General features: G+C 37.4%; 55 protein-coding genes and 5 pseudogenes (1 of these 60 only partly in view). 49 read left to right on the top strand and 11 right to left on the bottom strand.

The window, feature by feature from the left end; genetic code table 11:
- The 7 genes from P3G65_RS08325 to P3G65_RS08295 form a co-directional block, all read left to right on the top strand.
- A protein-coding gene (locus P3G65_RS08325) for a pyridoxal phosphate-dependent aminotransferase (RefSeq protein WP_003133015.1) crosses the window boundary here: on the top strand, positions 1-1,078 show its 3' portion. Its footprint begins 116 nt before the window's first position; the window shows 1,078 of its 1,194 coding nt (coding positions 117-1,194); its start codon lies beyond the left edge, outside the window; its stop codon occupies positions 1,076-1,078.
- Complete coding sequence (locus tag P3G65_RS08320; protein ID WP_003133012.1) at positions 1,068-1,397, top strand: GIY-YIG nuclease family protein; 330 nt, start codon at positions 1,068-1,070, stop codon at positions 1,395-1,397. The genes P3G65_RS08325 and P3G65_RS08320 overlap by 11 nt, the downstream gene beginning before the upstream one ends.
- Positions 1,398-1,416: 19 nt before the next feature.
- Positions 1,417-2,754: an asparagine--tRNA ligase gene (asnS, locus tag P3G65_RS08315; protein ID WP_284071154.1), complete on the top strand. Its 1,338-nt coding sequence runs from the start codon at positions 1,417-1,419 to the stop codon at positions 2,752-2,754.
- Positions 2,755-2,877: 123 nt separating this feature from the next.
- On the top strand, positions 2,878-3,225 hold the full coding sequence (locus tag P3G65_RS08310; RefSeq protein ID WP_003133010.1) for a nucleoside triphosphate pyrophosphohydrolase family protein: 348 nt from the start codon (positions 2,878-2,880) through the stop codon (positions 3,223-3,225).
- Positions 3,222-3,839, top strand: coding sequence for a thiamine diphosphokinase (locus P3G65_RS08305; protein WP_003133009.1), 618 nt, complete (start codon positions 3,222-3,224; stop codon positions 3,837-3,839). The genes P3G65_RS08310 and P3G65_RS08305 overlap by 4 nt, the downstream gene beginning before the upstream one ends.
- Positions 3,840-3,848: 9 nt before the next feature.
- On the top strand, positions 3,849-4,769 hold the full coding sequence (locus P3G65_RS08300; RefSeq protein WP_003133008.1) for a Gfo/Idh/MocA family protein: 921 nt from the start codon (positions 3,849-3,851) through the stop codon (positions 4,767-4,769).
- Between the two features lie 19 nt (positions 4,770-4,788).
- Positions 4,789-5,115, top strand: coding sequence for a heavy metal-binding domain-containing protein (locus P3G65_RS08295; protein ID WP_003133007.1), 327 nt, complete (start codon positions 4,789-4,791; stop codon positions 5,113-5,115).
- Between the two features lie 49 nt (positions 5,116-5,164).
- Here the strand turns inward: P3G65_RS08295 and P3G65_RS08290 are convergent, their stop codons facing one another.
- The gene (locus tag P3G65_RS08290; RefSeq protein WP_003133006.1) at positions 5,165-5,464 is read right to left on the bottom strand and encodes a GIY-YIG nuclease family protein; all 300 of its coding nucleotides are present in this window, start codon (positions 5,462-5,464) and stop codon (positions 5,165-5,167) included.
- A 106-nt stretch (positions 5,465-5,570) separates the two neighbouring features.
- Between P3G65_RS08290 and uvrA the strand changes: the two genes are divergently transcribed.
- The 9 genes and pseudogenes from uvrA (at position 5,571) to P3G65_RS08245 (ending at position 15,743) form a co-directional block, all read left to right on the top strand.
- Complete coding sequence (uvrA, locus tag P3G65_RS08285; RefSeq protein ID WP_019291602.1) at positions 5,571-8,390, top strand: excinuclease ABC subunit UvrA; 2,820 nt, start codon at positions 5,571-5,573, stop codon at positions 8,388-8,390.
- Positions 8,391-8,546: 156 nt separating this feature from the next.
- Positions 8,547-10,469: a fructose-bisphosphatase class III gene (locus tag P3G65_RS08280; RefSeq protein WP_017370589.1), complete on the top strand. Its 1,923-nt coding sequence runs from the start codon at positions 8,547-8,549 to the stop codon at positions 10,467-10,469.
- 46 nt (positions 10,470-10,515) lie between these two features.
- Entirely contained in the window at positions 10,516-11,268 is a 753-nt protein-coding gene (locus tag P3G65_RS08275) for a MurR/RpiR family transcriptional regulator (protein WP_019291601.1), read from the top strand.
- 130 nt (positions 11,269-11,398) lie between these two features.
- Positions 11,399-12,547, top strand: a pseudogene (nagA, locus tag P3G65_RS08270) (N-acetylglucosamine-6-phosphate deacetylase).
- 141 nt (positions 12,548-12,688) lie between these two features.
- Complete coding sequence (locus tag P3G65_RS08265; RefSeq protein ID WP_017370591.1) at positions 12,689-13,111, top strand: PTS sugar transporter subunit IIA; 423 nt, start codon at positions 12,689-12,691, stop codon at positions 13,109-13,111.
- Entirely contained in the window at positions 13,112-13,387 is a 276-nt protein-coding gene (gene yajC, locus P3G65_RS08260; protein ID WP_017370592.1) for a preprotein translocase subunit YajC, read from the top strand.
- Between the two features lie 88 nt (positions 13,388-13,475).
- The gene (gene agaV / locus P3G65_RS08255; RefSeq protein WP_019291600.1) at positions 13,476-13,952 is read left to right on the top strand and encodes a PTS N-acetylgalactosamine transporter subunit IIB; all 477 of its coding nucleotides are present in this window, start codon (positions 13,476-13,478) and stop codon (positions 13,950-13,952) included.
- A gap of 152 nt (positions 13,953-14,104) precedes the next feature.
- Positions 14,105-14,914 carry a PTS sugar transporter subunit IIC gene (locus tag P3G65_RS08250; protein ID WP_019291599.1) on the top strand — a complete coding sequence of 270 codons (810 nt, stop codon included), beginning with the start codon at positions 14,105-14,107 and terminating at the stop codon, positions 14,912-14,914.
- Positions 14,904-15,743: a PTS system mannose/fructose/sorbose family transporter subunit IID gene (locus P3G65_RS08245; protein WP_014025198.1), complete on the top strand. Its 840-nt coding sequence runs from the start codon at positions 14,904-14,906 to the stop codon at positions 15,741-15,743. Before P3G65_RS08250 ends, P3G65_RS08245 begins: the two co-directional genes overlap by 11 nt.
- 39 nt (positions 15,744-15,782) lie before the next feature.
- Here the strand turns inward: P3G65_RS08245 and P3G65_RS08240 are convergent, their stop codons facing one another.
- Positions 15,783-16,532 (bottom strand): MurR/RpiR family transcriptional regulator, encoded by a 750-nt coding sequence (locus P3G65_RS08240; protein ID WP_017370598.1) that lies wholly within the window; start codon positions 16,530-16,532, stop codon positions 15,783-15,785.
- Positions 16,533-16,686: 154 nt separating this feature from the next.
- Between P3G65_RS08240 and pfkB the strand changes: the two genes are divergently transcribed.
- The 29 genes and pseudogenes from pfkB to P3G65_RS08095 all read left to right on the top strand — a co-directional run bounded on the left by pfkB (position 16,687) and on the right by P3G65_RS08095 (position 42,710).
- Positions 16,687-17,619 carry a 1-phosphofructokinase gene (gene pfkB, locus P3G65_RS08235; protein WP_019291598.1) on the top strand — a complete coding sequence of 311 codons (933 nt, stop codon included), beginning with the start codon at positions 16,687-16,689 and terminating at the stop codon, positions 17,617-17,619.
- 9 nt (positions 17,620-17,628) lie between these two features.
- On the top strand, positions 17,629-19,557 hold the full coding sequence (locus tag P3G65_RS08230) for a fructose-specific PTS transporter subunit EIIC (protein WP_019291597.1): 1,929 nt from the start codon (positions 17,629-17,631) through the stop codon (positions 19,555-19,557).
- 1 nt (position 19,558) lies between these two features.
- The gene (locus P3G65_RS08225; protein ID WP_019291596.1) at positions 19,559-20,206 is read left to right on the top strand and encodes an HAD family phosphatase; all 648 of its coding nucleotides are present in this window, start codon (positions 19,559-19,561) and stop codon (positions 20,204-20,206) included.
- A gap of 154 nt (positions 20,207-20,360) precedes the next feature.
- Positions 20,361-21,203: pseudogene (locus P3G65_RS08220) on the top strand (SIS domain-containing protein); the annotation flags it as partial.
- Between the two features lie 138 nt (positions 21,204-21,341).
- A complete protein-coding gene (locus tag P3G65_RS08215) occupies positions 21,342-22,646 on the top strand; it encodes an ISL3 family transposase (RefSeq protein ID WP_089202021.1) in 1,305 nt (434 codons plus the stop codon).
- A 79-nt stretch (positions 22,647-22,725) separates the two neighbouring features.
- Positions 22,726-23,046: pseudogene (gene agaS / locus P3G65_RS08210) on the top strand (tagatose-6-phosphate ketose isomerase); the annotation flags it as partial.
- Between the two features lie 14 nt (positions 23,047-23,060).
- A complete protein-coding gene (gene lacC, locus P3G65_RS08205; protein WP_019291594.1) occupies positions 23,061-23,990 on the top strand; it encodes a tagatose-6-phosphate kinase in 930 nt (309 codons plus the stop codon).
- A 25-nt stretch (positions 23,991-24,015) separates the two neighbouring features.
- The gene (gene fba, locus P3G65_RS08200) at positions 24,016-24,873 is read left to right on the top strand and encodes a class II fructose-1,6-bisphosphate aldolase (RefSeq protein WP_019291593.1); all 858 of its coding nucleotides are present in this window, start codon (positions 24,016-24,018) and stop codon (positions 24,871-24,873) included.
- A gap of 117 nt (positions 24,874-24,990) precedes the next feature.
- Positions 24,991-25,644 (top strand): HAD family phosphatase, encoded by a 654-nt coding sequence (locus P3G65_RS08195; RefSeq protein WP_019291592.1) that lies wholly within the window; start codon positions 24,991-24,993, stop codon positions 25,642-25,644.
- A 112-nt stretch (positions 25,645-25,756) separates the two neighbouring features.
- Positions 25,757-26,806: a Xaa-Pro peptidase family protein gene (locus P3G65_RS08190; protein WP_019291591.1), complete on the top strand. Its 1,050-nt coding sequence runs from the start codon at positions 25,757-25,759 to the stop codon at positions 26,804-26,806.
- Positions 26,807-26,962: 156 nt separating this feature from the next.
- Positions 26,963-27,520 (top strand): elongation factor P, encoded by a 558-nt coding sequence (gene efp, locus P3G65_RS08185; RefSeq protein WP_019291590.1) that lies wholly within the window; start codon positions 26,963-26,965, stop codon positions 27,518-27,520.
- An 88-nt stretch (positions 27,521-27,608) separates the two neighbouring features.
- Positions 27,609-28,010 (top strand): Asp23/Gls24 family envelope stress response protein, encoded by a 402-nt coding sequence (locus P3G65_RS08180; protein ID WP_003132981.1) that lies wholly within the window; start codon positions 27,609-27,611, stop codon positions 28,008-28,010.
- Positions 28,003-28,977 (top strand): transcription antitermination factor NusB, encoded by a 975-nt coding sequence (gene nusB / locus P3G65_RS08175; protein ID WP_019291589.1) that lies wholly within the window; start codon positions 28,003-28,005, stop codon positions 28,975-28,977. The genes P3G65_RS08180 and nusB overlap by 8 nt, the downstream gene beginning before the upstream one ends.
- A gap of 340 nt (positions 28,978-29,317) precedes the next feature.
- Entirely contained in the window at positions 29,318-29,554 is a 237-nt protein-coding gene (locus tag P3G65_RS08170; RefSeq protein WP_019291588.1) for a hypothetical protein, read from the top strand.
- Positions 29,555-29,761: 207 nt separating this feature from the next.
- Positions 29,762-31,210 (top strand): cytochrome ubiquinol oxidase subunit I, encoded by a 1,449-nt coding sequence (locus tag P3G65_RS08165; protein ID WP_019291587.1) that lies wholly within the window; start codon positions 29,762-29,764, stop codon positions 31,208-31,210.
- Positions 31,207-32,202 carry a cytochrome d ubiquinol oxidase subunit II gene (gene cydB / locus P3G65_RS08160; protein WP_019291586.1) on the top strand — a complete coding sequence of 332 codons (996 nt, stop codon included), beginning with the start codon at positions 31,207-31,209 and terminating at the stop codon, positions 32,200-32,202. The genes P3G65_RS08165 and cydB overlap by 4 nt, the downstream gene beginning before the upstream one ends.
- A 145-nt stretch (positions 32,203-32,347) precedes the next feature.
- On the top strand, positions 32,348-34,054 hold the full coding sequence (gene cydD, locus P3G65_RS08155; protein WP_019291585.1) for a thiol reductant ABC exporter subunit CydD: 1,707 nt from the start codon (positions 32,348-32,350) through the stop codon (positions 34,052-34,054).
- A 31-nt stretch (positions 34,055-34,085) separates the two neighbouring features.
- Positions 34,086-35,804: a thiol reductant ABC exporter subunit CydC gene (gene cydC / locus P3G65_RS08150; RefSeq protein WP_019291584.1), complete on the top strand. Its 1,719-nt coding sequence runs from the start codon at positions 34,086-34,088 to the stop codon at positions 35,802-35,804.
- Between the two features lie 99 nt (positions 35,805-35,903).
- The gene (locus P3G65_RS08145) at positions 35,904-36,545 is read left to right on the top strand and encodes a MarR family winged helix-turn-helix transcriptional regulator (RefSeq protein WP_019291583.1); all 642 of its coding nucleotides are present in this window, start codon (positions 35,904-35,906) and stop codon (positions 36,543-36,545) included.
- 88 nt (positions 36,546-36,633) lie between these two features.
- A complete protein-coding gene (locus tag P3G65_RS08140; protein ID WP_019291582.1) occupies positions 36,634-38,619 on the top strand; it encodes an ATP-binding cassette domain-containing protein in 1,986 nt (661 codons plus the stop codon).
- 247 nt (positions 38,620-38,866) lie between these two features.
- Positions 38,867-39,259, top strand: a complete 393-nt coding sequence (locus P3G65_RS08135; protein WP_019291581.1) for a hypothetical protein — start codon at positions 38,867-38,869, stop codon at positions 39,257-39,259.
- A 116-nt stretch (positions 39,260-39,375) separates the two neighbouring features.
- Positions 39,376-39,807, top strand: coding sequence for a hypothetical protein (locus tag P3G65_RS08130; RefSeq protein ID WP_029346097.1), 432 nt, complete (start codon positions 39,376-39,378; stop codon positions 39,805-39,807).
- Positions 39,804-39,932 (top strand): hypothetical protein, encoded by a 129-nt coding sequence (locus tag P3G65_RS08125; protein WP_255566819.1) that lies wholly within the window; start codon positions 39,804-39,806, stop codon positions 39,930-39,932. The genes P3G65_RS08130 and P3G65_RS08125 overlap by 4 nt, the downstream gene beginning before the upstream one ends.
- Before the next feature lie 21 nt (positions 39,933-39,953).
- Positions 39,954-40,469: a DUF6273 domain-containing protein gene (locus P3G65_RS08120; protein ID WP_029346096.1), complete on the top strand. Its 516-nt coding sequence runs from the start codon at positions 39,954-39,956 to the stop codon at positions 40,467-40,469.
- Between the two features lie 106 nt (positions 40,470-40,575).
- Positions 40,576-41,061 carry a hypothetical protein gene (locus tag P3G65_RS08115; RefSeq protein WP_019291580.1) on the top strand — a complete coding sequence of 162 codons (486 nt, stop codon included), beginning with the start codon at positions 40,576-40,578 and terminating at the stop codon, positions 41,059-41,061.
- 271 nt (positions 41,062-41,332) lie between these two features.
- Positions 41,333-41,455 carry a hypothetical protein gene (locus tag P3G65_RS08110; protein ID WP_258175758.1) on the top strand — a complete coding sequence of 41 codons (123 nt, stop codon included), beginning with the start codon at positions 41,333-41,335 and terminating at the stop codon, positions 41,453-41,455.
- Positions 41,456-41,478: 23 nt separating this feature from the next.
- Positions 41,479-41,979, top strand: a complete 501-nt coding sequence (locus P3G65_RS08105; RefSeq protein ID WP_019291579.1) for a hypothetical protein — start codon at positions 41,479-41,481, stop codon at positions 41,977-41,979.
- The gene (locus P3G65_RS08100; RefSeq protein ID WP_019291578.1) at positions 41,967-42,326 is read left to right on the top strand and encodes a hypothetical protein; all 360 of its coding nucleotides are present in this window, start codon (positions 41,967-41,969) and stop codon (positions 42,324-42,326) included. Before P3G65_RS08105 ends, P3G65_RS08100 begins: the two co-directional genes overlap by 13 nt.
- 186 nt (positions 42,327-42,512) lie before the next feature.
- Positions 42,513-42,710: a helix-turn-helix domain-containing protein gene (locus P3G65_RS08095; protein ID WP_040087131.1), complete on the top strand. Its 198-nt coding sequence runs from the start codon at positions 42,513-42,515 to the stop codon at positions 42,708-42,710.
- On the opposite strand, the pseudogene P3G65_RS08090 reads toward P3G65_RS08095, so the two are convergent.
- The 3 genes and pseudogenes from P3G65_RS08090 to bsh all read right to left on the bottom strand — a co-directional run bounded on the left by P3G65_RS08090 (position 42,707) and on the right by bsh (position 46,798).
- Positions 42,707-43,864, bottom strand: a pseudogene (locus P3G65_RS08090) (IS3 family transposase). The gene P3G65_RS08095 and the pseudogene P3G65_RS08090 sit on opposite strands and share 4 nt — an antisense overlap.
- 690 nt (positions 43,865-44,554) lie before the next feature.
- A complete protein-coding gene (locus P3G65_RS08085; RefSeq protein ID WP_019335403.1) occupies positions 44,555-45,613 on the bottom strand; it encodes an FUSC family protein in 1,059 nt (352 codons plus the stop codon).
- A 210-nt stretch (positions 45,614-45,823) separates the two neighbouring features.
- Entirely contained in the window at positions 45,824-46,798 is a 975-nt protein-coding gene (gene bsh / locus P3G65_RS08080) for a choloylglycine hydrolase (protein WP_019291978.1), read from the bottom strand.
- A 686-nt stretch (positions 46,799-47,484) separates the two neighbouring features.
- On the opposite strand from bsh, the pseudogene P3G65_RS08075 reads away from it, so the two are divergent.
- Positions 47,485-48,638, top strand: a pseudogene (locus tag P3G65_RS08075) (IS3 family transposase).
- Between the two features lie 126 nt (positions 48,639-48,764).
- Here the strand turns inward: P3G65_RS08075 and P3G65_RS08070 are convergent.
- The 4 genes from P3G65_RS08070 to P3G65_RS08055 all read right to left on the bottom strand — a co-directional run bounded on the left by P3G65_RS08070 (position 48,765) and on the right by P3G65_RS08055 (position 52,926).
- Positions 48,765-49,454 carry a Crp/Fnr family transcriptional regulator gene (locus P3G65_RS08070; RefSeq protein ID WP_019291977.1) on the bottom strand — a complete coding sequence of 230 codons (690 nt, stop codon included), beginning with the start codon at positions 49,452-49,454 and terminating at the stop codon, positions 48,765-48,767.
- 85 nt (positions 49,455-49,539) lie between these two features.
- Positions 49,540-50,085, bottom strand: coding sequence for a DNA-binding protein (locus P3G65_RS08065; RefSeq protein ID WP_019335408.1), 546 nt, complete (start codon positions 50,083-50,085; stop codon positions 49,540-49,542).
- A 48-nt stretch (positions 50,086-50,133) separates the two neighbouring features.
- Positions 50,134-50,361, bottom strand: a complete 228-nt coding sequence (locus tag P3G65_RS08060; RefSeq protein WP_019335409.1) for a heavy-metal-associated domain-containing protein — start codon at positions 50,359-50,361, stop codon at positions 50,134-50,136.
- A 702-nt stretch (positions 50,362-51,063) separates the two neighbouring features.
- The gene (locus P3G65_RS08055; protein ID WP_107106245.1) at positions 51,064-52,926 is read right to left on the bottom strand and encodes a heavy metal translocating P-type ATPase; all 1,863 of its coding nucleotides are present in this window, start codon (positions 52,924-52,926) and stop codon (positions 51,064-51,066) included.
- 330 nt (positions 52,927-53,256) lie between these two features.
- Here P3G65_RS08055 and P3G65_RS08050 point away from each other — a divergent pair, with 330 nt between their 5' ends.
- The gene (locus P3G65_RS08050) at positions 53,257-53,466 is read left to right on the top strand and encodes a transposase (RefSeq protein ID WP_019291974.1); all 210 of its coding nucleotides are present in this window, start codon (positions 53,257-53,259) and stop codon (positions 53,464-53,466) included.
- A 300-nt stretch (positions 53,467-53,766) separates the two neighbouring features.
- On the opposite strand, the gene P3G65_RS08045 is transcribed toward P3G65_RS08050, so the two are convergent.
- On the bottom strand, positions 53,767-54,318 hold the full coding sequence (locus P3G65_RS08045) for a recombinase family protein (RefSeq protein WP_011997527.1): 552 nt from the start codon (positions 54,316-54,318) through the stop codon (positions 53,767-53,769).
- 509 nt (positions 54,319-54,827) lie between these two features.
- The gene (locus tag P3G65_RS08040; protein ID WP_060416617.1) at positions 54,828-55,739 is read right to left on the bottom strand and encodes a helix-turn-helix domain-containing GNAT family N-acetyltransferase; all 912 of its coding nucleotides are present in this window, start codon (positions 55,737-55,739) and stop codon (positions 54,828-54,830) included.
- 490 nt (positions 55,740-56,229) lie between these two features.
- On the opposite strand from P3G65_RS08040, the gene P3G65_RS08035 reads away from it, so the two are divergent.
- Together P3G65_RS08035 and P3G65_RS08030 are read left to right on the top strand one after the other, a co-directional pair.
- On the top strand, positions 56,230-56,949 hold the full coding sequence (locus P3G65_RS08035; RefSeq protein WP_060416618.1) for an IS6-like element IS1216 family transposase: 720 nt from the start codon (positions 56,230-56,232) through the stop codon (positions 56,947-56,949).
- 235 nt (positions 56,950-57,184) lie between these two features.
- On the top strand, positions 57,185-57,574 hold the full coding sequence (locus P3G65_RS08030) for a hypothetical protein (protein ID WP_233274486.1): 390 nt from the start codon (positions 57,185-57,187) through the stop codon (positions 57,572-57,574).
- The last annotated feature ends 97 nt before the right edge of the window (positions 57,575-57,671 follow it).

Raw genomic sequence — 57,671 nt, 5'->3', positions numbered from 1 at the left:
ACAGCCAGACTTTTCTACCCCAGAACTCATCGGGGAAGCAGCCATTGATTCTATTCATTCAGGCAAGGCAAGTTTCTATACCCAAGCTTCTGGCTTACCTGAGTTGAAAAGTGCTGTGCGTAATTATTGGGATAAATATTATGGTTACGCCATTGAAGATAAGGAAATTTTAGTTACCACGGGTGCTAAATTTGCGCTTTATGCCTTCTTCCAAAGTGTTTTAGATAAAGGAGATGAAGTCATCATCCCAGCCCCGTATTGGGTGAGCTATGTGGATCAAGTCAAAATGTCAGGAGGTCAACCTGTTGTCGTTTCGACTTTGCAAGAAAATGACTTTAAAATCACAGTTGAACAACTTGAGGCAGTAAAAACCGAAAAGACGAAGGTGCTTTTATTAAATAGTCCATCCAATCCAACAGGAATGATTTATTCAAAAGAAGAATTACTGGCCTTGGGAAATTGGGCTGTTGCTAATGATTTGTTAATCTTAGCAGACGATATTTATCACCGATTGGTTTATAATAAAAGCGAGTTTACAGCTATTTCATCCTTATCAGAGGAGATTCGTCAACGCACGATTGTCATTAATGGTGTATCGAAAACCTTTGCGATGACCGGTTGGCGCATTGGACTTGCAGTTGGTGATAGCGAAATTATTGCAGCAATGACGAAGATTGCAGGTCAAACGACCTCAAACCCAAGTACAGTTGCTCAATATGCAGCCATTGAAGCTTTTAATTCTGATGAAGCGGCAGTCGAAAAAATGCGTACAGCATTTGAATCAAGGCTAAACTTGATACATCCTATGATCGATCAAATACCTGGCTTTGAGGCTATTAAGCCTAATGGTGCATTCTATCTCTTTCCTAAAGTTGAGAAAGCAATGGCACTGAAAGGGTATGACAATGTTACGGATTTTGCGACAGCGATTCTTGAAGAAACTGGAGTGGCTCTGGTGACGGGGGAAGGATTTGGGTCACCCGTACATGTGAGGTTGAGTTATGCCACTGACCTTGAGAGTTTGACAGAAGCAGTAAAACGTCTTCAGATTTGGATGGAAGAGTCGCATGATAGATAAAAAAGAAGCAAAATCAGCTTATAAGCTCCAAGAAAAGCTTGGTGCTGTTGTAGCTTATAAAAATATTTCAAAAAACAAGTTTTATCTTGATATAGCACCAGATTTACCTGGTTTGAAAAATCGCTTTGAATTTTCACGAAAAACAGGTATCGGTGTTCCCCTAGCCATTGACAAAGATTGGAAGTCTGATGACTTTGAACTCCTGGTGTTGGAAGAGCTTAAAAAAGATGAATTACAGACACCAAAAGCTTTTAAAGAAGATTTGAAAACTTTGAAAGAAATCTGGTTAGAGAAATTTATAGACAAAGATTTATATTAAAAAAGAGAAGGAATTATTTATGAAAGACTTAGTATCAATCATCGATGTGAAAGACCACGTCGGAGAAGAAATTAAAATTGGCGCTTGGGTTGCAGACAAATCAGGAAAAGGAAAATTGCAATTTCTCCAACTCCGTGATGGTACAGCTTATTTCCAAGCTGTCGTTTTCAAACCAAACATGTTTGAAAAATTTGGTGAAGAAGCAGGACTAGAAAAGTTCACTGAAATCAAACACTTGGCTCAAGAAACATCAGTAATCGTAACAGGGATTGTAAAAGAAGATTCACGTTCAAAATTTGGTTACGAGCTTGATGTCACAGACCTTGAAGTCATTGGTGGATCTGTGGATTATCCTATCACACCAAAAGAGCATGGTACAGATTTCTTGATGGATAACCGTCACTTGTGGCTACGTAGCCGCAAGCAACATGCTATCATGCTTGTACGTAACGAAATTATTCGTGCAACATATGAGTTTTACAATGCCAATGGCTTTGTTAAAATTGATAGTCCAATCTTGACAGGTTCAGCTCCTGAAGGAACAACAGAACTCTTTGAGACAGATTACTTTGGACAGCCTGCTTACTTGTCACAAACTGGTCAGCTCTATGCAGAAGCGGGTGCGATGGCATTTGGCAAAGTCTTTACCTTTGGTCCAACTTTCCGTGCTGAAAAATCAAAAACGCGCCGTCATTTGACAGAATTCTGGATGATTGAGCCAGAAATGGCCTTCACAACTCATGAAGAATCTTTGGATATTCAAGAAGCTTATGTCAAACATTTGATCAAATCAGTCTTGGAAAATCAACGTTATGCTTTAGAAAGTTTGGAACGTGACATTGATTTATTGGAAAAATATGTCAATGAACCATTCAAACGTGTCACTTACGATGATGCGATTGAACTTCTTCAAAAAGAAGAAGCAAATAAGGATTATGATCATATCGAGTGGGGTGATGACTTTGGTTCACCACATGAAACATTTGTTTCTAACTACTATGGTGTGCCAACATTTATCATCAACTACCCTAAAGCGATTAAAGCTTTCTACATGAAACCACATCCAACACGTGAAGATGTTGTGATTTGTGCCGATCTTATCGCGCCAGAAGGATATGGTGAAATCATTGGTGGTTCAGAACGTGCGACAGATTATGATTACTTGGTTGAAAAAGTAAAAGAATTCGGGCTTTCAGAAGAAGAGTACAGCTGGTACCTTGACTTACGTAAATTCGGTTCTGTGCCACATTCTGGTTTTGGACTTGGCTTGGAACGTGCGGTAACCTTTATTACAGGTAACCAACATATCCGTGAAGCTATTCCATTCCCACGTATGCTTGGACGTATTCGCCCTTAAAGCTTAAATAAAAGTTCTCAAGTTACTTGAGGGCTTTTTTGTATAAAACCAAGGGGTGAAACATCCTTTTTCAGTGGAGTTTTTGATATAATAAGAGGGAGAATTAAAGGAGGAACCTTATCTATGGAACTTAAGGATTATCAAAAGGAAATAATAAAATTTGATGTCAATGGTCCTCTAGCGGATATTGAGCAGGTAAATTTTGCTTTTTTAGATAAGGTACTCGGTTTAGCGGGGGAATCAGGAGAAGTTGCGGATAAGATAAAAAAAATCATCCGTGATCAGGATGGCATTATTAAAGATGATGATAAAAATGCTTTGGGAAAAGAATTAGGCGATGTCTTATGGCATGTGGCAACCTGTGCGCGCTATCTGGGGCTTGATTTGGAACAAGTCGCTCAAGCCAACTTAAATAAACTAGAAAGTCGTCAGTTGAGAGGCAAAATAGCGGGCAGCGGGGACGAGCGATGAGAGTACTTATTCATGCAGGACGGCCAGCCAGCCTACCTGAAGAAAGCTATGATTATTATGTCGGCATTGACCGTGGCGCTTTATTTTTACTTGAGGAACATCAAGACTTGGACTTAGCGGTTGGTGATTTTGACTCTGTAAGTAAGGAAGAATTCGATAAACTATCAGAAGCTGCTCATGAACTTGTTAAACTTCCGGCAGAGAAGGATCAGACGGATTTAGAAGCTGGTTTAGATCAGGTACTTTCTCGTTTTCCAGATGCAGAAATTATGATTATTGGCGCCCTTGGTGGAAGGCTTGACCATCATTTGACCAATGTGTATCTGCCCCTGTATTTTGCCTGTCCGGAAAGGATTTCTTTGAAGGACAATCAAAATTTTGTAACATATTTGACTCAAGGGCAGCATACAATTCGCAAGATTGAAGGCTATCCGTATTTGGGAATTGTTCAGGTTGGAACAAACAGAAGTTTAGAGATTAAAAACGCAAAATATCCACTGAAAGCTGAGGATAACTTTGCGGACATCTATGCAAGTAATGCTTTTATCAGTGAGACGATGGAGTTAAAAATTGCTCAAGGCAAGCTCATCGTAATTTATTCAAAAGACAGTTAGAGAGATTATATGATTATTGGAATAATTGGTGCAACATCAAATATCGCAGGTAAGGCCTATCTGCCCGTTTATGCGAAAATGCAGGCCGAACATCGCTTCATTTTGCATTCGAGAACCTGGGAAAAAGCTGAAGAGATTCGAAAAAAATACAAATTTGAATATGCGACAACGGATTTAAGCGCGTTGGAAACTTGCGATATGGTTGTCATTCATGCAGCAACGGCCCAACATTTTGAACTTGCAAAACGTTATTTGAGTGCAGGGACACATGTCATGATGGATAAGCCGATTTCCGAAAACTTTGAGGAGGTCCAAGAACTTCATCGCTTGGCTGAGGAAAATAATGTCCTCTTTGTTATCGGTTTTAATCGCCGTTTTGCCCCACTGACCGACAAACTAAAAGAGGTCAATCAAAAAAACTTTATCAAAGTAAGTAAAAACTTAGCGAACAATGCCGACGAAGTGCAGTTTAGTTTGTATGATATTTTCATTCATCCTTTGGATACGTTGATTTACTTGTTGGATGATGAGATTGAACGTTACAGTTATCAATTAGCGATGACACCGGACAAAAAACTTTCACGTGTGATGGTCACACTGAGAACACAATCTTGTATGGGTGTTGCCAGCATGAACTTGGTCTCAGGCGCTTTTTCTGAGGAATTTACGGTTGAAGCAAGCAGTGGAACCTATCGTTTATCAGAACTGACGGAGTTAGAAATTCTTACAGGACTAGACAAGCAAAAAATAGGAATTAACGGCTGGCAAACTGCCACATATAATCGTGGTTTTGAAAGTTTGGTTTTTGGTATGGTTGAAGCAGTAGCTAATTTTGATGGCCATAACAGAGTGGAACTCATGAAACAAATGAAGCAAACAAATGTTCTGGATTCGCATGAAATTATCCATGAAATCTTGGACAAAATGTAACTTATAAAGGAGTAAAGAAATGAAAGATATCTTAATTTTAACTACAAATGATGCACCAGGCTATCGTGTGGTTGAGGTCTATGGTGAAGTTTTTGGTTTAACCACTCGTTCACGTAACGTCTTCTCAAGTACTGGACAACAATTAAAAACGATTGTCGGAGGAGAAATTGCCGGCTATACGAAACTCCAGCATGAAACGCGTGAGAGTGCTATTGAACGTCTTGCAGAAGAAGCACGAGATAAAGGTGCTAATGCAATTCTCGCTATGCGTTTTGACTCATCGACATTTGGTAATGTTGACTCAGTTGCTGCTTACGGTACAGCTGTTAAACTAGAAAAATTATAAAAAGCAAACTGGAGTTTGCTTTTTATAATTAAACTGAAAAAAGAGATGTTTATCCCTTTTCTTTAGCTAGAAGTTCTTTTTCAAAAGTTTCTTTGATTGCTCTTTCTTTAATTAATTTTAATTTTTGTGAACGATTGAGTTTATGCTTAAACCACCATTCGCATTTTAAGGCGCGTTTCTTATCTGAAAATTCAACGGAAGTCAGAAGTTGAAGAGGACGTCGTGCTTTAGTATATTTGGCACCTTTACCAGAATTATGGGTTTCCAGTCGTTTTGTAACATCGTCTGTATAGCCACAATAAAGCGTATCGTCAGCACAACGTAAAACATAGACAAAATAAGATTTCATGATAAGGCTATTGTACCTTAAAATGTAGTATAATTGAAGTATCTTTATCGAAAATAAGAAATTCAGTCTCAGTGAATTTGGGATAGAAGTGAGAAGGGAAGAATAAATGCCCCAAGATAAAATTGTTATACATGGTGCTCGAGAGCACAATTTAAAAAATATAGATGTTACTATTCCGCGTGATAAGTTGGTCGTTGTTACAGGTGTATCAGGTTCAGGGAAGTCTTCTCTGGCTTTTGAGACTTTATATGCTGAAGGACAACGACGTTATGTCGAATCATTATCTGCTTATGCCCGTCAGTTTTTAGGTAATATGGATAAACCAGATGTGGACAGTATTGACGGCTTGTCGCCAGCTATCTCTATTGACCAGAAAACAACTAGCAAAAATCCACGCTCTACTGTTGGAACAGTAACGGAGATTAACGATTATCTCCGTTTACTTTTTGCGCGTGTCGGAAAACCTTTCTGTATCAATGGACACGGAGAAATTTCAGCACAATCGGTTGAAGAAATTGTGGACCAAATCCTCGAATTGCCTGAAAAAACACGCCTACAGATTTTAGCACCAATTGTGCGTGGTAAAAAAGGACAGCACGTTAAAGTTTTTGAGCGTGTGCAAAAAGAGGGCTATGTGCGTGTCCGCGCTGATGGTGAAGTTTACGATGTAACAGAAGCACCAGAGCTTGATAAAAATAAAAAGCACAATATCGAAGTCGTTATTGACCGTATCGTTGTAAAAGAAGGTATTCGTTCACGTTTGTTCGACTCTGTTGAAGCAGCACTTCGTATTGCTGAAGGCTATGTTATTGTGGACAAGATGGATGGGGAGGAACTCCTTTTCAGTGAGTTTTATGCCTGTCCTGTCTGTGGTTTTACAGTTCCCGAGTTAGAACCACGTCTCTTTTCATTTAATGCGCCTTTTGGTTCTTGTCCAGACTGTGATGGTCTAGGGATGAAAAATGAAGTCGATCCTGACTTGGTTATTCCTGACGACAGTAAGACCTTACGTGAAGGTGCTGTCGCTGCCTGGAATCCTATCTCTTCAAATTACTATCCAACCATGTTGGAATGTGCTAGCCGTGATTTTGGAATTGATATGGATACACCATGGGCTGACTTGCCGGAAGAACACAAAGATATTATTCTTAATGGTTCTGGTGAGCGTAAATTTCATTTTTACTATGTCGGTGATTTTGGAAATGTGTCTGATAAAGACATGGTTTTCCCTGGTATAATCAATAATATCAACCGTCGTTTCCGCGAAACTTCAAGTGATTATACACGTGAATACCTTCGTGGTTACATGACGGAGTTAACATGTACGACTTGTCACGGCTATCGTTTGAACGATCAAGCCCTTTCGGTTAAGGTTGATGGGAAACATATCGGAGAACTTTCTAACTTAGCTATCGGTGACGAGTTAGAGTTTTTAGCTACTCTTACTTTATCTACAAACGATGAAATGATTGCGCAACCTATTGTAAAGGAAATCAAAGATCGCTTATCTTTCTTAAAAAATGTGGGTCTAGATTATCTGACACTTTCACGGGCTTCAGGTACTTTATCAGGTGGAGAATCGCAACGTATTCGTTTAGCAACCCAGATTGGTTCTAACCTTTCAGGTGTACTTTATATCCTTGATGAGCCATCAATTGGTCTACATCAAAGAGACAATGACCGCTTGATTGAATCCCTCCAAAAAATGCGTGATTTAGGAAATACACTTATCGTGGTTGAGCACGATGAAGATACGATGAAAGCAGCAGATTGGCTGATTGATGTCGGACCAGGCGCTGGAGATTTAGGTGGTGAAATCATTGCTGCTGGTACGCCGAAACAAGTAGCGAAAAATAAAAAATCTTTGACAGGACAATATTTATCAGGAAAACGTTCCATCCCTGTACCTGCCAAACGCCGTAAAATCGATAAAAAACGTATGGTGAAGGTCACTGGGGCTTCAGAAAACAATTTACAAAATATCGATGCCCAATTTCCTTTAGGGATTATGACAGCTGTAACTGGTGTTTCAGGGTCGGGTAAATCAACCTTGGTTAATTCGATTCTGAAGAAAACCTTGGCGCAAAAACTTAATCATAATTCAGAAAAACCAGGTAAACATAAAAAAGTTACTGGTTATGAAGAAATTGAACGTTTGATTGATATTGACCAATCGCCGATTGGACGTACACCACGGTCAAATCCAGCAACCTATACCTCTGTATTTGATGATATCCGTGGACTCTTTGCTGAAACCAATGAAGCCAAAATACGTGGCTACAAAAAAGGACGTTTTTCATTTAACGTGAAAGGCGGACGTTGTGAAGCTTGTTCGGGTGACGGGATTATCAAGATAGAAATGCATTTTCTTCCAGATGTGTATGTCCCATGTGAAATCTGTCATGGCAAACGCTATAACTCAGAGACTTTGGAAGTACATTACAAAGGAAAAAATATTTCGGAAATTCTTGATATGCGCGTGTCGGATGCTTTAGAATTCTTCCGTCATATTCCCAAAATCGAGAGAAAATTGCAAACCATCGTTGATGTCGGCTTAGGCTATGTTACTTTGGGACAACCAGCTACAACCTTATCTGGTGGTGAAGCCCAAAGGATGAAGCTTGCTTCCGAATTGCAAAAACGCAGTACAGGCAAGAGCTTTTATATCTTGGATGAGCCCACAACAGGCTTGCACAGCGAAGATATCGCCACATTGATTAAAGTTTTGGATCGGCTTGTGGATCAAGGCAATACCATCGTGGTTATTGAACATAATCTTGATGTGATCAAGACCGCTGACTATATTATCGATCTTGGACCAGAAGGCGGTGCTGGCGGCGGAACAATCCTAGCTACAGGCACACCTGAAGAAGTTGCTGAGGTTGAGCAATCTTACACCGGACAATATTTAAAACAAAAATTATAATTGTCTGATTAAAAAAAGAGTAAAGTCTGATCTTTGCTCTTTTTTGCATGGAAAAAACACATTTAGAAGAAAGCGCTTTACTATAAATGTTAAAAATACTATAATGTAGGCATGTTGCTTTTATTACGAAGCAAGAATTAGAGGAGAAAACAGATCATGGATGAAAAGTACTATAAGCTGCTAAAAGAACAGTTTGTATCCAAAGAAGCAGTCTTAACCGAAATCATAAACCTCAGCGCAATTTGTGAACTTCCTAAAGGTACAGAACATTTTGTGAGTGACATACATGGGGAATACGATGCTTTTAATCATGTCTTGCGTAATGGCTCAGGTTCGATTAAAGAAAAGCTCCGCGAATGCTTTCCTGACCTAGATCCTACCGAGATTTCAGAGCTTGCAACTTTAATTTATTACCCAGAAGAAAAGCTGGTTTCCAAAGAAAGTCAGCTTTCGCAAGATGCATTTGCATATTATTGCCGTGAGAACCTGATTTCCTTATTGAAACTCGCCCGTTTTGCAGGGAAAAAATATACACGGTCGAAAGTACGTAAAGCTTTTCCAGAAAAATTCCGCTATATTCTGGAGGAATTAAAACATGAGGTTGAGTCGAGTTCAGAAAAACGTGCTTATTTTGACTCCATTATTGAAAAGCTTCAACATCTGGGTGAACTTCCGAACTTAATTATTGCACTTGCGGATAGTGTGAGACGTTTGACCGTTGACCATTTACATGTGGTGGGCGATATTTATGATCGTGGCCCTTTTCCGGATAAAATTATCGATCGACTGATCAGTATGCCTTCGGTTGATGTTCAATGGGGCAACCATGATATTATCTGGATGGCAGCCATCGCAGGTTCACCGCTTGCGATGATGAATGTTATTCGGATTAGCTCGCGTTATGGGAACTTGGATATTCTTGAAGATTCATATGGGATTAACTTACGTCCGCTGATTGAATATGCGGAGCGATATTATAAGCCCAGTACAGCCTTTGCCCCTCGTTTGACGGAAGGAGAATATCTGTCACAGGAGGAGTGCGATTTACTCAATAAACTCCAACAAGCTACGGCAATCTTACAGTTCAAGTTAGAAAGTCAATTAATTGCACGACGCTCAGATTTTCATCTGGAAGAGCGGGATGTCTTGCATTTTATTAATTATGATGAAGAGCGTATCACGCTCAAAGGCAAACAGTATGATTTACAGGAATTTCAGGCACCCACGGTTGATCCAGTTCAACCGGAGCAGTTAACAGACGAGGAAGAAATCTTACTGAAAAAACTGCTGAAAAATTTTCAGGCTTCCCAAAAACTCAAAAAACATATTGATTTTCTTTTAGAAAAAGGTTCAATGTATCTTTCCTACAATGGCAATTTATTGATTCATGGTTGCCTTCCTCTCCATGAAAACGGCGACTTCAAGTGTTTCAGACTTGAAGGAGAAGCTTATTCTGGGCGCGAATTGCTCGATCTTTTTGAAGATCATGTGAGAAAGAGTTTGGCGCATCCTGATGTGAAAGAAGATTTATCTACAGACTTACTCTGGTATCTGTGGGTGGGAGAATCTTCTTCACTTTTTGGTAAAGAAGCGATGACCACTTTTGAGCGTTATTATATCACGGATAAAGCAACACATGTGGAAAAGAAAAATCCTTATTATCGTCTAAGAGAAGAGCCAGAGACGATTAGTCGTATCTTGAAAAATTTTGGGATGGATGAAAAAGGGCATGTCATCAATGGACATACACCGGTTAAAGAAAAGAAAGGTGAAGAACCAATCAAAGCTGGTGGTAAACTGATTGTAATTGATGGCGGTTTTTCTAAGCCTTACCAAAAAGAAACTGGAATTGCGGGATACACTTTGCTTTATAACAGCTATGGTATGCAGTTGGCAGCTCACGAGCCTTTTAAAACGATAAAAGCAGCTGTCGAAGACGGCAGCGATATTGTAAGTGTCAAGCGATTAGTTGATCGAGTAGAGGAAAGAACCTGTGTTAAAGATACCAATATCGGTCAGGAGCTTTTGAAGACAATTGATGATTTAGAGTATCTTTTTGAAAATTATGAAAAATATTGACTTGCAATGCTCGAAAATACAAATTTTGAAGTTAAAGGAGTGACAATTGAAAACCTTAAGTGAAGCAGAGTCGTATTGTTGGAATCATATTCAAGATAATTTAAATCGGATTCCTAATCTATCTATCTCGATATTGGCAACAGAATCACATGTCAGTGTTTCCACAGTTAATAGAACCTTGAAAAAAATGGGCTACGATGGTTATTCTGACTTTAAACAAACTATTCGTAATACCAAAAACGAGCGTCGCAAAAATGGCTTTTCAAAAGAGGTTAATCAGGCGATCCGTAAAAATGAAATAGAAATTACACGGACGATTAATCAACTTTCAGCGGATGATATTGAAGCTGCTATTAAGTTGATTGATCATCATAGCAAAATTATGATTTTTTGTGCAGGGCTGAGTGCTAATGTTGCACGGGAAATGATGGATAAGCTGCAACTTTTTGGAAAACTTTGTGTTATTCACGATGATTTTGATTATATGCAGTATTTTGCAAGTAAAGCCAACCGTGATTATCTCATCGTTGCCTTTTCTTTGAGTGGCGAAACACCTGAGATTGTACAAGCACTTCATAAAGCGAAGAATCGGGGAGCAAAGATTATTGCACTTGTGGGAGCAATGCCGAGTGCCATTGGAAGTCAAGCTGATGTTTACATCCATGCTTACAAATCAACTCAAAAAACGATTAATTTTGGTTTAGACGTGGGGAGTCGCCTATGTTTACAAGTTGTGAATCGTATCTTGTTGGATGCTTTTGCCCTTTACAAAAATTTAGCACCTATTCGTGAAGATTAAATAAGACAAGCAGAGAAGATAAAATCTCTGTTTTTTTTGGGAAAATTTTCCACTTATATAAGGGACTTTTTGGAAAATTTTCCCCTTATTTCTGATTTATACTAAGAAAAAAGATAAATGGAGGTAAGGCATGACTTACTATATTAAAGCAGATAAATTTTTTTATCCTTATCAAACGCTCAGTGGTGGCTATTTAGAAATTAAAGCGGGTAAATTTGGCAAACACATGCAAGAAGTTCCTGAAGATGCTGAGGTCAAAGATTATACAGGATACTGGATTGCGCCAGGATTGGTGGATACACATATACATGGTTTCGATGGCGCAGATGTGATGGACGGATAGTCAGAGTTGCTTGATAAGATGAGTCAGAGTTTACTTAGAGGGGGTGTAACTTCTTGGATAGCTACACCATTAACAGGGAAACATGAGCGCCTTAGAGAAGTCTGCGAAGTAGTTGGAAATTATAAACCAGCAGTTACAGGGGCCAAAATACAAGGTCTTTTCTTTGAAGGACCATACTTTACTACTCAACATAAAGGTGCGCAAAATCCCGCTTATATGACAGATCCAAATGTGGAAGAATTTGAAAATTGGAACCAAGCAGCGCATGGTATGATTCGAAAAATAGCCGTTGCACCTGAAAGAGAAGGAAGTATCGAATTTATCCGAGCTTTGACAAATCGAGGAATCACGGTTGCTTTGGGACACTCTAACGCTACTTTAGCTCAAGCAACAGCAGCAGTAGAAGCAGGTGCTACTGTCTTTGTCCATACATTTAATGGCATGAGTCCCTTTAACCATCGGGAACCCGGAATGGTTGGTGCGGCACTGAGCCTTCCGAATACATATGCCGAGCTTATCTGTGACGGACATCATGTTCATCCGACAGCGGCTAAAATATTAATTCAAAGTAAGGGAGCATCGCACACGGTCCTGATTACCGATGCGATGCGTGCTGCAGGAATGCCCGATGGAGATTACATGTTGGGAGAATTTCCTGTACGTGTTGAAGGAGGCGCTGCTCATCTTAAAGAAGGAAATAGTTTGGCTGGTTCTATCCTCATGTTAAAGGATGCGGTTAAAAACATAGTAGATTGGGGAATTGCAACACCGGAGGAACCTCTTATGATGGCGACCTTAACTGCTGCCAAGTCTGTTAATATTGATGACCGCTGTGGTCAAATTAAAGAAAACTATAATGCTGACTTTATCGTTTTAAAGTCCAATATGGAACTTTCAGAAGTCTACGTCAATGGTGAACAGGTCATGTCGTCTTAAAACGCGAAAGTATATAAAGACAAAACATAGTTGTAAGCGGTTAATTCAGGAAAATTTACCAAAAATATAGGACTTATTTGGAAAAATTTCCTATAATTCATAGCTTATAATAAAACTAAATTGAGAAGACAAGGAGAAATGATGAAAGCTTTAATTTCTGGGCATGCGCATTTTGCAGAAGGTATGAAGAGTGCGGTTGAATTAATTACCGGACCACAGGCAGACTTAATCACACTTACTTTTGATGAAGCAACAAACCTTGAAGAGTATCAAGAGGCTTTAAATAATTTTTGTAAAAATGGTGAAGAAGTAGCCATTTTTACGGATCTACTTGGAGGGACACCTTTTAATAAAGCAATGATAGCTAAAGGAGATAGTGAGAACGTGCATATTTTTACGGGTACGAATCTTCCGATGCTGATTGAGTTTGTTTCTCAAGGAATGATGGAAACAGAGGGTGATTTAATACTTGATTTGTCTGTTTCTACAGCTAAAGATGGTGTCACTCTTGACTTAGCGCTCGGCAAAAAAATGCTAGAAGTTGAAGAAAGCGATGGCATTTAAATGACGGCACAATTTATTATCAACAGTTCACTTGTCTTTATTGGTTTTATTCTTCTAGGCGGTGCTTTTTATAGCATTGTTAGTGGTCTGCAGTTTAGCAAGCGAAAAAAAGTTATCGCCGAGCTGCATCAGACTCTTGCCGTAGGGAGTGAGGTCATGTTTAGTGGCGGCTTGACAGGAGTGGTTACTGATTTAGATGAAGAATTCTGCCGCATAAAGCTTGCGGATAAGTTGGTGATTAGAGTTTCACGTTATGCCATCACGCAGATATTGTAAAACGTTCATTTCCCTATCTTCTAGGATGTTAAATAAAATTTGAGTAGAACAAAGAGCTTCCTATTCTTTATTAAGAAAGGTTATTTTTATGCCAAATATTTTACTTACTCGTATTGACAATCGCTTGATTCATGGTCAAGTTGCCACACAGTGGAACAGCTTTGTCGGCTCCAACCTTTTGCTTGTCGCAAATGATGATGTGGCAAGCAATCCACAGCGTCAAGCACTGATGGATATGGCCGCACCGACTGGAGTTGCGACACGCTATTTTAGTCTCCAAAAAACGATTGATATTATTAGTAAAGCTGCTGATCGCCAATTGATTTTTATTATCTGTGAAAATCCCCAAGATGTATTACGTCTTGTTGAAGGTGGTGTACCCATTAAAAAAGTGAATATCGGTAATATGCACATGTCAGAAGGAAAACGTCAAGTTGCAACTGTTATCGCCGTGGATGACGATGATGTGGCAGCATTTAAGAAACTGAAAGGACTTGGTGTTGAGCTTGAGATACAGCGCGTGCCAACGACAGCAATAGAGCCATTAGATAAGCTCTTCAAATGATACTCGTGATACATTTCTAATTTTGGTAACAAGAGGATTTTGCAAGAAAATAGAGTATTTATTGTCAAGTGAATTTATTTTTCTCGTATTGATATTATAGGCTCTCAATTTTTTGGTTAAAATCCAACAAAAAAATATAAGGAGAAAAACTTATGGATGCTTCCATTTTTCAGATTATTTTGATCTTTGCAGTGACTTTTGTCGTTGCCATTGACCAATTTAGTTTACTTCAATCTTTGTACCAGCCTATTGTCACCGGTTTGGTTATCGGCCTTATTCTCGGTGATGTTCAAACCGGTTTGATTGTTGGTGGTACTTATCAACTGATGACTATTGGTAATATGCCGGTTGGTGGGGCTCAACCACCAAATGCGGTTATCGGTGGTATTATGGCAACAGTCTTGGCTATCACTCTGGGTCTCCAGCCCGCAGCAGCCGTTGCCACTGCTATCCCATTCTCATTGCTAGGTCAATATGGTGTAACCTTGATCTTCACAGTTATGGCACCGGTAATGGGTGTAGCGGATAAATATGCAGAAGAAGCAAACCCAGCCGGAATCGCGAAAATTAACTGGCTAGCGATGTGTGCACTCGGAACAATCTTTGGTATTGTCGTAACGCTCTTCTTTATTGGAGGGAAAGCCTTTGGAGATACAGTAGTAAATGCTATTCCAGCCTGGCTTATGTGTGGACTCGGTGCATCCGGAAACATGATGCGTTATGTCGGTTTTGCAATCTTGATTAAAGTTATGGTTTCAAAAGAACTTTGGGGCTTCTACTTCCTAGGCTTCGTGCTTGCTGTTATTGTTACCGGTATTGAAGCGCTCAAAGGTCCAGCGTTACTTTTACTCGCCGTAATTGGTTTTGCATTCGCCTACTGGGATTTCCAAATGAATACAAAACTCAAAGCAGCAGCTGCAGCAGCACCAGCTAGTGAAGGAGATTATGAAGATGGTATTTAATATTCCTGATAATTATTCTAACCAAACGCCAGCACCACAACTTGATAAAAAAACACTCAACAAAATGGTTTGGCGCTCCGTTTACCTCCAAGCATCTTTTAACTATGAACGGATGCAAGCCGGTGGATGGCTCTACTCGATCTTGCCCGGTTTGGAAAAAATCCACACGGACAAAAAAGACCTTTCAGCTTCAATGGCGCACAATTTAGAGTTTTTCAACACACACCCATTTTTGGTTAACTTTGTAATGGGGATCGTGCTTTCACTTGAGCAAAATAAAACAGATATTCAGACGATACGTGCCGTTCGTGTTGCAGCGATGGGACCACTTGGAGGGATTGGTGATGCACTCTTCTGGTTCACGCTTGTACCAATTACGGCAGGGATAACAGCCAATATGGCGATTGCGGGAAATATCGCAGCACCGTTCATCTTCCTCTTTATTTTCAATGCTGTACAGTTCGGCTTGCGTTACTTCCTGATGCATTGGTCTTACCGAAAAGGAACAGATGCTATCAGCATCATGACTGCTAATGCAAAAGAATTTACACGCGCAGCTTCTATCCTTGGTATTTTCGTAGTGGGGGCATTGACTTCAGCTATGGGAGCTACTTCAGTAAACATTGTCATTCCAAATGGTGAAGCTGAAATTAATATTCAATCCATCTTAGATGGTATCTTGCCATCAATGTTGCCGCTAGGATTAACTTTACTTTTGTTCTATCTCATGCAGAAGCACAAATGGACACCTATCCGTTGTATTCTTTTACTCCTCTGCCTTGGCATCCTTGGCTCAGGAATAGGTATCTGGCCTTCAATCTGGCCGTAAATATAAAAAAGTAAGTGTGGGACAAAGACACTTACTTTTTTATATTTCTTTTTTTCTTAAAGCATAAGAGTCAAGCAAAATTCGTGAAAGAATAGTCAGAGGAAGTCGTGAGCGTACTTCATAGTCTGGGAAAAAGGAGCCATCTGATTTAAAACCAACTAGAGCAACATCAGATAGGGAGGTCAGCGTGGATTCACCCGCTGTCGTAAGGAGAAGTGTTGCAATATTGTGTTGTTGACAATTTTGTGCAGCATTTACCAATTCTGGAGTTTCGCCATTTAAAGATATGAAAAGGACAGCGTCTTCGGGGGATAATTTTTTACTCATGATTTTAATGATTTCAGGGTCTGTAAAGAGTTCACAGTATTTTTCTGTAAGCTGAAACTTGATCATCATCTCTTGGGCAACCATTTCTGAAAAACCACGGGCAAATAAAATGAGCCGTCTTGAAGCAGTGATAATTCGAATTGCTTCTTCAAGTTTCTGGATATTAATCATTGAGATGGTGCGCATGACTTCTTGCTCATTTTTGGTAATGACGAGACGAATACCTTCATCTTCTTGATCAAACTGGGAAAAATCTTCATGCAACTTTCTTCGCTCTTTGAGTTTATACTTGAAGTCGGCATATCCAGAATACCCTTTTTTCTTTAGTGTACGCACAATTGTTGCTGTTGAAACAGCAGCTTCAACACTTAATTCGGCGATGGAATAGTTAGGGATTTCTATAATATTACGCTCAATATAATTCCATAAATATTGCTCAGAGTCGCTTAGTTTAGTACTCACAGTAAACCTCCCCGTTTTCTAAGATTTATTACTCTAAGTATAGCAAAATTAAAAATAGAAGTGTAACGTTTTTCAGAAATATCCAAAATTTGTAAGCGGGTACATAAATAATACGCTATGATAATACTATGATAAAAAGAAAGTGAGGTGTTCAATGATCTACACAGCTACACTAAATTTAGCAATTGATCTGTTTATTGACACCCAGGAGATGTCTCCTAAAATAGTGAATCGTACAGAAGAGTATGATGTTCAAGCCAATGGAAAAGGTGTCAATGTTTCTTTGATCTTGCAGCAACTCGGAGTGACAAGTACAGCACTTGGTTTTAAGGCTGGGTTTACCGGAAATTTCATCGATGACACGCTCCGAAATGAAGGCATTTACACAGACTTTATCGAAGTTGACGGTATAACCAGAATCAATGTCTTTACACATGTAAAAAAAGAAAATCTGGAGTATAAGCTAGTCAATAAAGGGCCAAAAGTTACATCTGAACAAGTAGAAATGTTTTTAAAGCAAGTACACCAACTCAGAGAGGGGGACTACCTCTGTTTATCTGGCAGTTTTTCTGAAGGAGTTCCACCCATACTCTTAAAAGAGATTGCAGCGATCTGTCAAGAAAACAAGGTGAGACTCATTATTGATACCAGCTATGCAGAAGTACTGGATACTTTGTCTTACAAACCTTTCTTGCTTAAACCCAATGATGAGGAACTGGCGCACTGGTTTAATGTGGAGCTAAAAACGCCAGAAGATGTAATCTATTACGGTAAAAAATTGGTAGAGCAAGGTGCGCAAAATGTTTTGATTTCCTTTGGGGAAAAAGGTGCCTTGTTTATCAATTCGGACCAAATCTTATCTGTAAATGCTCCGCAAGGAGAAGTTGTCAACACAGCTTGTGCAGGCGATAGCTTGCTTGGAACTTTCTTAGCCGGAATAATCAAAAATGAAGCTATCGGAAAAAATTTGCAATTAGCAATTGCAGCTGGCTCTTCTACAGCTTTTCAAAAAGGCTTGACTGATTTTTCCGATGTTCCACAGCTGATGAAACAAATTACTGTTACTGAAACTATGAATAAACTATAAGGAGGATTTATGGGAAACTATAAAATAATCGCTGCAACAGGTTGTCCAACAGGGATAGCACACACGTTTATGGCACAGGAAGCTTTAGAAGCGGCGGCAAAAAAAGCAGGTGTATCAATCAAGGTAGAAACACATGGACAGATTGGTGTAGAAAATGAATTGACAAACGAGGACATTCGTCATGCAGAAGCTGTAATTATTGCAGCCGATAAAGATGTCCATGCTGAGCGTTTTGCTGGAAAACGGGTCATTGAAGTTTCTGTTTCAGCAGGGATTAAAGAGGCGGACCACTTGATTAAGGAAGCATTAGCTGGGAAAGGAAAAATCAAGGACGGTACAACGACTAGGGAAAATACCTCAACAGCACCAGATGTATCTAAAATTGGGCACAGCATCTACAAAAACCTTATGAACGGTGTCTCGCATATGCTGCCTTTCGTTGTTGCTGGTGGTGTTTTGATTGCAATTTCTTTTGCAGTTTGGGGGATCCATTCTGCAGAACCAGATCATGCTACATATAATGCCACAGCAGCGATGATCAATGATATTGGCGGGCAAGCTATGGGAATGATGGTGCCAATATTGTCAGCTTTCATTGCTGAAAGCATTGCTAAGCGTCCCGCGCTTGTCGCAGGTTTGATTGGTGGTATCGTAGCAAATGCAGGTGGTGCAGGTTTCTTAGGAGGAATTCTATCAGGTTTCTTAGCGGGTTACTTAATTCTTTTCCTTCAAAAACTCTTGCGTAAGATGCCCAAATCTCTTGATGGATTAAAAGCTGTCTTTATTTTACCGGTTCTAGGAGTCGCAATTGTCGGAATAGCTATGTATTTGTTGGCAGCTCCTATGGAAGCCATCAATCAAGCTATGATGAATTTCTTGGCTGGATTTGAAAACAGTAACCCGATTGTTTTAGGACTTATTGTTGGTTCAATGTGTGCCTTTGATATGGGAGGTCCGATCAACAAAGCTGCCTATGTTACAGGTACAGCGCTCTTAGCTCAAGGGAATTACTCCTTTATGGCAGGTGTGTCAGCTGCTTGTATTGCGCCGCCATTGATTACAAGTATTGCAACGCTTGTATTTAGAAAGTATTACAATACTGAAGAACGTAATGCAGGGATTGTGAACCTCATCTTAGGTTCCACACATATCACTGAGGGCGCAATTCCTTTTGCAGCCAAAAATCCCTTGATTATTTTGCCTATTTTTATGGTGGGTTCTTCAATCGCTTCAATTTTAACTTATCTTTTCGGAGTAAAGGTTCCTGCGCCACATGGAGGATTTCTTGTTTTACCTGTTGTCACAGGTGCTTTCCAATGGGTTTTATCAATTTTGATTGGTTCGGCAGTAGGTGGAATTTTACTTGGCCTCTATCAAAAACGACGCTGGGAGAAGGAAAAACGTGAAAATAAAGAATTAGCCACTGAAGAAATTCTAGCTCCCTCTGCATTCCTTTCTGAAAATGATGTCTTTCTCCATCAGACATTCAATACACGAGATGAGATGTTCGACTTTTTAGCAGAAAAAACAATCCAACGAGGAATCGCCACAGACAAGGAAGAAATCAAGGAAAAGTTAGTGGCGCGTGAACTCGAAGGAACTACAGGAATGATGGACGGCTTTGCCATACCGCATGCTAAATCGTCAAATATTAATAAAGCCAGTTTGATTATTGTAAAAAATGAGAAAGGTATTGCTTGGGATAGCTTAGATGGTCAACCAATTACTTTTATCATTGGACTTTTTATACCCAAACATCAAAAAGGTACGGCACATCTACAATTGCTCTCTTCTGTTGCGAAAATGCTCATGATACCTGCGGTGATAGATCAGCTAAAAGCAGCGGACAGCCAAGCGGAGATTGTGTCAATCATTAACCAAAAACTAGTTGAAAATAGTGAGGAAGCTTCAGAAAGCCTTGTATATGCAGGAGTATAAGATGAGCTTTAATACGATTATCTTTGATATGGACGGTGTTTTAATCGATACGGAGTATCATTATGCCCAAGTATTTGATGCCTTTTTCGATAAAAAGGGCATTCCGATAGCACATCTAAATCGCCGTGAGCTTTTAGGTCGCCCTCTGAGAGACTTGTGGCCGTTCATTTTGGGAGAAGATTTTGATAAGAAAGATGCGGCAAGGTTACAAAAAGAGTTCTTCACCTATAAAAAGAGTAGCCATTTTCCCATCGAGGAAATGCTGTTTCCTGATGTGAAAGTTGTCCTGCAACGCTTGTCTGAAACAAAACTAAAGATTGGTTTAGCCACAAGTTCGTCACACGATGAAATTGCAGAAGTTCTTGATACACATAATCTTCGTAAATATTTTGAGGTTATTTCATCTGGCGAAGATTTTCCAGAGTCTAAGCCCCATCCTGCCGTTTATTTGTCTGCCATGAAGCAGTTGAATGCCAGAGCATCTGATGTGCTTGTCATTGAAGATTCACCCAATGGTATTGCAGCGGGAAAAGCAGTGGGAGCAACCATTTGGGCGATTAGAGATCAACGATTTGATAGTGACCAGAGTCATGCAGACAGACGTGTTGAGCATTTAACTGAAGTATTGGAACTTCTTGGTTTTTCATGATGTGACAAAATAATTCTATGGAGCATTGAAACATTCCCTTGAAATCAGGAAAAATTTCCATTTTGGTAAAGTGCCATTTGGAAAATTTTCCTATGGTTATCACCTTATAATAGATACCATAAGCTTAAAGAAAAATAGAAATCGAGGGAATAATATGCTTCAATTACCAGAAGAACGAGTCAAAGAACTAGGTGCGGCTATCACCGTTAAAGAAACTTTAGGGCAACCAGACTTATGGCGCAAGGTTTTCGGAGAATACGCAGAAAGAAAAACAGAGATTGATGCTTTCTTAGCAAAACTTATCGAAAAACATGGCTTTATCCGAGTAATTTTTACTGGGGCAGGTAGCTCGCAGTATGTGGGTGACACCGTACTTAAAAGTTTAATTGAGCTGGGAGATACGGAACATTTCCGTTTTGAATCAATCGGAACAACGGATATCGTAGCAGCCCCACAAGCTACGTTGGAGCAGAATACACCGACCTTGTTGGTTTCATTTGCACGCAGTGGAAACTCCCCTGAATCTGTTGCAGCAGTCAATATTGTAGAAGAGCTAGTCCAAGACAGTTATCAGTTGGTAATTACTTGCGCCAAAGAAGGCAAGCTCGCTCAGCAAGCCCTCACCATGGAAAATGCGTTGACTTGTATCTTGCCAGATGAGTCTAACGATAAAGGGTTTGCAATGACAGGCTCATGCAGTTCAATGACGCTTTTATCAACGCTTATTTTTTCAACAGAAGACCTTTCGGAAAAAGAAAAGCAGGTCAGCGTTGCCGCGGATTTAGCTGCAGATGTTTTTCAGCGAGAAACGGAAATTGTAAGTTTTTTAAATGACGATACAGACCGTATGGTTTACGTGGGCTCAAGTACACTTTCAGGTTTTGTACGTGAAGCTCAACTCAAGGTTTTGGAATTAACAGCAGGAAAAATAGCAACCATGTTTGACAGCTCGATGGGCTTCCGTCATGGACCTAAATCTTTCATTAATGAAAATACTGGCTCTATAATTTAAAGGACTGATGAATCAAATTTTGATTCATCAGTCCTTTTTTAGTTTATTTAAATATAAAACATGTCGTCTATCTAGTAAAATTTAAGTACGACCAAAAATCTAAGATAGAAAGGACGACATGTCTTGAATAATCATATCAAAAAAATGCTACGAATTACAGATGAACATTTAGATTTAACAAATACGGAGGAATATAAAATTAAAGGGAAGAACACTTTAGTTATCTTTGGAGTCTATTCTCCCATGCCTTCGGCTTGTAGGAACTGTGGTTCAACTATTGTTGATAATGAAGGGAAAAGTGTAGTTGTTAGAAATGGAAAAAAGGAAGTAACTATTCAGTTAGATTCTTATCAAAATATGCCCACTATTTTAAAACTGAAGAAACAACGATTCCATTGTAAAAGCTGTTCGCACAATTGGACGGCACAGTGTTCTATTGTTGAAAAAAACTGTCATATCAGTAAATTTATTACTTTGAAAATTTTAGAATTATTAACTGAGAAAATCTCTATGACATTTATAGCTAAACAATGCCACGTTTCATTAACTACAGTTTTAAGAGTTCTTAAGTCAGTTGAATCACAACTCCCGCAACAACTTAAACCACGGAGTTTTCCAGAAGTTTTAATGGTAGATGAGTTTAGATCTCACGCTAGTTATGAAGATAAAATGAGCTTCATATGTGCTGATGGAGAAACAGGTGAATTAGTAGATATTTTACCTAGTAGGAAATTAGATAAAATAATCCCTTACTTCAATCGCTCTCCGTTGGAGGAAAGGGAAAAAGTTAAATTTTTAGTAACAGATATGAATGCTGCTTACTTTCAATTAACTAAAAATGTCTTTCCTACTGCTAAATTAATCATTGATAGGTTCCATATTGTGAAGCATTTGAACACCGCTTTTAATGATTTTAGAGTCCGAGAAATGAAGAGATTAATTACCAATAAGAAAAAGTCAAAAGCAAATAAATTAAAATCAAACTGGAAATTACTTCTAAAAAATCAAACAAATATTTCCATTTCAGAGTTCAAAACTTGGAGAAGTTTTCCTTCTCCAAAGTACCATCTTTTAACGGAATCTATGGTGATTGATCGACTACTCTCATTTTCTTCTGAACTAAAAGAAGCTTATGACATTTTCCATTTATTAATGTATCACTTTAGAAACAAAGATGACCGTTCCTTTTTCGAACTATTGAAAAATCTACCTGATAGCTTGGATACACAATTTAGAGATAAAATAGAAAATCTGATTTCCTATGAAGAAGGTATTAGAAACGCTCTTAAATATAATTTTTCCAATGGAAAAATTGAAGCTAAGAACACTCATATAAAAACACTTAAAAGAGTTTCCTATGGATTCAACTCATTTACAAATATGCGTATAAGAATTTTCTTGATAAACGGCCTTATTAAAATTAAATAACTAAAAAAGATGATAAATCTGAGAGTAATCTCAAGTTTATCATCTTATATATCCGACTCATCAGTCCGATTTGACAAAGAGCCAAAATACTGTCGTTTTCGTCTTTGCTGCCAATAACGCTTATACACGTCAATATGATTTGGATCTCTACAAAGAGGTTGCCGGTGATGCAATTGCTCAGCGAACAGTCGTCATCGGACAAAATCTTACTGAAGGTTTTACGTATAAGGAAGTACCAGAGCTTAAAGAAGCATATCTTGTCTTCCCAGCATTTGCATTTGCTCATGTCATTGCCTTGAATGCTTCAATTTTGGTGAAAAATACGCCTGATACACCTTCAGCATCAGGCACAGTGAACCGTGTCGTAAAAGGTGTGATTATCCATCCTCTGGAAAAATAGGAGAGCAGTAAACCATGAGTATTTTAACAGTCACACTTAATCCTGCTATCGATATTTCTTATCCATTGGAAGCCTTTCACTTAAATACGGTCAATCGTGTGGCACAGGTTGGTAAAACGGCTGGTGGTAAAGGGCTTAATGTATCACGTGTGCTGAAAGAACTAGGTGCAGAGGTCTTGGCGACAGGATTTGCTGACGATATCTTAGGTGCGGAGATTGTCGAGAACTTAAAAGGTGAAGGCATTGATAGTCGATTTACTAAGATTTCTGGAAAGACACGCAACTGTATTGCGATTTTACACGAAGGACAACAGACCGAGATTTTAGAAAAAGGACCACAGATTTTAAGGCAAGAAGCAGAAGAGTTTATTGAAAATTTTAAAGCAATGTTATCTGAAGTTGAAGCAATTGCCATTTCTGGTTCTCTGCCTGATGGCTTACAGGAAACTTTCTATTCTGAGCTTATCGCAATTGCCAACAAGCAAGAGAAAACAGTTGTTTTGGATTGTTCGGGGCGCTCACTTGAAGCAGTGCTTAAAAACCCACATAAGCCAAGTGTAATCAAACCCAACTTGGAAGAGTTGACGGATTTGTTAGGGAAGGAAGTCACCTTAGAAAATATCAAAGAAAGTTTACAGGATAGGCTTTTTAACGGTATTGAGTGGATTGTGGTTTCTCTTGGAAAAGAAGGCGCATTTGCTAAAGTTTCCAATGACTTTTATCGTGTGCAAATCCCCAAAATAGATGTAGTAAATCCGGTCGGATCCGGCGATGCGACTGTTGCAGGGCTTGTTTATGGGATAAGCCAGAATGAAACTGTTGAGAATACCTTGAAAGGTGCTAATGTATGTGGCATGCTCAATGCGCAGGAGGCGAAGACAGGTTATATTAATCGGACAAATTATCAAGCTTTGTTTGATCAACTCAAAGTAGAAAAAATATAAAACAAAGACGTGAAGAGGAGAAAAAATGGTACTTGTAAAAAGTAAAGAAATGATAGAAAAGGCATTTAAAAATGGCTATGCCATTGGGGCCTTTAATGCAGAAAATATGGAAATGGCGGAAGCAATCGTAGAAGCAGCGCAAGAGATGAATGCCCCCGTCATTGTCCAAACAACTTCGGGTACGCTCAATACGACACCCCCAGAAATGTTCTACCATATGGTTAAAGCAGCAGCAGACAAGGTCTCAGTGCCTGTAGTGATGCATCTTGATCATGGTGATGATTTTGAACGCGTCGCACGTTGCTTGCGTACAGGTTATACCTCGGTAATGATTGATGCTTCGAAAAAACCATTTGAAGAAAATGTCGCAATAACCGAAGAAGTGGTCAAGATGGCACATTCGATGGGTATTCCAGTAGAAGCTGAACTAGGTATTGTTGGTGGAAAAGAAGATGGCAATAATGCAGAGACGGTAGCTTTTACCGATCCAGAAGAAGCTGAAAAATTTGTCAAATCTACAAATGTTGACTTTTTAGCTATTGGTATCGGCAACTCACACGGCTTTTACAAAGCAGAACCAAAGTTACAATATGATATCTTAGAGGCTGTCAAAGCGAGAACGGGTGATGTACCATTGGTCCTTCACGGCACTTCAGGGATCCCTGACGAAGATGTTTCAAAAGCTGTTGCTATGGGCATTGCTAAAGTTAACTATGCCACTGAACTCCGCGCTGTTTTCACAAATGCTATCAAATCCTACATCTCCGAAGATGAAAAAGTCGTAGATCCGAAAAAATACAACTCCGCAGCTAAACAAGCAGTCAAAGAACTTGTGAAACAAAAAATTCAAGTGCTTGGTTCTGATGGAAAAGCTGAGGAGTGATGGTGCGCAGTAATCTAAGTGATTCAGTATATCTAAATAAAAAAACAAGATAAGCAATACCTCATATATTACATCTCAATATAAAAAATAACCGCTTACTTATGCTATAATAAAGCTATGAAATTTAAAGCAATTGTATTTGATATGGACGGTGTTTTGGTAGATTCAGAACGTTTTCACTCTAAGGTTTTAGATAACTTTTTCGTTGAAAGTGGTATTGATGCTAGCCATTTAACACCAAAAGATTTTGTCGGCAGTGTTTTGAAAGACATGTGGCCAAAAGTATTACGTGATGAGTTTACAGAGGCGCATGCAGCGCAAGTGCACCAAGAATTCTTAGATTACGATGCACAATTTCCGATTCCTTATAAGGAGCTACTTTTACCTGGTGTTACGGACGCCTTGAAGACCTTTTCAGAAAAGGGATATAAAATGGCCGTAGCTTCAAGCTCTCGTCGTCATGAGATTGCTGAAGTCTTGGATACGCATGATTTACGCCAGTATTTTGAGTTTTTCTTGTCAGGGCAGGACGAGTTTGAGCAGTCTAAACCTAATCCAGCTATTTATCTGGCTGCTATGGAAAAGCTTGGTGTAGAACCTTCAGAAACCTTGATTATTGAAGATTCGCATTATGGTATTATGGCTGGTAAGGCGGCTGGAGCCACTGTTTGGGCAGTTAAGGATAACTATTTCGGTATTAATCAAGAGCAAGCAGACCGTTTTATTGAGACACTTACGGATGCCAAAAATTTGTTGGCGGAATCAGAATAAAGGAAAGAACTTCTGCTTTTAGGAGTTCTTTTTTCTCTAGATAAAGATTCAATATTATAGTTCAGACTTTGTTATAATAGAAGAAAACATCCCAATTAAAAAGGAGAAATCAATGAGAATCAGTAACTTAAAAGAAAAAATAGCACGAGAAAATTTAGATGGCTTAATCCTTACTGATATGAAAAACATCTACTATTTGACGGGTTTTTCGGGTACAGCTGGAACGATTTTCATGACAGCAGAACATTCCTACTTTATGACGGATGATCGTTATATTGGAATTGCATGCCAATTGATTACGGGGTTTGAAATCATCCAGACACGTGATGCCTTATCTGAAATTGCTGACCTTGCTGAAGACCTTCAAGCTATTGGTTTTGAAGATACAGTTGATTTTGCATTTTATCGTGTATTAGCGGAAAAATTAAAGAAAGCGAAACTTGTTCCTACGACAAATTTTGTAGCTGAGCTTCGCCAAATCAAAGAGGTCGATGAAATCGCCACAATCAAGAAAGCTTGTCAAATTGCTGATAAGGCCTTTGAAGCTGTATTGAGATATATCGAGCCAGGCAGAACAGAAATAGAAGTCGCTAATTTTCTTGACTTTAAAATGCGAGAAATGGGCGCAAGTGGCATCTCTTTTGACACAATCGTTGCTTCAGGAAAACGCAGCAGTTTGCCACATGGAGTAGCAACCCATAAAATGATTGAGTTTGGGGATCCTGTAACCATTGATTTCGGCTGTTATTATAATCATTATGCAAGTGACATGACAAGAACAGTCTTTGTTGGCGAAGCAAGTCCGAAGATGCGTGAAATCTATCAGACAGTACGTCAAGCAAATGAAGCTCTGATCGCAGAAGCAAAAGAAGGCATGTCTCTTGCTGACTTTGACAAAGTGCCACGCGATGTCATTGAAGCAGCCTCATACGGAGGACACTTTACACATGGGATTGGTCATGGTTTAGGCTTAGATGTACATGAAATTCCTTACTTTGGTGCTAAAGCAAAAGGAGCACTCATGTCCAATATGGTCGTTACGGATGAACCAGGAATCTATATTCCTGACTTTGGTGGTGTACGGATAGAAGACGATTTGCTTATTACTGAGGAGGGCTGTCAGGTACTGACCCAATCGCCGAAAGAACTTCTCGTTCTTTAATTTGAATTCTTGCTTCAAGAGCTTCATTTGCTCTAAAGTTTGTCTGAAGGAAACAAACAGACATTTGAAAAAAGGGTGAATTTGTGCTAAAATGAATTGTTAAAAGCTGCCTCTTTGGGCGGTAAATAGAATATTCACTAGGAGATATATATAATTATGGTAGCAGCAAAAGACCTCAAAGCCGGAATGACATTTTTGAACGGAGACAAACTCCTCCGTGTTATGGAAGCAAGTCACCACAAACCAGGTAAAGGTAACACAATCATGCGTATGAAATTGCGTGATGTGCGTTCAGGCTCTACATTTGACGATACATACCGTCCAGAAGACAAATTTGAACAAGCTGTGATTGATACAGTGCCTGCACAATATCTTTACCAAATGGACGATACAGCTTTCTTCATGAACAACGAAACATATGATCAATATGAAATCCCTGTTGAACAAGTTAAAGAAGAATTGCTCTATGTCCTTGAAAATACAGATGTAAAAATCCAATTTTACGGTACAGAAGTCATCGGGCTTCAATTGCCAACGACTGTTGTCCTTGAAGTCGCTGAAACTCAACCTTCTATCAAAGGTGCAACAGTAACAGGTTCAGGTAAGCCAGCAACAATGGAAACAGGCTTGGTTGTTAACGTCCCTGACTTTGTTGAAGCAGGAACAAAACTCGAAATCAACACACAAACAGGTGAATACCTTAAACGTGCATAAGCCGTTTTGGGCTAGCTCTCCCACAAGGTGAGGAGTTATAAAAGCCCTGCTCCACGGAGAAACAAAAGAAAAGATAGAGGAGAGAACTATGGCAGATACAACTGTTCATACTGAAGAACTTGGTGAAATCGTTATTGCACCAGAAGTTCTTGAAGTAATTATCGGTATCACAACTGCAAAAATCGATGGTGTTTATGCATTACGCAACAAGCATTTTTCAGATAGCCTCGGCAAAAAATCAGAAGGCCGTGGTGTTTATATCGAAAGCAAAGACGACAAAGTTGTTGTCAACATCTATGTTTACTTGGCTTTCGGTATCAACGTCCCACAAGTAGCTATGAATATTCAAAAAGAAGTGAAAGAAGCAGTTGAACAAGCAACAGAAATCGTAATTGATGATGTGAACATCCACGTAGTAGGTATCGTTCCTGAAAAATTACCAAAACCAAGCTTTGAAGATTTGTTTGATGAGGGTTTCTTTGATGCCTAACAAGCTAACGCAACATAGCATTCGTCAGCGCACTGTGCAAACTCTTTTTGAATACGAAATTAGAAAAGCAATGTCAGAAACGGTTTTGACAGAGTTCAAGAACAATGTCGAAAAGATTAATCGTGAGTTGGCAAAACCGATTCGTTTTGATGTTGCCTACAAAGATGAACGCATTACAGTACGTGATTTTCCACGCTTTTTCACAAAACCATTAAAAGAAATTGATAAGATTTATGAAATTTTAGATATTCCAAACCGTGAAAAAACAGCTGTTTACAAAGCTTTGAGTTTTATTCGTGATTTTGGTGGTTATACGAAACGTATGACAGATCAAGAAGCTATTGATTTGTACAAAGATGTCTTCATGAACCTGAACTTGGTACGCCTTTTCAATATTGAACTTGAAGAAGAAAATATTGCGGTTCGTGTCCGTGATTTCTTGCGTGCAAGTTTCCGATCAGAGACAGCAGAGCAAAAATTAGAGGTTTTCAACCGAGTTTTCTCTGATGTTCATACAAGTGTTCGTGAAAAGATTACAGTTGATCTTTTCAAACCTTTGACGGTTCAAAATGAAGTTTCTGAAATTTTGGCGATGACTGAGCCAAAATTTGCCACAGCTTCTAAAGATATCTTAGTTCAAGCCAAAACTTTTGCTTTGAATTATGATAACGATACAGATGAACCCGTAGAAGCACCCGCTTATTTTTCAGAATTGGTGGACGGCATCATAGAGAAACAAAATGTTCTTGATGCTGCTTTATCCGAGCATTTAGCAAAAGGTTGGACTTTCTCGCGCTTAACAACAGTGGAGCAAGCCTTGCTTCGTCTAGGTGCCTATGAAATCCTCTTTACTGAAACACCGGATTTGGTTGCCATTGATGAGGCTATCGAACTGACTAAAGATTTCAGTGATGAAAAATCAAGTAAGTTTATCAATGGTATGTTGACTAATTTAATTAAAAAATAAAATAAAAGACACAGAAAATTTACGTTTCTGTGTCTTTTTTTTTGATATTTAATATTAATATTAGCAAATTTTATAGTAAAATACTATAATAAAAGTATGTGAAAATACCAAGATATAAAAGCGTTTCTAGTGAAGTAGAAGTGTCAAATTTTTTATTGCGAATTTTCAGAATTTTATAATTAATAACGAGATGAAATGTTTGTAAAATAACTTTTCTCCTAGTTAAGGTAAAATGAGAAAAAGTTTATTTTTAATTCTTATACATACAAAAGAAAAGTTAAAAGTTAGAGTGGAATTCAATTCTTTGGGTGAAATCAAGGCCCTAGAATAAGCTCTATTAATGGTGCTTACGTTTTTTCAAGGAGATGTTTTAGGAATTTTTCGCTACACAGATTGCGAGGCTTTTGTCTACGTTATTAATCCAACACATGCAGAAGTCAAGCTAACATTTAAAGAAATTCATTTTCTGCAAAAGGTTTCTTTCACTGAGCGACTGGCAGACTGTCTTGATGAACTTATCCTTCCAGCAAAATCAGGGCAGGATTTTAAGATAATCAAGGTAGAAAATAAGATTTAAAAAGAAATACTGCTGTCAAAAGCAGTGTTTTCTCGTGTCAATTTGAACACTAAAGATGATGCTGTATAAGAAATGTATCAGAATCTTGAATTTATAAACAAATTCCTTTTCGATACGCTTTCATAGTGTTACAATGAATTGTAATTAATTTTTTGTTAGTCTCGAAAATTGTGTACTTTTACCTTTATTCGAGCAATAGGAGGCTTTATGTTGACAATTGAAACTCTCGCGCGTTTCCAGTTTGGCATGACCACAATCTTCCACTTTTTCTTTGTTCCCCTTTCGATAGGGTTAACATTGATGACCTTTATTATGGAAGCATTGTATGTTAAAACGGGCGATGAGAAATGGAAAACACGTACCAAATTCTTTGGTGCAATCATGCTATTATCTTTTGCCGTCGGAGTCGTGACTGGTATTATTCAGGAATTCCAATTTGGGATGAACTGGTCAGACTATTCACGATTTGTCGGTGATATCTTTGGAGCACCACTTGCTGTAGAAGCACTGCTTGCATTCTTTATGGAATCAACATTCTTGGGTGTTTGGATGTTTGGTTGGGACCGTATAGGCAAAAAGTTGCACTTGGCGGCACTTGGCTTAGTTATGGTCGGAACTTGGCTTTCTTCACTTTGGATTTTGGCAGCGAACAGCTTCATGCAAAATCCAGTGGGCTATGAAGTTATTGATGGTCGTGCCACATTGACCAGTTTCTCAGCTTTATTGACAAACCCACAAACAACCTTAGAATTTACCCACGTTATCACAGGGTCATTCTTAACTGGTGGATTTGCGGTTGCCGGTATCTCTGCATTCCAAATCCTTAAAAAACGTGAAGCTGATTTCTTTAAACCAGCCTTGCGTTTAGGACTCTTAGTTGCTTTGATCGGTGCGATGGGGAACTTCGTGGCTGGTGACCAACAAATGTTGGAAGTTAAAAATACTCAACCGATGAAATTCTCAGCGACAGAGGGTGTTTATGAAACAACAGAGGACCCAGCAGCTTGGGACATGATTGCTTTCTTTAACGAAGCTGATCACAAGTCTGTTTTCGGTGTGCGCATACCGTACGTGCTGTCAATCTTGACCTACCACCGTCCTTCAGGTTCAGTTGAGGGGATGAATCAAATCAACAAGGAACTGGAAGCTAAATATGGTGATCATCTGAATTACTATCCACCAGTTACAGTTCTCTTCTATACATTCCGTATTATGGCTGGTTTGAGCATGTACTTCATGTTAATTTCAGCTCTTGGGCTCTTCTGGACACGCCGTAAGAAACCTTGGATGTATGAAAAACCTGGAATGATGCGTCTTTATGGTTGGTCAATGTTCTTACCATTCCTTGCTATCACTTCTGGTTGGTTGGTAACTGAGTTGGGACGTTATCCATGGACTGTATATGGACTCTTTACCATCAAAGACTCTGTTTCACCTAACGTTTCAGTAGGAAGTTTGCTCTTCTCAAATATCGTTTACTTCCTTCTTTTCTGTGTCTTAGGTACAATCATGATTATCTTGACACGCCGTATTATGCGTGACAGTGCACATAAGGCAGAAACAGCTTATGTTGATTTAGATCCATTCAGTAGCCATAATCTTGGGAAAGACAAGCATTCTAAATCAGAAGAAAAAGAAGAGGAGGCTTTGAAATGAGCGGATTACAATTATTTTGGTTTATCTTAATTGCAGTGCTCTTTGGGGGATTCTTCTTCCTCGAAGGCTTCGACTTTGGTGTAGGAATGAGCGTTTTGGCTTTGGCACGTAATAAACGTGAAGTCAACCAAGCGATTGCTACAATCGGTCCTTTCTGGGATATGAACGAAGTATGGCTATTGACAGCCGGCGGTGCTATGTTTGCCAGCTTCCCTTATTGGTATGCTTCACTTTTCTCTGGCTATTATAATATCTTATTATTAATACTCGCCTGCTTGATTTTACGTGGGGTAACCTTTGAGTTCCGTCACCGTAGCGAATCAGAAAAAGTAGAGCGTGGCTGGGAAATAATTTTAGGAGTGACAAGCTTCTTTATTCCTTTCTTGTTTGGGCTTATGTTTACCAGCATGATTCAAGGTGTTCCGATGGATGCACGCGGTGATATTTATGCCAGCTTCACAACATACGTAAACCCACTTTCGCTTGTTGGTGGTGTTGCTGTAGCTTTGATGAGTTTCTTACATGGTTTGAACTACATTGCTTTGAAGACAGAAGGAAACATGCGAAAACGTGCGAATGACCTTGCAAACAAACTTTACTTTGTGCTTTATGCAGGTGAAGTTGTCTTTGCTCTCTTGATTGCTATGAAGACAGATTTCATTGAAAAACATGCAGCTTTAACAATTGGCTTGTTAGTCGTTATCGTTCTCTTGACTGTTTTTGCACATGTTTCGGTTGCTAAAAAACATGAAATGTCAGCATTCCTATCTTCTGGTTTGACTTTCCTTGCATTGGTTGCTTTACTTTTCCAAGGGTTGTTCCCACGTGTAATGATCGCTGAAAATCCGGCTTACAGCATATTGATTAAGGATGCAAGCTCAACACACTATACTTTGACAACCATGTCCTACATCACAATAGCAATCTTGCCATTTGTGCTTGCTTATATGGCTTGGACTTACTACATTTTCAGAAAACGTATCAGTGAATAATTGATTCTAAAATTCCTTTTTTAAAGGAATTTTTTATTAGACAAAAGTGAAGAAGAGCATGAATTTATAAGCAGCTTCAAAGGCTTGATACTCATATTTTGTTATAATAAAAGTTATCATATGAATAAGAATAGGTAATTAAAAAATGATTGACAGAACTCTATTTACTCTTCCAGGAGTACGTAAGATTCTTCCCGCTCTTGGAGGGCTCGCCCTACTTCAAGCGCTTTGTATTTTAGGACAGGCTTTATTTCTGTCTCAAGCGATAACAGGATTGTGGCAAGATCAAGAACTCATGCAGGTTCTGATCTATATTATTGGCTTTTTCCTGAGCTTTTTTGGGCGAGAAGTAGTAAACTTTTTACGTCAATATATGCTCGATAAGGTTTCTTACCGTTTAGCAGCAGATATGCGTGGACAGATTCTTGAAAAAGCCTTTAAACTTGGACCTTCCGTCTCACGTGAAATGGGAACAGGGAATCTGACATCGACAGTTATTTCTGGTATTGATGAGGTCGAAACTTATATCAAATTGGTTCTTTCTAAAGTTTTGAACATGATGATCATACCAATTCTCTTGCTGATTGCGATTGCCTTTTTGGATTTGCAGACGGCGATTGTATTGGCGATTGCCTTTCCCTTTGCCATAATCTTCATGATTTTGTTGGGATATGCTGCACAAGGGCAGGCAGACAGACAGTATAAGAGTTTCCAACTTTTATCCAATCACTTCTTAGATTCGCTCCGCGGGATTTCGACCTTAAAATATTTTGGCTTATCAAAAACATATGCCAATTCCATTTATCAAACGTCAGAACGTTTCCGTAAAGCAACAATGGCTACGTTACGTGTCGCAATTCTCTCGACCTTTGCACTTGATTTCTTTGCAACCTTGTCTGTGGCTACGGTGGCTTTGTTCTTAGGACTACGTCTTATGAACGGCGCCATTCTCTTGTTCCCAGCCCTGGCTGCTTTGATTTTAGCTCCGGAATATTTCTTACCTTTGCGTGACTTTGCCTCGGACTACCACGCAACGCTAAATGGTAAAAATGCTTACGCCAGTGTTAATGAAGTGTTGCAAACAGAAGATTATCTAACAGAAGTTTTACCAGAGCCTATCCGTTGGACAGAGCAGTCACAACTGAAGCTCCATAATTTGAGTAAAGTTTTTGAAACAGGACGTGGTGTCTCAAATATCAATTTGGAACTTCAAGGCTTTACCAAGGTAGCCATTGTCGGCGAATCGGGGTCAGGTAAATCGACATTGTTAAGTATGCTTTCAGGGTTTCTTAAGCCCAGTGCGGGCGAAATCCAGCTCAATGAATTTCAGCTGACCTCACTTAACGATGAAAAATTCCGCCAGTCTTTACAATTTATCCCTCAAAACACTTATATTTTTGCAGGAACTTTACGTGCTAATTTAGCCTTTTATCAGCCAGAAGCTACAGATGAAGCCATCATTCATGCAGCTGAGCTTGCCGGTTTGAAAAACTTGCTAGAAGAAATCGGGTTGGATGCAAATATTGGTGCAGGAGGTCGTACCTTATCTGGGGGGCAAATGCAACGTGTGGCACTCACACGAGCATTTCTCTCTCAAGAAAGAAATATTCTTTTCCTTGACGAGCCAACGGCGCACCTTGATGTAGAAACGGAACTGGAGATAAAGAAAAATATTCTGCCACTCTTTGAGGATAAGCTCGTATTTTTGGCGACTCACCGCTTGCATTGGCTGCCTCAGATGGACTTAATTCTCGTCCTCAATGAAGGTAAGCTCGAAGCTGCAGGTTCACATAAAGAACTCTTAACGACTAATACATACTATCAAGAGCTCTTGCGTGAGATGAGAGGTTAAACAGCATGATTGTAAAAACAATGGAGAAAAAATGAAGAAGATTCTTTTCAATAATGATTGGATCACACCTTTTCTGCGTAAATATCGTTTCGGAATGATTCTTGCGACTATTTTAGGAACAATAACGATGTTTTGCGCTGGCCTGCTTATGTTTTCAGCGGGCTACGTGATTTCAAAATCAGCAACTAAACCCGAAAACATTTTGATTATCTATGTGCCTGTTTTGATGGTACGTGTCTTTGGTATTTCACGGCCTGTGGTGCGCTATATTGAACGCTTAACATCCCACAACTGGATTTTACGCATCACCAGTAATCTTCGTCGTAAGCTTTATCTTCGATTGGAAAAATCGGCGATTGGTTTGTCTGAACGTTACAAGTTAGGTGACCTTCTTGGTCTGCTTAATGAAGATATAGCGAATATTCAAGACTTATTCTTACGGACTCTTTTCCCTTTGATGATTGTGGGCTCTTTATCTGTAGCTCTCATCATCGCTTCAGGTGTTTTCTCGATAACCCTGGCTCTTGTGGTTGCCTTTTTCTTAGGCTTGATGGTTATTGTGCTTCCTTACGTATCACTCAAAGTGTCAGCCAAATATGACCGAGATTTGAAAAATTACCGGAATCAACTCTTTTCAGACTTGACAGATGATGTTTTAGGTTTGCAAGACTGGGTTTTATCAGGCAGAAAAGAAGATTTCTTGCTTGATTATCAAACCTCAGAAAAAGCAGCACGTCAGATTCAAGAAAAATTACTGAGTTATGTAAGGAAACGTAACCTTGTGTTGCAGCTCATCTTTGCTTTACTTGTGGTCTATCTGATTGTTTGGTCAGGTTCAACCTTAAATGCGGGAGATGCACTGAACTACATTGCCGCTGTTTCTTTAGCTGCCTTTCCTTTGTTTGATGCCTTTGCACCTTTGTCTGACGCTGTTGTTGAGACACAACGTTATGGTGATTCTGTTCAGCGTCTCAATGATTTACCTGATGTTAAGGAAGAGGTGCGACAAGAAACGATTACGGAGACAGACTTACAAATTTCTAATTTAAGTTTTGCTTTTGATGACAAGCTTATCTTTGATGACTTAAATCTCCATATCAAAAAAGGAGAGCATGTCGCGATTTTAGGTCGCTCAGGAGTAGGTAAATCAACCTTAGCAAGCCTTATCCGTGGGGATCTTATTGCACAGCAAGGGACTTTGGATTTGTCCGGAATTGCACCAGCTTATGCCAATAATGTTGAAGAAAAGATTGGTGTCATTAACCAAAGCCCATATATTTTCAATGCCAGCATCCGTTCCAATCTTAGCTTGGCTCGGCTTGATGCCAGTGACGAAGAAATTTGGAATGCTTTAGAGCTTGTAGGCTTGAAAAAACTGGTGGCTTCCCTGCCTAATCAACTCAACGAGGTCGTGGATGAAGCAGGCCTACGTTTCTCAGGGGGGGAACGTCAGCGTTTAGCCTTAGCACGTATTTTGCTGTCTGATGTCGATATGGTTATCTTAGATGAACCGACGGTTTCGCTAGACCCGATTACCGAAAATCAACTGTTGCGTCTCTTCTTTGAGCGCTTAAAAGACAAAACGATTATCTTTATCACTCATCATCTGTTGGGTGTACAGCACATGGATCGTGTTATCTTTTTAGAAAAAGGTAAAATCAAGCTTGATGATCAACCGGAATACCTTCTTGAACACAATGAAGACTTCCGTAAGCTTTATCAAATGGACTTAGGAACTAACGATGATTAAGAGTCGTTAGTTTTTTATATTGACAAAACGAAATAAAAGTATTAAAATGTGTTTTGTTAGCTTTTATATGAGTTAAACTAAATATTAAGGAGAATAACTGTGTCAGCAGAAACAAATAAATTATTACACCTCTTTTCAAAACTACTTCATAATCCTCAACTTCTCATGGCTTTGCATATGGAAAGAATGACAAGTCGACTCGGAGAAAAAAAATCTCGTACAGGCGCACAAGGGCTTCTGATTGAACTCTGGAAGGCTGATGGGCTGACTAATGCTGAAATCGCTGAAATCTTAGATATCCGACCTTCAAGTGTAACTGCTCAAGTGAAGAGCTTAGAGCAACGTGGCTTAGTTAAACGTGTTACAGACGAAAATGATAAGCGAGTGAGCCGTGTTTTCTTGACGGAAGAAGGCAAGCAAGCTCAAGTTGAACGTAAAGAAAGTCAAGATAACTTATCAGAAGGCATCTTTGGTAATCTTACAGAAGAAGAACAAGTTCAACTGATTAATATTTTGGAAAAACTTGAAGAAGCTAATCCAGCTGATGAGGAATGTGATTTCCGCTTTGGTGGTGGCATGCGTCCTGGCGGCTTTGACCCACGAATGATGCATCATATGGGTAGAGAAATGGAAGCAAAGATGAGAAAAGAAATGCGCCGTCAGATGCGAGATGCTCATAACCCCTGGAATTTTGGCCATAATCCACGCAGCAGAAGAGACGACAACTGGGACGATTTTTAAAATAAGCTTAAATCAGTCTAAGGTCCTAAGTTCTTTGTTACAATTTAAGGTATAATAGAAATATCTTTATTATTAGAAAGAAGAAATTATGCCCGTATTAGAATTAAAAAACATTAGGAAATCATACTTTTTAGGTAAAGATGAATTTCCGGTGCTCAAGGGGATTGACCTTGAGTTTGAGCGTGGAGACTTTGTCAGCTTACTCGGTGAGTCCGGTGGTGGTAAATCAACCCTGATGAATATCATCGGTGGCTTGGACCGTGAATATGATGGTGATGTTATCATCGATGGCGTCGCGCAAAAGGCGAAGAAAGAAAAAGATATGGATGCCTATCGCCGTGATACTATCGGCTTTATCTTCCAGTCTTTCAACTTAATCAACTACTTAAGTGTGCTTGACAATATCTTGATTAGCTTGAAAATGACAAGCCTATCAGAAAAAGAACGTGTCGAACGTGCAGTTGAGCTAACCAAACAAGTTGGCCTTTACGAACACCGTAAGAAAAAACCCGCACAGTTATCTGGCGGGCAAAAACAACGTGTAGCCATTGCGCGGGCTTTGGCCAGCGATCCTGAGATTATCCTTGCTGATGAGCCTACAGGAGCGCTCGATTCGCAAAATACGAAAGAAGTATTGGCCCTTCTCCGCCAAATCGCACAGTCTGGTAAGACAGTCATTGTCGTCACTCACTCTCAAGAAGTCGCTGACTATGGGACACGTACGATTCTTCTGGCAGACGGACAGATTATCGGAGATGAGCGTGACAAGCCAGCTTATCCTGTGCCAGATGAAGCAAAGTCTTTCAAGACAAAGGCTCTTTCTTATGGTGATGTGGTTAAAACAGCCTTTAAGCACTTTACAAATACTTGGAAAATCAATCTTCTCATTGCTATAGGTACAGCCATTGGCTTATTCTCAGTTATTTTCTTCCTCGGTTTAGGTACTGGGGCAACAAAATATATGAATGATCAGGTTACAAGTTTGGCAAACCCTAATATTATTTCCGTGGTTCAACGTGATCCTGCAAATAATCAGGGTAAAGATAATGATGAAGCCTTCTCAATTGCGCAGCAAACAATGCTGGGTATCTCTGATAAAAACATTAACAAGTTGAAGGACTTGGATAATGTTAAAACTGTGGATGCAGGGATTACAAAAGCAGGTGCTGTGACTCTTGACTATAAGGGGCAAACAACTAGTAGCCAAGCGATTATGTCTTGGACACCGATGATTCAGTCTTCAACATTACACGCGGGTTCAGAACCTAAAGGTAAACAAATCGTTATCTCTGAAGCAGACATGAAGAAGTTTGATCAAAAAGCATATGAAGCAAAAGACTGGAAAGCTGTGATTGGTAAAACAGTCAAGGTAAGCTTCCAAACTGTGGATAAAAACAATACTCCTGTGACTATCACAGAAGATATGGAAATCTCAGGCGTCTTGCAAGACATGCCAATGGTTGGTACTTTGACTTCAACAGAGGCATTGAAAGAAATGCTTACTGCAAATAATATCGATGCGATGCCAAACACAGCCTACGTTACTGTGACAGATACAGATAAAGTTAAAGATGTAAGCAAAGCTATCAATGATATCAAAGACAATGACAAACTCGTATTTGCCTCAACAAATATCGGTAGTATGTTAGATACAATCACAGATATTACAGGGATTGTCTCAACTGTCTTGGCTGCCATTGCTGGTATTAGCTTGATCGTTTCAATCTTTATGATTGTGGTAACAACTTATATGTCTGTTGCCGAACGTACTAAAGAAATTGGTGTCCTTCGTGCCTTAGGTGGACGTCGTAAAGATGTTTCTCGCATGTTCACAGCCGAAAGTGTTATCCTGGGCTTGTCATCTGCAGTTATTGCGATTGCTCTTGCTTTTACGGGACAAAGCATCATCAACAAAGCTTTGCATAGCTTAGTCGGCGGAAATATCGTTCAGATTACTTCTGCCCATATTATCTTTGCCGTAATCATCGCGCTGATTATCGCTTTACTCTCAAGTCTTGCACCTGCAGCACGTGCAGCACGCTTGAACACTATCGAAGCCTTGGCTGCTGATTAATATATATGGATAAGTTCTGCTGAAAAGCAGAACTTATTTTTGCTGAATAAATTCATATAAATATTTTTTAGATGGGGTTCTTTATTTCATTTTGAATTTCGTTTTAGAAATATTACAATTAAATTATACGGGTGTTAATTTAAAATGACGTACTGCTTGATGAGGAATTGTAATGAACTATAATCTTTCAGCACAGCACAGCAATAGGTGTCAGTTGTTTTCTCTATCTTGATGAAGGAAGAAACTTATGACGTCAGAAAAGAAACGCAAGCTACGGAATATCGCCATCTTAGCTCTACTTGGTGTAATTGGCGGTACTTTCGCCTTTCAAGCCTTTAACCAACAAGCCATCAATGACCGCTTGCGGGAAAACCCAGCAAATTACGGTGGGCGGGTACACGATTACTACAATAGTGATACAGAAAATAAAGATATCTTTGTTGAGAACTTTGGACAAGAACCTATCATGGTCAGACTGAAGTTGTCGGAATTTATGGAGATACAGGACAGAGGAAGTACCGGTTGGCGGCAAGTTGCAGGCGGTGGGCGTGATGATTTGGATAGCTGGATCCCTTATCTTCCAGAAGCAAACAATGTTTCTCAATGTAGAAGTGATAATCCCTCAGCTGCTTTTAACTAGTATTCCGATTTAACCTTTGGTTGGACACGTGGAGGTCAAGATGCACCTTGGTATCTGCCAACTTTTAACACAGCTTGGGATAACCTATCACAGCTGCCGCAGGACATGCCCGTGACTTGAGCTATAGATTAGAAAATGGGGAACTCTATCCACGAGCAACACATCCCGGAAGTGGCGAGGCTGCTTATTGGCCTGAAGGAGAAACCTATACCAATACTGGACAGTGGCCAGGCGCAATGATTACACGTGAGACAGCACAAAACTTGATTCAAGATAAGGCACCAATAACCCTACAGGAGTGGCACACACGCTACCGGGACACTCTTGATGCGATTGGAAACTACTGGGTCATTGACCATGAAACAGGCTGGGCTTATTGGGCAAATCAGCTCAATGGCGGACAAGCAACCTCTTATCTCATAGATGCGGCTCACATGAGACCAGAAGCAGATAAGATTAATGGTTCTTATTATTACGGTATTCATGTAAGCAGTGAGTTGATTGTCCAGACCAAGAGTTCCAAGATGAATCTACTGCAGGAGCAGTGAGTGAACTGATTGCGGAGATTAGAGACTATGGGGACGGTAACCCAATTTCTAGTATAGATTATACTATCAGTGTCTTTAACTTTAGTCGTATGCAGCCAGGGCGACTCTTTACGACTAGCGGATAACAGTTCCGATATTTGGAAGATATGAACAATGGCAATCACATGATTATCCGTAATCATCGGATTTCTGGAATTTCTTGGAACGAGCAAGAGGATGAACTTACGAGCTGGTTTAATGCGCTTCCGGAACGATTTCGAGAGGGTTATATTATGCCAGTAGCCAGCGGCTTCGGTGCTAACACCTTTACGACAGGTATGGGTTCCTTCACGCGTGAAGCCAATAACTTTCTCATAGCCAATTTAGCATCTAATTCAACTGTTGCTAATGATAGAACAGTATTTGCTCCGAATGGCGCTCATCGTGTTTTTGCTCTTTCTTTAGCTGATGTGGACCACTTGTCACGTACTGACGGCTTTAGGAACCCGGGAGAACGTGTAGCATTAGACGATGAGGTAGCGGTTGGACATTGGTGGCTACGAACCCCTGAGAGTGCTACTAATGCTTGGATTGTGGCTGGAGCTAGTGCTTTAGGTTGGGGTAATCTCACGTTTGACTTTGTTTCTTGGGGAGTCCGCCCCGCCCTCATCATCTACCAGTAAGCTCTACAGAAAACTAGCATGTATAGAGCAAAAATTAACAAAGCCTAAGCGCAGTGTATTGTCATTAATTTCTGCTATAATAAAGAAAAAAACGCAGGAGGTGTTTATGGTATATAAAGTTAATTTTAAAGAAGGACAGGTGGAAACGACAGGACTTGAAAGTTCACCTGTAGCAGAAAGCCTTGCAGGCTTACGCGCCAATGAAGCCCGTTATTTCTGGAATAAATATAAATTCGAATATATCACTTTTCCTGCTATGGAAAAGGAAAAAGAAGTCGCTTGGTTGAAAAAACTGCTGAAAGAGGAGCGCGATCTTGAGTTTTCATCTCCCATTTTGGAGGTCGCGATTTATGAAGACGAAGACATCTACTGGCCAGAGTTTTACTTTGAAGATGGCTTGGTCCTTAACGTTCTCTATGAGAAAACAGCTGAGGAAGGGAAGAAACCCAAACGTGCTGTCGGCTTCAAACTTTCTGCAGGGATGGAAATTCCACAAGAACTAGAAGGGAAATTCAAATTTGCCCGCCAACGCTCAAAACTTGCTGGCGAGATACGTGGGTCATTCTTTGTGTTGAAGCAAGAGTGGGTTTAATAAAAAAAGGAAATCTCTATTTGGAATTTCCTTTTTTTTTATGACGGTTACTTTAGCCGCATTCTGAAGTCCTATTTTATTGTTTAATCATAGTAATTACAACAACTGTTATACAAATAATATTACACACGTAATTTTGCCGTTGGTGCTAAGAGCGCAAGCTTTTGGAGCATTTTTAATAGATTTTTTTATAAAGATGGATGCATATCTTACTGTTTAGCATTAGAGTACTTGCTTCTTAATCTGCATATTAAATGATGAGTTAGAAATTTTGAGTGAAGTAAAAGATATTTTTTATAGAAATTTAGCTTCAGAAGCTTTGAGAAGTGGAAGTAGTGAAGGTGGCTGTGCGTTAAGAGAGTGGCAAATATATTTGGATAAAAATAATCTATGATTTTTTATTTATGAGGGTAATTAATGTTTGAACAAGTAAGCTTAATAGTAGATATATTATCTCTTTGCGCAACAATTTTTTTGACATTTTTAATTTATTATCTCCAGAAAAAGGATGAAAAAAAGCATGATAGGGAAAGAAATGAAGAACTAGCTCGAAACTTTATCATAGATAATCAGTCGGAAATAAATTTACTCCCATGGTGCATGGTAGCTTCAAACGTTAAAGATTTACCAGCTCTACAAGAATGGAAAAACAAAAAGAAATGCTCCCATCAAATATATTTAGAATTCGGTAAACAACCAGAAGGTGTAAAAAATGAAATATTGAGACAAGAAAACATTACCCTTAGACTCCCTGGAACGAGTGATTGGGTACCGAGTCTCATGACTACTTGTCTGCAGATGCTTTTGAGAGTGGATTATGTAGTACTAAAGATTGTTATTTATATAATGATGCAAAATATTTTCATAGAGGGCTTAGTGACTATGGTGAGACGAAATTGGAGGGAATGGTCAGAATAGAAATTCCTAATATTCCAGTAAAGGAATCACAAACACCTCTGGGAACTTATAAGCCAGCGTTTGACGATTATCTTGCTGAAGTTATAAATAAAAAATGTGGTGAAGAATCCAAGATAGCAGAAGATGCTCCTCCTCTGGATTTTGCTGACAAAGTATTTTCTAATAATACAAGAATGTTCTCACTATGTATGATGCAATTTGTAAGATTTTTTTCAATTTCTGTTTCTATCAGAAATAATAGGGATGACGAAGTTGTATCTAAAAATGGAAGAAAAGTATCAACTTATGAGGATTATTATTACGATACATTGTTGGAACTTTATTTAGCTTATCATCTAAGACAATAACAAAGAAAATAATCCATCCCCCTAGGATTATTTTTTTAATTACTCACAATTTCTTGCGAGGTCTGGTATTATTTTTCTTACTCTACTATTATTTTGACTGTCTTGACAAATAAAAATAGAAAATGATAGAATATTTTTCGGTTTTGTGCAATTTATAACAATTATAGTGAGAAAAGGATGATTATTATGGTTGTATACAAGAAATACGGAGAAACACTAAGAAAATTACGTAAACAAAGAAGATTTAAATTAACAGATTTTGAACATTTAGGGGTGTCACCAGCAGCTTTATCTAAGTTTGAAAATGGTAACTCTCTTTTAAAATTTGATAAATTAATCTTGATATTAGAGGAACTATCAGTTGGACTAATGTCAAATATTTAGACACAAAATGAGCTATATTTTCTTAAAATAGTTTTCTTCTTTCTGATTTGGAGTTAAACCATTGTTTGCGGAATGAGGATTATAGTTGTTATAAAACTGTTCGATGTATTCAAAGCAAGAGAGTTGAACTTCTTGAATGGAGTGATAAGTTCTTCTGTTTATTTCCCGTTGTTTGAGGTACTTGAAAAAGGCCTCAGTGACAGCATTATCATAAGGATATCCAGGTTTGGAGTAAGAAGCAAGCAATTGATGCTCATCTAATATTTTTCTAAAGGAAGCTGATTTAAATTGGCTACCTTGATCCGAATGAAAAATGATTGGTTCCTTAGGCTTCCTCTTATTTATAGCCATCCCTAATGTGTCACAGGCAAGTTTAGCATCAATCCTGTCACTTACTTTCCAAGCAATACATTTTCTAGAGTAGAGGTCAAGGATGGCGCAGAGATAAACATGCCGTCTATGTCCTATAGAAATATAAGTGAAATCAGTTGTCCATACTTGATTCGGGGACTTAGGATTAAATTCTTGTTTAAGGAGATTATCAGAAGAAAATGCAGGAGAGTGTTTTGATTTAACTCTAGGTTTAATCGTTGACATTTTAGGGAGTGTCATAGACTTTAGAAGTCTTAAGATACGCCCCTCAGAAATATTAACGCCATAATCACGCAGGAGAATAATTTTAAAAGCTCTCGTTCCAATTCTTTTCTTGGCTTTCATATAAATCTCAAGGAGTAATTTTCTCAAGCGTTGATTTTCTATTTCACGTTTTGAGGGCTTCTTGTTTATGAAGTTATAGTAGGTGGAACGATTGACATGTAAAACACGACAGAGCATAACTGTCGTGTGTTCAAATCGGAGTCTATAGACTGCTTTTAATCTCACTTGGAGTTTTGCATGAATATGGCACTTGCTTTTTTTAAGATAAGATTTTCTTCTTCGAGTTGGGCATTCCTTTTTTGTAATTCTTGAATCTGTTTAGCAGTCAAGACCGTATTATCTTCAAGACGAACTTGAGAGTACTGGTTGATCCATTTTGCAAGTGCAGAAGGGGAGACACCATAGTCTTTACAGAGTTCGGATTGAGTTTTACCTGTTTGGTAGAGATTAACGAGAGATTGCTTAAATTCCTCGTCGTAACGTTTAAAACCTGACATAAAAGTCCTTTCATTTTTGTGTCTTAATAGACAGATTATAACACACAATTTTCTGTCCACTTTTATAGTATAGCTCCAAAATGGGTTAGCTTCATTATTTAAAAATAAAGATTTTTCTAAATCCTGGGAAACAATGGAAAATAAAGACAACGAGATTTTATGAATATATGGATTATATTGAGAAACCATAATGACTTGATTTCAAAAAAGTTTTTTTGATAAAATAAATGTTGTGAGATAACTTCCTTTCCACTATATTTTAGATTGTTATCTTAGTAAGATTTAAATGATTGCAAAATCCATGAACCTTTACTTCGAGTTTTTAATATAATACAGAATAGTTATCTCACAGGAAGCCTCTTCAAAGTAAGAAGTTTTTTTGCGGCAAAATTATTTATTAATATAATTTGATTGACCTACCTTAAACGGTTGAAAGAAGGGATAAATTTTTGTTAAAATAAAAATACGGGATACAAATCTTCTTTATTTTTAATAAGTTTCATAGTATTGAATAGGTTATCCCATTGCTTATTTTGTTTAGTCTCTCTAATTAGGGAGGCTTTATTTTTTCTCTAAAAATAATAATAAAAGATTACTCTGTAAAAGGTAAAAGTAAAGTACCGAATAATAGCTAGCTAGATTTTTAAATCTGGGACAGCTATTATTCGGTACTTTCATTACTCCTTGATATTATAATGCATATTTTTTTCGCTTTAACAAATACTTTAAAATTTTTGTGAAAATGTAATGATATAAAAGACCATAGACAATACCCAATATATTAAGCAATATACGTAAGAAGATTGAAGTTTTTAGTCCAAATATTAATGTTGCTACAGTTATTGCTCCAATACAATTAAATATTGTTTTGTTTTGATAAGTTGCACAAAAACCCAAGCTGACTCCACCTAACATACCAAGAAAATTTGTAGGAATGACAAATAAGAGTATACCTGATAAAATTGAGCCTAAAATAACTCCTACAATACGTTCTTTTGCTCGGTTTGATATTTTAAATGTATCATATCCAGAAAATAGTGAAGAACAAGCAAAGGTTGCCCACATAAATCGATCTATATGAAGATAATTTCCTAAGACAAGCAATGAACTGATTCCTAAGGCATAGTAGAAAAACCAAATACTTTTCTTATTAAAATTAATACCTTCCTTTATGATATATGTAAAAGAAATATCTTCATTTAAAGACTTAAATTTTTTATAATATATTATAGAAAATAGTATATAAGTGAACAATAAGATAAAAAAGGAATGTAAGATTTGAGAAGTTGATGTATATTGAGTTGTTCCAATAAGATAAAGGTAGGAAAACGAGTATAATGCAGGATTTCCCATTTTAGGCTCTTTACCAGTAATCAAAAATAGCGATAATAAAATACTAAAATGGAATAGTAGTTGAATCGTTGCATAAGGTATTAAATAAATAAAAGGTGCTAACCAGAATAGAAATAGTACAAATCCTAAGCCAATTATAGATTGCTTTAGTTTATAGCCAAAAGGTACAAAGCGTAAATTTAATAAAATACAAAATAAAATAAGGGCAAGTGATGAAGTGTCCTTACTAAATAAAAAAGTTAGAGAAGTTATCCAAAAGATTGCAAACAAAACTATTAATATTGCTCTTAGTGATAAACAAAGCATAAATTTTATCTTCTTTTTTTTATCATCAGTATTATGGACTTTGTATTTTAATGTACTAGGGTCTAGCTGTAACAGTTGATAAAAGTTCATATATGATCTCCTATAGAATATTACTTAACAAAAAAATTTTGAAAAGAGAATAATAGCTATTTATTAAGTAAAGTATAATAGATAGTTTCCTATATTTTATCAGAATGTCTAATAGGAAATAATAACAATTTTACATTAGTAAATATTTTGGTATAACAAATAATAAGGTGTCTAGAATATTTTCTAGACACCTTATTATTTGTTCTGAAATTAATTAATATAATTGATTTTCTCACTATTGACCAAAGAAAATATTGATAATTTATCTGAATTTAAATCTTCCTTGTGCATATTAATTGCAGTGACTTGACTATTGTAGTAGGTAGTATAATAATAGATTCCTTTATCCATATTACAACATGAAGAGTATATGGTGTACTCGTATTCTTCGTTTCCTACATCGCAAAGCCCTTTCTGTTGCTCTACAGATTTTAAAATATGGAAGAATTGACTTACACTTTCTTCTTCTGTTTTTTCGATAGCAGCATTCAATTTAGTAAAAGCTACTTTAACAAATCTAGAAGATGAAGATAAATCTCCAGGTAAGCCCATTCCTCCCATTCCTCTGCTGTAAGCATCCATATTTATTTTATTAGAGAAGTTATTATCAGGAGTTTTAGTTGATAAAGAACGATAATTGTTTAAATTAAAGAGTTGGAAATCGAAAGGTGGATTATTTGTAAGTACTCCAACCGGATTATCAAAGATTTTCAAACCTTTAGCTGTAGATTCTACAACGATTGTTTCTTTAGTGTCTGAAATCATCCAGTGTAAAGGCGATAAAGGAAATGAGTCATTAAAATTTAAATCAATTAAATTTAAATCAGCTAACAGTTCTCTAGCTTCTAAAATATTTTTACATTTACCAAGAAGAAAAGGGATAAATTCAAAGGGCGTTATATTTGTTTTATTGTCAACAGTTGGAAAATAATAAGCATTTTCTGGAAAATTTAATCCAGCCATACTTAACCCGTATTCATTTGTTGCATCATAATATAAAGGATATCCATCTTCCACAATCCCAATTCCTATCATGGCATAATGTGAAAATAAGTCACTTTCTTTTCTAAAAACAAACGGAAAATTTCTGGGAGTGACAATAACACGTTCATTGTAAGATATTTCAAAATCAAAATTACGACCAAAATAATGGTCAGATGAAGTGTATGTTAAAGCAGTACACATAGTATTTACCTCCGTAATATAATTGTATAATTCTATTTTAAAATTCTAAAAAAAAAAAATCAAGAGATACAGTAAGAATTTTATAGTAATGTAATAATGAAGGATTTTATGGAAAAATATAGAGTTTCATATACTTAAATTCTATTATTCGATAATAAAAAAATATATATTGTGTGTATATGCGTATGGTTATTGGTATTAAACATTTGCTTATATTATAGTAGAATTCTATTCTTAGATAAATTGCAACATCTTCTGGAATTTTTAGTATACAATTCTATTTTACTCCCTTATTTTTGGTAAAGTTTATTATTATATTTAAGTTGTGTTAGAAAAATTTTCTATTTCTTTTTTAGGCTTTGGTAATCTCTTTCAACTTTCTCAAAGCTCCTTTTATATATTCTTAATCCAGGATAAGTTACTTTCTAAATTATGTATAACAAAAACTTTTCTCAAATCATTTTTTGTGTTAGTATGACATTGATAGTAAAATAAAAGGAAACCTGTAAATGAAAGATAGTAGCAAGATAAATGTATGGTATTTTATCCTTTGGATAATAATTGCTATAGGTGTATCAGTCGGAATATATTATTTTAATAGAACGTATTGGAGCTATACTATAAAAGTGGACAGAAAATTGTGTGTTATAATCTGTCTATTAAGACACAAAAATGAAAGGACTTTTATGTCAGGTTTTAAACGTTACGACGAGGAATTTAAGCAATCTCTCGTTAATCTCTACCAAACAGGTAAAACTCAATCCGAACTCTGTAAAGACTATGGTGTCTCCCCTTCTGCACTTGCAAAATGGATCAACCAGTACTCTCAAGTTCGTCTTGAAGATAATACAGTGTTGACTGCTAAACAGATTCAAGAATTGCAAAAACGCAATGCCCAACTAGAGGAAGAAAATCTTATTTTAAAAAAAGCGAGTGCCATATTCATGCAAAACTCGTGAGATTAAAAGCAGTCTATAGACTCCGATTTGAACACACGACAGTTATGCTCTGTCGTGTTTTACATGTCAATCGTTCCACCTACTATAATTTCATTAACAAAAGTCCTTCGAAGCGTGAAATAGAGAATCAATGCTTGAGAAAGACACTCCTTGATATTTATATGAAAGCTAAGAAAAGAATTGGAACTAGAGCTTTTAAAATCATTCTTCTACGTGATTATGGCATCAATATTTCGGAAGGGCGTATCTTACGACTTCTAAAGTCTATGACACTCCCTAAAATGTCAACGATTAAACCTCGGTTTAAATCAAAACACTCTCCTGTATTTTCTTCTGATAATCTCCTTAAACAAGATTTCAATCCTAAAGCTCCGAATCAAGTGTGGACAACTGATTTCACTTATATTTCTATAGGTTCTAAACGTCACGTGTACCTCTGTGCTATTCTTGACCTCTACTCTAGAAAATGTATCGCTTGGAAAGTAAGTGAGAGGATTGATGCCAGACTCGCCTGTGACACCCTTGAAATAGTTTTGAATAAGAGAAAGCCTAAGGAACCAATTATTTTTCATTCTGACCAAGGGAGCCAATTTAAATCGGCTTCTTTTAGGAAAATATTAGATGAGCACCAGTTACTTGCTTCTTATTCCAAACCTGGATATCCTTATAATATGCCGTGACTGAGGGCTTTCTCAAGTACCTTAAACAACGAGAAATTAATCGAAGAAGATTCTCCTCGATTCAGGAAGTGCAACTCTCTTGCTTTGAATACATCAATCAATTTTATAATAACTATAATCCTCATTCTGCAAACAATGGATTAACTCCAAATCAGAAGGAAGAGAACTTTTTTAAGAAAATATAGTTCATTTTCTGTCTAATTATTTGACATTAGTCCAATCTAGTACAATATCATTTTGAGAAACAATATTGGTTCCTTTTTTCATCTGGCATTAGGTCTTGATCTTGTGTAGGATCAGAATCTATTGTGTCCTCTTTAGACCATTTTAAGCATAATCATCTTCAAGCCTATCAATATCTAGTATTTTGATTACCTTTCCTCGACGCTCAATGAATCCCTTTTCTTCTAGTATTTTGAACTTACGAGAAATAGTTTCGGGAGTTGTTCCAATGAACGTTGCGAGATCTTTCATTTTCATTGGAATCGTAACAAGATTTGAATCTACTATTTTGACGAGTTGCAAAAGATAATTAGCGATTCGACTTTCAACATCTTCCATCATGAGAAATTGTGCTTGATATTGCATTTCCGCAGCTCTTCTCACGGTGGTTTCAAGTAATTTCAAACTTAGCTCGGGATATTTTAACAATAAATTTTTGAAATCTTGTTGTCGCAAAAAGCAAATTTTTGTTTCTTGTAATGTTTCGCCATAAAGATTCTCATTCACTACTCCAAACAAGGCGTCTTCACCTGCGTATCCACCAGGTTCAATTACACGTAGTAACTGCTCTTTACCAGCGCTAGAAAGCTGATATATCTTCAAAGTACCGTGCGCCACAATTGCGAGTTGAGGCACCGTAAAAGGGCTGATGACCGCTTCGCCCTTTTCAAAAGTCTTATGATGAACAACCTGCTCAACTTGCGCCAGTTCACTTTCTGAAAGTAAAGCAAATAGTGGGACAAGCTGTACACAGTGGTGTTCATCATGACTAAAATGATGTTCATACTTGCTCATTTTGGTAATTCTCCTTATCTTATTATCGCGCTAAAATTATAAAACTGCAAGCTTTGTTCAATTAAAGCCTACAGTTTCGTAAAAATTAATTGTCATTATCTTCATCTTCGTCATGAAAATCAGCAACAGCTTTACCCAAATCACCTGCCAAGTGACGAATAACTTGAAGATTGTAGCCGTAAAGTTCGACTACAACAGCCGCCAAAGCAAATTTTTCTTCTTTATTTGCTAGCTTAATTGCTCGCGTAATGAACATATTTTGTGCTTGAAAATCTGCAATGAAGCTTTCAAGTAGAGCTTCATCAGTCCAATATTTGGCTTTTGGATCCTCAGTAATGAACTTGTGATACTTTAAAAATTCTTCAGTTGTACTTGGTACAATCTCATTTTCGTCAAGAAGTAAATCCGAAATTTTAAAGAAATATTCATCTTCTTTTTTTGCAATTTCACGTAAATGCTCACACTTAACTGGGCTTTTCGCGTATATTCCTGCTTGAGTCAGTCGTACATTTTCAATGAACAAATTGGATAAGACATGTCCTAGCATCGCACCAGCCGTAGGCTTGTGGTGGTCAACCTCTGCTTTATCAAGTTCTTTAGCATATTTTTCATCAATCGTTAATTTAGTCATCAATTTTTTCCTTTATTCAATTTATAGTGCTGTCTTTACTGGTAGAAATCACACAACAGTTACTTTGCTACTTAAAACAGGGTACCCAAGTTTCTCAACCTTGCTGATAAGTTCATCAGCACTGACAACATTTTCGTCAAATTCTGCTTTAACTTTTGATGCATTGAAAAGCACTTTTGCATTTGCTACACCCTTAGTTGTAGTCATTGCTCCTTCGATTTTTGTCATGCAAGATGGGCAGCTCAATTCATTGAGTTTCATAATTACTTTTGACATAAGATTCACCTCTTTCTCTTTCTTTATAAATTAATTATAACTCGTTAGTACTAGCAAAAAATTGATATCTATCAAGAATATCAATTTTATTTTTTTATCTACAAAATAATAAAGTTTCTCGAGTCTCTTTTTTAACGCTGAATAACCTTCTATGAGGAGCGCAATCAGCACCAGTTAGAGTCTGCCGAGATAGTCAGCAGTACGCTGTTTAAATCAATCCCTAATTTTGCCTGTATGAGATTTAAAAGAGCAAAACCATTAGTGATTTTTTTAAAACATCCATCGTACATAAGATGTTTGAAGTGTTCTGAAAACGCTATGTCCCCTCCTACCTGACAATCTTCCTATCTAGCAAATGTGTGTGTGTCCTTTTTAAATAATTGTCATTTGGAACTTCCTATCTATTTTTATAAAAAAGTTATATTGAGATAGGTATCAAAGCTTTTAAACAAGTTCAAATCCCTAACGTGCTACATTGCTTGCGATAGTTTCTCTCATAACCTCAAATTCAGTGTCTTATTGAACCTCCCTATTAGTAAGGAAAACTTTAATTGTAAAGATTCTAGAAGCAATCGAAAATGTCTCGATGATTTTATCAAATCATTTTTGATAAAATCATTATAAACTTTATTGATATCAAAAAAATGATTCCTTTCAAAAAAAGAAAACAAATAGCGTAAATTTTGGTTTGTTTCCATTCTTCTATTTCTCTCGATACCTAATCAGTCGCATGCCATTGACAATGACGATAAGGATACTGGCTTCGTGGACGAACATACCTGTGCCCATGTTGACAAAACTAGGTACTAATCCTGTACCTCCAAGAATTAGACCAGCCAGTAAAAAGAGCACAACTACAATCGCAATCACAATATTTTGTGTCATGTTGGCAACCGTGCGTTTACTCAAACCATATGCATGGACAAGTTCGTCAAAACTGGATTTCATTAGCACGATATCGGACGTTTCAATCGCAGTATCAGTACCAGAACCCATTGCAATACCTATATTAGCAAGTGCCAAGCTAGGGGAATCGTTGACACCATCACCGATAAAAGCAATTTTTTTACCAGAGTTTTTGAGTGATTTGACAACTTCAGCTTTTTCCTCAGGCATGAGATTGGCACGTACTTCATCAATATCGAGTTGAGAAGCGACTGCTTTAGCTGTTGTCTCGTTGTCTCCAGTCAGCATAATCATACGAGAAATACCTTCGTGGCGTATTTCTTCGAGGGCTTCTTTGACACCAGAACGCATTTCGTCTGCGATACCATAAACCAGTTGTAATCTGTTATCAGCTGCAACCAAAACAACTGATGCACCAGAATTAGTAATTTCTGCGATGTCCTGTTTCTGCTCGGGAGAAATCGTGATGTGGTTAGCCACCATCATTTTTTCATTACCAATCAATAGGTCGTCTGCGATGATCCCCTGTCCTTTAACAACGTCCGTTTTTGCAAATTTGACAGGATTGAATTCTCCAATCATGCGTACAACAGCTGTTGCTAATGGGTGATCGGATTCATTTTCTGCTGAAGCAACTGCATCAATCAATTCTTTTGAAGCACCATAATTTTTGACGACAACAACTTCTGTATTGCCTTTCGTCAGAGTACCCGTTTTATCAAACAGAAGCGTGTCAATATGACTGAAGGTATTCATAACATCACCTCCCTTAATAAGGACACCTCTTTTTGCACCATTACCGATTCCTGCAACATTTGAAACAGGCGCACCAATCACGAGGGCACCAGGACAACCGAGTACGAGAATCGTGATGGCTAGCTCTAGATTATGACTAAAAACCCAAGCAATAGCTGCAATAACAAGTACCGCTGGCGTGTAATACTTAGCAAAGCGGTCGATGAATTTCTCAGCAGGAGATTTGGTATCTTGGGCTTCTTCAACCAGTTCAATGATTTTACCAAAAGTTGTATCTTCGCCAACTTTTTCTGCTTCTACGTAAATTGTACCATTTTCTAAGATAGAACCTGCAAAAACCTTAGCACCAGTTTCCTTTCTGATTTCACGTGATTCACCTGTGATGCTGGCTTCGTTGACATAGCCAGACCCTTGGTAAATATGACCATCAACAGGAACTTGACGTCCTGTTTTTACTAAAAGTTTATCACCAATTTCAACTTCATCAATATCTATTTCTTCGCCATCAGCAGATAGGGCTGCACTGGGTGCCATATTCGTGAGTTCTTTGATACTAGATCGCGTTTTTTGAAGCGTTTTTTTCTCTAAAAATCCACCGAAAGCAAAGAGAAAAGTGACAATTGCTGATTCTTCGTATTCACCGATGAACAGAGCACCGATAACTGCAATAGAAACTAGCAGGTCAATCGAAATTTGTTTCACTTTGATTGCTTGATAGGCATGAATTGCAACAGGTATAAAACCGATAATACTTGCAATAATCATTGTCGAATTCCAAATCCATATTTGATTTACACCATATTTACCAAGGTATCCGAGTACAATGAGAATGGCTGAGAGGATAACCAAGTGATTACTGTGTTGTTGAAGTTGTTTTTGAAAGTTCAGTGTTATTTTTGCCATATTTTCTACTTCCTTTGATTTTCTTTATGATACTAGTATAGCGCTGCCCTTACTGATAAAAATTGACAACTATCAAGAAAATAAAAAAATTATACTATTTTACATGTTTCCTATATATAAGACTTAATATTGTATTTGGAATATAGCAAAAAAGAATAAAACGATTGAAAAAAGTCATATAATAAAGAAAAAGGACTTGCTGCAAACAAGTCCAATATAGCCGAGTAAAAATCGGTAGCAGTATTTAGTTCGAGAACTGTTAATTAGCCAAAGTTGATATGACCCTAAAAATATAGACTTAAGAACCTATAAATTTGGAGGTCATTTTTCTTGTCAAAATATTCCATTGAGTCTAAATTAAAAGTAGTTCTTGAATATCTAGAAGGCAAGACTGGGGCAACGTTTCTTGCAAGAAAATATAATATCCCCTCATCAGGACTCCTTAGAAGTTGGATATGGAAGTACAAATCTGAAGGAGCTGCAGCTTTTCAGAAAAAGGTTAAACAAAATTATGCTTATAGCAAAGTTTTTAAAGAGTGAAAAATTATTAAGACTATTGGGTTCAGGTAAAATATTTCTATTAATGTAAAAGTTTTTAATACTGTACATGTCGTAATCTTCGTCAATTACAGACTACTCTGTGTTATCAATTAAATAATTTTCTATAATAAATAATGCTTGGTACAGATAACCCTTTAGATTGTCTTTATTTATTCCTCGGATAAAATGAAGAAATCATTGAATAGTTTGCCTTCAATTTTATATTCTGGAATCATAAGTTTATCTGAAATTTTTTGTAAGATATTTATCATCATCTCCTGATTTTACTTTAAATATATACTATTTATTAATATATCGATAAATAGTTGTTCTCGAAACACCCCAAGACTCCGCAATATTCTTTATTGGTGTTCCACTATCTACAAGTGTTTTAAGTAGCTCTATATCTTTCTCAGAGAATTTCTCAGGTCGACCACCTAATCTTCCTCTAGCACGTGCTGCAGCTCTCCCCGCAGCCGAGCGTTCAAGAATAAGGTTACGTTCAAACTCCGCAAATGCTGCAAATAAATGAAACATAAGCTGTCCAGTAGAACTTGATTTGTCCATCGTGATATTTTCTTGCAAACTATGGAAACTTACTCCTTTATCGTTTAGTGAGTTGACTATGCTGATTAAATCCTCCATATTTCTTCCCAATCGATCCAATCGCCAAACGACAATTGTGTCTCCGGGCCGAGAAAATTCTATTGCTGATTTTAACCCTGGTCTATCTTTTTTACTTCCAGACATGTGATCAGTAAATATTTTCTCACAGTCATATTTTCCAAGACTGTCTTTTTGTAAATCTAAATTTTGTAGTCCAGTTGAAACTCGTGCATATCCAATATTCAAATTTCTGTACCTCCGTTAGTTTAATTGTACCATAACTTAAAACAATATATATAAATGGACATAGATTAAATCATGGGTTAATGAACACAAAATATAAAAGATATTGACGAAAATTGTAGAAAATAAAAAGTGTCCAGAAAATGGACATTTTATGGACACAATATAAAAAAAGAAAAACAATTATTAACGCTTTTCTTTTTTATGTCTAATTATTTGATAATAGTCCATACGTTTGTTACTCTAAAAACTAGACTTAACGTCAATATTGTATCAGATTTATACTTATAAATTTACAAAATAAAAGGTTACATATTATCAATATAGTAACCTTTATTTTATATATTTGATGTTCACGATATTCAACTTTATCATTTTATAGATTGTTAAGCTATTGCATATTATAAAACATTAATTATCATTTCGGAAATAATCTATCAAAATTTTGTCAAAATCTAGCCCTTTTATCACTAAACTGATTACATCTTTAATTTCTTTCCACATTTAAAGTCCTATAAATCTAAATCCCATCGTTCTTCTAAAACTGGAGTTCCCCACTCTGTATTTTCATGAGTATCAGTCATTTTGAAACCATTTTTTGCGTATAAATGTCGAGCTGGTTTTAGTGTGCTAAAAGTCCATAGGTAAACTTTTTTATAATTTTTTTCTTTACAAAAATCAATTGCCTTTTTAACAAGTTGATTTCCTCCACCCATTCCTCTTAAAGAAGAATCAATAAAGAAAAATCTCAATTGTGCAATTTCATCATCCACATGAGTTATCGCTATACACCCTAAAGCTTGTCCTTGATTTTCTAAAATATATATACAATCTTTTTCTTTATTAAATTCTTTTACTAACGCACCCACACCATCTTTAATATATGATTTCCACTCATCAGTATCAAATCCATATTCAACCTCATAGAGTTTAATCTGGTTATTAATAACAAAATCTAAATCGTCATTGGTAAAATTCCGAATTTTTAAAGATTTTGTTGCTTTAGTTAAATGTTTTTTAATTGTATCCATTGATTTACTAACCTCCTCACACTCTTCAAGTGTTAATGATTTTAAAATATTTTCTATTTGTAGATTTGATTTTTTTATTAATTCTTCTGTAAGATTTAAACCTTCAGAAGTTAAGGATATTAAACTAGCTCTGCTATCTTCAAGGGATGGAGATTTCTCTATTAGTTTTTTCTTTTCAAATTTTCGTATTATTCTACTCATATATCCTTTATCAACACTCAGCCTTGATGTTAAAGTAATTGCCGTACATTGAATCAATTCATGTATTTCAAATAATATTCGTGCTTCTGTTAAAGAAAATTCAGATTCTAAAATATTTTTATCTATTAGTCCAAGAATATTAGTATAAAATCGATTAAAACTGCGGATATGGTCTGTTATTGTATCTGTCAATGAGCCCTCCTTTTTTAGTTGATTTTGTCAACTAAAAACATTATATTATTATAAGTTGACTTTGTCAACTATGTTGATTTAATAACTTATATATCACAAAAAATAAAATAATATGTTTAGTTCTATAATTAATTTCTACAAGTTAAAACTTTAAATATCTATGATTAAGGTATTTATCCACATCTTATTCAAAAATATTTGTTTTATATTATCAGAAACAGCAATGATTCTTATTTAAACTTATAAAAAAACTACTAGCCTTTTTAAGTTTAGTAGTTTTCTTGTTCTTTAAGCTATCACCCTTTATTTGGTTAAATTATTTTGGTATAATAAATGTACCAAAGAAAAAAGACCTGCTGTAACAGGTCTAATGTAGCCGTTTTAAGAACGGTAGCAAACATTTATGTTATTAAAAATAACGTCAACGGGCTAAAGTTGATGTGACCCCCAAAAGTTAGACCAAAAATCTAACATTTGGAGGTCTTTTATTATGACAAAATACTCGCCAGAGTTTAAACTAAAAATTGTAAGGGAATATTTAAAAGGAAAGCAATTTCAGCAGGATGTGATTATTGTAGCTGTGGGCTACTATCTTCGTTATAACCTTAGCTATCGTGAAGTTCAAGAAATCTTATATGATCGTGGCATTAACGTTTCTCATACGACGATTTATCGTTGGGTGCAAGAATATGGCAAACTACTCTATCAAATTTGGAAAAAGAAAAATAAAAAATCCTTTTATTCATGGAAAATGGATGAAACGTACATCAAAATTAAAGGAAAATGGCATTATTTGTATCGAGCCATCGATGCAGATGGTTTAACCTTGGATATTTGGTTACGTAAAAAACGGGACACACAAGCAGCCTATGCTTTTCTTAAGCGGTTAGTGAAGCAGTTTGATGAACCGAAGGTTGTAGTCACAGATAAAGCCCCCTCTATTACAAGTGCCTTTAAGAAACTAAAAGAATACGGCTTTTATCAAGGGACAGAACATCGTACCATTAAATACCTGAATAATTTGATTGAACAAGACCATCGTCCAGTAAAGAGACGCAATAAATTCTATCGAAGTTTACGCACTGCCTCTACCACGATTAAAGGTATGGAAGCCATCCGAGGATTATATAAGAAAACCCGAAAAGAAGGCACTCTCTTCGGGTTTTCGGTCTGTACTGAAATCAAGGTATTATTGGGAATCCCAGCTTAAATCATAGATACCGTAAGGGATTTTATTCTTTATTTAAAACTTTGCAACAGAACCAAAAGAAGTAATCAAAATTGTTAGAAGTGCGTATTCAGAAAACTATCAAGGGGCTAATAGGGAATACATTACCATTCTTTGCAAAGCTTGGGTATCAAGTGACTTAACAAGTAAAGAGTTATTTGTCCGTCAAGGGTGGTTTAAATTCAAGAAAAAAAGAAGCGAACGTCAACGTGTTCATTTGTCAGAATGGAAAGAAGATTTAATGGCTTATATTAGCGAAAAAAGCGCGATAGATAAGCCTTATTTGGTGACGACCAAAAAAGAGATTAGAGAAGCGTTAGGCATTCCTGAACGGACATTAGATAAATTGCTGAAGGTACTGAAGGCGAATCAGGAAATTTTCTTTAAGATTAAACCAGGAAGAAATGGTGGCATTCAACTTGCTAGTGTTAAATCATTGTTGCTATCGATCATTAAAGTAAAAAAAGAAGAAAAAGAAAGCTATATAAAGGCGCTGACAAATTCTTTTGACTTAGAGCATACATTCATTCAAGAGACTTTAAACAAGCTAGCAGAACGCCCTAAAACGGACACACAACTCGATTTGTTTAGCTATGATACAGGCTGAAAATAAAACCCGCACTATGCCATTACATTTATATCTATGATACGTGTTTGTTTTTTCTTTGCTGTTTAGTGAATGATTAGCAGAAATATACAGAGTA

It is taken from the genome of Lactococcus sp. bn62 (genome assembly GCF_029492705.2).
GTDB lineage: Bacteria > Bacillota > Bacilli > Lactobacillales > Streptococcaceae > Lactococcus > Lactococcus petauri.
This window is presented reverse-complemented; position numbering and strand designations above follow the sequence as displayed.

Bases quoted from the DNA above. Each gene is read 5' to 3' on its own strand.
- P3G65_RS08320 (WP_003133012.1), top strand. From the start codon at position 1,068: ATGATAGATAAAAAAGAAGCAAAATCAGCTTATAAGCTCCAAGAAAAG.
- asnS (WP_284071154.1), top strand. From the start codon at position 1,417: ATGAAAGACTTAGTATCAATCATCGATGTGAAAGACCACGTCGGAGAA.
- P3G65_RS08310 (WP_003133010.1), top strand. From the start codon at position 2,878: ATGGAACTTAAGGATTATCAAAAGGAAATAATAAAATTTGATGTCAAT.
- P3G65_RS08305 (WP_003133009.1), top strand. From the start codon at position 3,222: ATGAGAGTACTTATTCATGCAGGACGGCCAGCCAGCCTACCTGAAGAA.
- P3G65_RS08300 (WP_003133008.1), top strand. From the start codon at position 3,849: ATGATTATTGGAATAATTGGTGCAACATCAAATATCGCAGGTAAGGCC.
- P3G65_RS08295 (WP_003133007.1), top strand. From the start codon at position 4,789: ATGAAAGATATCTTAATTTTAACTACAAATGATGCACCAGGCTATCGT.
- P3G65_RS08290 (WP_003133006.1), bottom strand. From the start codon at position 5,464: ATGAAATCTTATTTTGTCTATGTTTTACGTTGTGCTGACGATACGCTT.
- uvrA (WP_019291602.1), top strand. From the start codon at position 5,571: ATGCCCCAAGATAAAATTGTTATACATGGTGCTCGAGAGCACAATTTA.
- P3G65_RS08280 (WP_017370589.1), top strand. From the start codon at position 8,547: ATGGATGAAAAGTACTATAAGCTGCTAAAAGAACAGTTTGTATCCAAA.
- P3G65_RS08265 (WP_017370591.1), top strand. From the start codon at position 12,689: ATGAAAGCTTTAATTTCTGGGCATGCGCATTTTGCAGAAGGTATGAAG.
- yajC (WP_017370592.1), top strand. From the start codon at position 13,112: ATGACGGCACAATTTATTATCAACAGTTCACTTGTCTTTATTGGTTTT.
- agaV (WP_019291600.1), top strand. From the start codon at position 13,476: ATGCCAAATATTTTACTTACTCGTATTGACAATCGCTTGATTCATGGT.
- P3G65_RS08250 (WP_019291599.1), top strand. From the start codon at position 14,105: ATGGATGCTTCCATTTTTCAGATTATTTTGATCTTTGCAGTGACTTTT.
- P3G65_RS08245 (WP_014025198.1), top strand. From the start codon at position 14,904: ATGGTATTTAATATTCCTGATAATTATTCTAACCAAACGCCAGCACCA.
- pfkB (WP_019291598.1), top strand. From the start codon at position 16,687: ATGATCTACACAGCTACACTAAATTTAGCAATTGATCTGTTTATTGAC.
- P3G65_RS08230 (WP_019291597.1), top strand. From the start codon at position 17,629: ATGGGAAACTATAAAATAATCGCTGCAACAGGTTGTCCAACAGGGATA.
- P3G65_RS08225 (WP_019291596.1), top strand. From the start codon at position 19,559: ATGAGCTTTAATACGATTATCTTTGATATGGACGGTGTTTTAATCGAT.
- lacC (WP_019291594.1), top strand. From the start codon at position 23,061: ATGAGTATTTTAACAGTCACACTTAATCCTGCTATCGATATTTCTTAT.
- fba (WP_019291593.1), top strand. From the start codon at position 24,016: ATGGTACTTGTAAAAAGTAAAGAAATGATAGAAAAGGCATTTAAAAAT.
- P3G65_RS08195 (WP_019291592.1), top strand. From the start codon at position 24,991: ATGAAATTTAAAGCAATTGTATTTGATATGGACGGTGTTTTGGTAGAT.
- P3G65_RS08190 (WP_019291591.1), top strand. From the start codon at position 25,757: ATGAGAATCAGTAACTTAAAAGAAAAAATAGCACGAGAAAATTTAGAT.
- efp (WP_019291590.1), top strand. From the start codon at position 26,963: ATGGTAGCAGCAAAAGACCTCAAAGCCGGAATGACATTTTTGAACGGA.
- P3G65_RS08180 (WP_003132981.1), top strand. From the start codon at position 27,609: ATGGCAGATACAACTGTTCATACTGAAGAACTTGGTGAAATCGTTATT.
- nusB (WP_019291589.1), top strand. From the start codon at position 28,003: ATGCCTAACAAGCTAACGCAACATAGCATTCGTCAGCGCACTGTGCAA.
- P3G65_RS08170 (WP_019291588.1), top strand. From the start codon at position 29,318: ATGGTGCTTACGTTTTTTCAAGGAGATGTTTTAGGAATTTTTCGCTAC.
- P3G65_RS08165 (WP_019291587.1), top strand. From the start codon at position 29,762: ATGTTGACAATTGAAACTCTCGCGCGTTTCCAGTTTGGCATGACCACA.
- cydB (WP_019291586.1), top strand. From the start codon at position 31,207: ATGAGCGGATTACAATTATTTTGGTTTATCTTAATTGCAGTGCTCTTT.
- cydD (WP_019291585.1), top strand. From the start codon at position 32,348: ATGATTGACAGAACTCTATTTACTCTTCCAGGAGTACGTAAGATTCTT.
- cydC (WP_019291584.1), top strand. From the start codon at position 34,086: ATGAAGAAGATTCTTTTCAATAATGATTGGATCACACCTTTTCTGCGT.
- P3G65_RS08140 (WP_019291582.1), top strand. From the start codon at position 36,634: ATGCCCGTATTAGAATTAAAAAACATTAGGAAATCATACTTTTTAGGT.
- P3G65_RS08135 (WP_019291581.1), top strand. From the start codon at position 38,867: ATGACGTCAGAAAAGAAACGCAAGCTACGGAATATCGCCATCTTAGCT.
- P3G65_RS08120 (WP_029346096.1), top strand. From the start codon at position 39,954: ATGAACAATGGCAATCACATGATTATCCGTAATCATCGGATTTCTGGA.
- P3G65_RS08115 (WP_019291580.1), top strand. From the start codon at position 40,576: ATGGTATATAAAGTTAATTTTAAAGAAGGACAGGTGGAAACGACAGGA.
- P3G65_RS08105 (WP_019291579.1), top strand. From the start codon at position 41,479: ATGTTTGAACAAGTAAGCTTAATAGTAGATATATTATCTCTTTGCGCA.
- P3G65_RS08100 (WP_019291578.1), top strand. From the start codon at position 41,967: ATGGTCAGAATAGAAATTCCTAATATTCCAGTAAAGGAATCACAAACA.
- P3G65_RS08095 (WP_040087131.1), top strand. From the start codon at position 42,513: ATGGTTGTATACAAGAAATACGGAGAAACACTAAGAAAATTACGTAAA.
- P3G65_RS08085 (WP_019335403.1), bottom strand. From the start codon at position 45,613: ATGAACTTTTATCAACTGTTACAGCTAGACCCTAGTACATTAAAATAC.
- bsh (WP_019291978.1), bottom strand. From the start codon at position 46,798: ATGTGTACTGCTTTAACATACACTTCATCTGACCATTATTTTGGTCGT.
- P3G65_RS08070 (WP_019291977.1), bottom strand. From the start codon at position 49,454: ATGAGCAAGTATGAACATCATTTTAGTCATGATGAACACCACTGTGTA.
- P3G65_RS08065 (WP_019335408.1), bottom strand. From the start codon at position 50,085: ATGACTAAATTAACGATTGATGAAAAATATGCTAAAGAACTTGATAAA.
- P3G65_RS08060 (WP_019335409.1), bottom strand. From the start codon at position 50,361: ATGTCAAAAGTAATTATGAAACTCAATGAATTGAGCTGCCCATCTTGC.
- P3G65_RS08055 (WP_107106245.1), bottom strand. From the start codon at position 52,926: ATGGCAAAAATAACACTGAACTTTCAAAAACAACTTCAACAACACAGT.
- P3G65_RS08035 (WP_060416618.1), top strand. From the start codon at position 56,230: ATGACAAAATACTCGCCAGAGTTTAAACTAAAAATTGTAAGGGAATAT.